At 57.3% G+C, this 50,214-nt stretch carries 46 protein-coding genes and 1 tRNA gene; 44 read left to right on the top strand and 3 right to left on the bottom strand.

Annotated features, from left to right (window positions below; genetic code table 11):
• Window positions 1–308: 308 nt before the first annotated feature.
• From ileS to HMPREF1628_RS07970, 11 genes are all read left to right on the top strand, one after another.
• Window positions 309–3,530: an isoleucine--tRNA ligase gene (ileS, locus tag HMPREF1628_RS08020; RefSeq protein WP_034510769.1), complete on the top strand. Its 3,222-nt coding sequence runs from the start codon at window positions 309–311 to the stop codon at window positions 3,528–3,530.
• On the top strand, window positions 3,527–5,086 hold the full coding sequence (locus HMPREF1628_RS08015) for a bifunctional folylpolyglutamate synthase/dihydrofolate synthase (protein WP_034510766.1): 1,560 nt from the start codon (window positions 3,527–3,529) through the stop codon (window positions 5,084–5,086). The genes ileS and HMPREF1628_RS08015 overlap by 4 nt, the downstream gene beginning before the upstream one ends.
• Window positions 5,087–5,189: 103 nt before the next feature.
• Window positions 5,190–6,191, top strand: coding sequence for a dihydroxyacetone kinase subunit DhaK (gene dhaK, locus HMPREF1628_RS08010; RefSeq protein WP_034510763.1), 1,002 nt, complete (start codon window positions 5,190–5,192; stop codon window positions 6,189–6,191).
• Between the two features lie 4 nt (window positions 6,192–6,195).
• Complete coding sequence (gene dhaL, locus HMPREF1628_RS08005) at window positions 6,196–6,828, top strand: dihydroxyacetone kinase subunit DhaL (protein WP_034510760.1); 633 nt, start codon at window positions 6,196–6,198, stop codon at window positions 6,826–6,828.
• Window positions 6,821–7,489 carry a dihydroxyacetone kinase phosphoryl donor subunit DhaM gene (gene dhaM, locus HMPREF1628_RS08000; RefSeq protein ID WP_034510756.1) on the top strand — a complete coding sequence of 223 codons (669 nt, stop codon included), beginning with the start codon at window positions 6,821–6,823 and terminating at the stop codon, window positions 7,487–7,489. Before dhaL ends, dhaM begins: the two co-directional genes overlap by 8 nt.
• A gap of 111 nt (window positions 7,490–7,600) precedes the next feature.
• Window positions 7,601–8,059 carry a nucleoside-diphosphate kinase gene (gene ndk, locus HMPREF1628_RS07995; protein WP_034500621.1) on the top strand — a complete coding sequence of 153 codons (459 nt, stop codon included), beginning with the start codon at window positions 7,601–7,603 and terminating at the stop codon, window positions 8,057–8,059.
• A gap of 34 nt (window positions 8,060–8,093) precedes the next feature.
• The gene (gene smc, locus HMPREF1628_RS07990) at window positions 8,094–11,582 is read left to right on the top strand and encodes a chromosome segregation protein SMC (protein WP_034510752.1); all 3,489 of its coding nucleotides are present in this window, start codon (window positions 8,094–8,096) and stop codon (window positions 11,580–11,582) included.
• A 96-nt stretch (window positions 11,583–11,678) separates the two neighbouring features.
• Window positions 11,679–11,978: a hypothetical protein gene (locus tag HMPREF1628_RS07985; RefSeq protein WP_034510748.1), complete on the top strand. Its 300-nt coding sequence runs from the start codon at window positions 11,679–11,681 to the stop codon at window positions 11,976–11,978.
• 79 nt (window positions 11,979–12,057) lie between these two features.
• Entirely contained in the window at window positions 12,058–13,302 is a 1,245-nt protein-coding gene (gene ftsY, locus HMPREF1628_RS07980) for a signal recognition particle-docking protein FtsY (RefSeq protein WP_034510746.1), read from the top strand.
• A 55-nt stretch (window positions 13,303–13,357) separates the two neighbouring features.
• Window positions 13,358–14,932 (top strand): signal recognition particle protein, encoded by a 1,575-nt coding sequence (gene ffh, locus HMPREF1628_RS07975; protein ID WP_034510742.1) that lies wholly within the window; start codon window positions 13,358–13,360, stop codon window positions 14,930–14,932.
• The gene (locus HMPREF1628_RS07970; protein WP_034510738.1) at window positions 14,932–16,116 is read left to right on the top strand and encodes an amidohydrolase family protein; all 1,185 of its coding nucleotides are present in this window, start codon (window positions 14,932–14,934) and stop codon (window positions 16,114–16,116) included. The genes ffh and HMPREF1628_RS07970 overlap by 1 nt, the downstream gene beginning before the upstream one ends.
• On the opposite strand, the gene HMPREF1628_RS07965 is transcribed toward HMPREF1628_RS07970, so the two are convergent.
• A complete protein-coding gene (locus HMPREF1628_RS07965) occupies window positions 16,113–17,114 on the bottom strand; it encodes an inositol monophosphatase family protein (protein ID WP_034510735.1) in 1,002 nt (333 codons plus the stop codon). The genes HMPREF1628_RS07970 and HMPREF1628_RS07965 overlap by 4 nt on opposite strands.
• A 294-nt stretch (window positions 17,115–17,408) precedes the next feature.
• Here HMPREF1628_RS07965 and rpsP point away from each other — a divergent pair, with 294 nt between their 5' ends.
• From rpsP to HMPREF1628_RS07900, 13 genes are all read left to right on the top strand, one after another.
• The gene (gene rpsP, locus HMPREF1628_RS07960; RefSeq protein WP_034510730.1) at window positions 17,409–17,915 is read left to right on the top strand and encodes a 30S ribosomal protein S16; all 507 of its coding nucleotides are present in this window, start codon (window positions 17,409–17,411) and stop codon (window positions 17,913–17,915) included.
• Window positions 17,915–18,154 carry an RNA-binding protein gene (locus HMPREF1628_RS07955; RefSeq protein ID WP_034510729.1) on the top strand — a complete coding sequence of 80 codons (240 nt, stop codon included), beginning with the start codon at window positions 17,915–17,917 and terminating at the stop codon, window positions 18,152–18,154. Before rpsP ends, HMPREF1628_RS07955 begins: the two co-directional genes overlap by 1 nt.
• A gap of 77 nt (window positions 18,155–18,231) precedes the next feature.
• Window positions 18,232–18,732, top strand: a complete 501-nt coding sequence (gene rimM / locus HMPREF1628_RS07950; protein WP_034510727.1) for a ribosome maturation factor RimM — start codon at window positions 18,232–18,234, stop codon at window positions 18,730–18,732.
• A 5-nt stretch (window positions 18,733–18,737) separates the two neighbouring features.
• Window positions 18,738–20,126 carry a tRNA (guanosine(37)-N1)-methyltransferase TrmD gene (gene trmD / locus HMPREF1628_RS07945; protein WP_034510789.1) on the top strand — a complete coding sequence of 463 codons (1,389 nt, stop codon included), beginning with the start codon at window positions 18,738–18,740 and terminating at the stop codon, window positions 20,124–20,126.
• 282 nt (window positions 20,127–20,408) lie between these two features.
• Complete coding sequence (rplS, locus tag HMPREF1628_RS07940; protein ID WP_034510726.1) at window positions 20,409–20,756, top strand: 50S ribosomal protein L19; 348 nt, start codon at window positions 20,409–20,411, stop codon at window positions 20,754–20,756.
• A gap of 141 nt (window positions 20,757–20,897) precedes the next feature.
• Window positions 20,898–21,668, top strand: a complete 771-nt coding sequence (gene lepB, locus HMPREF1628_RS07935) for a signal peptidase I (protein ID WP_034510724.1) — start codon at window positions 20,898–20,900, stop codon at window positions 21,666–21,668.
• 6 nt (window positions 21,669–21,674) lie between these two features.
• A complete protein-coding gene (locus tag HMPREF1628_RS07930; protein WP_034510722.1) occupies window positions 21,675–22,331 on the top strand; it encodes a ribonuclease HII in 657 nt (218 codons plus the stop codon).
• A 24-nt stretch (window positions 22,332–22,355) separates the two neighbouring features.
• Window positions 22,356–22,655 (top strand): DUF2469 domain-containing protein, encoded by a 300-nt coding sequence (locus tag HMPREF1628_RS07925; protein WP_034510720.1) that lies wholly within the window; start codon window positions 22,356–22,358, stop codon window positions 22,653–22,655.
• Between the two features lie 707 nt (window positions 22,656–23,362).
• Window positions 23,363–23,539: a hypothetical protein gene (locus HMPREF1628_RS09210; protein WP_232219422.1), complete on the top strand. Its 177-nt coding sequence runs from the start codon at window positions 23,363–23,365 to the stop codon at window positions 23,537–23,539.
• Between the two features lie 48 nt (window positions 23,540–23,587).
• On the top strand, window positions 23,588–23,941 hold the full coding sequence (locus HMPREF1628_RS07915) for a YraN family protein (protein ID WP_034510715.1): 354 nt from the start codon (window positions 23,588–23,590) through the stop codon (window positions 23,939–23,941).
• On the top strand, window positions 23,938–25,497 hold the full coding sequence (locus HMPREF1628_RS07910; protein ID WP_034510712.1) for a YifB family Mg chelatase-like AAA ATPase: 1,560 nt from the start codon (window positions 23,938–23,940) through the stop codon (window positions 25,495–25,497). Before HMPREF1628_RS07915 ends, HMPREF1628_RS07910 begins: the two co-directional genes overlap by 4 nt.
• Window positions 25,481–26,620 (top strand): DNA-processing protein DprA, encoded by a 1,140-nt coding sequence (gene dprA / locus HMPREF1628_RS07905; RefSeq protein ID WP_232219421.1) that lies wholly within the window; start codon window positions 25,481–25,483, stop codon window positions 26,618–26,620. The genes HMPREF1628_RS07910 and dprA overlap by 17 nt, the downstream gene beginning before the upstream one ends.
• A 78-nt stretch (window positions 26,621–26,698) precedes the next feature.
• Window positions 26,699–27,613: a tyrosine recombinase XerC gene (locus HMPREF1628_RS07900; protein ID WP_034510710.1), complete on the top strand. Its 915-nt coding sequence runs from the start codon at window positions 26,699–26,701 to the stop codon at window positions 27,611–27,613.
• Between the two features lie 35 nt (window positions 27,614–27,648).
• On the opposite strand, the gene HMPREF1628_RS08750 is transcribed toward HMPREF1628_RS07900, so the two are convergent.
• Window positions 27,649–28,296 carry a M23 family metallopeptidase gene (locus HMPREF1628_RS08750; protein WP_198030428.1) on the bottom strand — a complete coding sequence of 216 codons (648 nt, stop codon included), beginning with the start codon at window positions 28,294–28,296 and terminating at the stop codon, window positions 27,649–27,651.
• Window positions 28,297–28,649: 353 nt separating this feature from the next.
• Between HMPREF1628_RS08750 and rpsB the strand changes: the two genes are divergently transcribed.
• The 18 genes from rpsB (at window position 28,650) to aspA (ending at window position 46,546) form a co-directional block, all read left to right on the top strand.
• The gene (rpsB, locus tag HMPREF1628_RS07890; protein ID WP_034510703.1) at window positions 28,650–29,513 is read left to right on the top strand and encodes a 30S ribosomal protein S2; all 864 of its coding nucleotides are present in this window, start codon (window positions 28,650–28,652) and stop codon (window positions 29,511–29,513) included.
• A 50-nt stretch (window positions 29,514–29,563) separates the two neighbouring features.
• Entirely contained in the window at window positions 29,564–30,394 is an 831-nt protein-coding gene (gene tsf / locus HMPREF1628_RS07885; RefSeq protein ID WP_034510701.1) for a translation elongation factor Ts, read from the top strand.
• 119 nt (window positions 30,395–30,513) lie between these two features.
• The gene (gene pyrH, locus HMPREF1628_RS07880; protein ID WP_034510699.1) at window positions 30,514–31,257 is read left to right on the top strand and encodes a UMP kinase; all 744 of its coding nucleotides are present in this window, start codon (window positions 30,514–30,516) and stop codon (window positions 31,255–31,257) included.
• A 3-nt stretch (window positions 31,258–31,260) separates the two neighbouring features.
• Complete coding sequence (frr, locus tag HMPREF1628_RS07875) at window positions 31,261–31,818, top strand: ribosome recycling factor (RefSeq protein ID WP_034510696.1); 558 nt, start codon at window positions 31,261–31,263, stop codon at window positions 31,816–31,818.
• Window positions 31,819–31,837: 19 nt separating this feature from the next.
• The gene (locus tag HMPREF1628_RS07870; RefSeq protein ID WP_396334842.1) at window positions 31,838–32,707 is read left to right on the top strand and encodes a phosphatidate cytidylyltransferase; all 870 of its coding nucleotides are present in this window, start codon (window positions 31,838–31,840) and stop codon (window positions 32,705–32,707) included.
• Between the two features lie 29 nt (window positions 32,708–32,736).
• Window positions 32,737–33,903 carry a 23S rRNA (adenine(2503)-C(2))-methyltransferase RlmN gene (rlmN, locus tag HMPREF1628_RS07865; RefSeq protein WP_052039017.1) on the top strand — a complete coding sequence of 389 codons (1,167 nt, stop codon included), beginning with the start codon at window positions 32,737–32,739 and terminating at the stop codon, window positions 33,901–33,903.
• Window positions 33,903–34,457, top strand: a complete 555-nt coding sequence (locus HMPREF1628_RS07860) for a DivIVA domain-containing protein (RefSeq protein ID WP_034510687.1) — start codon at window positions 33,903–33,905, stop codon at window positions 34,455–34,457. The genes rlmN and HMPREF1628_RS07860 overlap by 1 nt, the downstream gene beginning before the upstream one ends.
• Window positions 34,458–34,459: 2 nt before the next feature.
• Window positions 34,460–35,662 carry a 1-deoxy-D-xylulose-5-phosphate reductoisomerase gene (dxr, locus tag HMPREF1628_RS07855; RefSeq protein WP_034510685.1) on the top strand — a complete coding sequence of 401 codons (1,203 nt, stop codon included), beginning with the start codon at window positions 34,460–34,462 and terminating at the stop codon, window positions 35,660–35,662.
• Window positions 35,659–36,894, top strand: a complete 1,236-nt coding sequence (locus HMPREF1628_RS07850) for a M50 family metallopeptidase (protein ID WP_034510682.1) — start codon at window positions 35,659–35,661, stop codon at window positions 36,892–36,894. The genes dxr and HMPREF1628_RS07850 overlap by 4 nt, the downstream gene beginning before the upstream one ends.
• 77 nt (window positions 36,895–36,971) lie before the next feature.
• Complete coding sequence (gene ispG / locus HMPREF1628_RS07845) at window positions 36,972–38,099, top strand: flavodoxin-dependent (E)-4-hydroxy-3-methylbut-2-enyl-diphosphate synthase (protein ID WP_052039015.1); 1,128 nt, start codon at window positions 36,972–36,974, stop codon at window positions 38,097–38,099.
• An 83-nt stretch (window positions 38,100–38,182) separates the two neighbouring features.
• Complete coding sequence (locus HMPREF1628_RS07840; RefSeq protein ID WP_034510678.1) at window positions 38,183–39,994, top strand: proline--tRNA ligase; 1,812 nt, start codon at window positions 38,183–38,185, stop codon at window positions 39,992–39,994.
• Window positions 39,991–40,479: a peptide deformylase gene (def, locus tag HMPREF1628_RS07835; RefSeq protein ID WP_034510676.1), complete on the top strand. Its 489-nt coding sequence runs from the start codon at window positions 39,991–39,993 to the stop codon at window positions 40,477–40,479. The genes HMPREF1628_RS07840 and def overlap by 4 nt, the downstream gene beginning before the upstream one ends.
• A 219-nt stretch (window positions 40,480–40,698) precedes the next feature.
• Window positions 40,699–41,196 (top strand): DUF3145 domain-containing protein, encoded by a 498-nt coding sequence (locus HMPREF1628_RS07830; RefSeq protein WP_034510671.1) that lies wholly within the window; start codon window positions 40,699–40,701, stop codon window positions 41,194–41,196.
• A gap of 12 nt (window positions 41,197–41,208) precedes the next feature.
• Entirely contained in the window at window positions 41,209–41,538 is a 330-nt protein-coding gene (locus tag HMPREF1628_RS07825; RefSeq protein WP_034510668.1) for a phosphopantetheine-binding protein, read from the top strand.
• A gap of 108 nt (window positions 41,539–41,646) precedes the next feature.
• Entirely contained in the window at window positions 41,647–42,354 is a 708-nt protein-coding gene (locus HMPREF1628_RS07820; RefSeq protein WP_034510665.1) for a succinate dehydrogenase cytochrome b subunit, read from the top strand.
• Window positions 42,354–44,294, top strand: coding sequence for a fumarate reductase/succinate dehydrogenase flavoprotein subunit (locus HMPREF1628_RS07815; RefSeq protein WP_034510661.1), 1,941 nt, complete (start codon window positions 42,354–42,356; stop codon window positions 44,292–44,294). Before HMPREF1628_RS07820 ends, HMPREF1628_RS07815 begins: the two co-directional genes overlap by 1 nt.
• Window positions 44,291–45,025, top strand: coding sequence for a succinate dehydrogenase/fumarate reductase iron-sulfur subunit (locus HMPREF1628_RS07810; protein ID WP_034510658.1), 735 nt, complete (start codon window positions 44,291–44,293; stop codon window positions 45,023–45,025). The genes HMPREF1628_RS07815 and HMPREF1628_RS07810 overlap by 4 nt, the downstream gene beginning before the upstream one ends.
• A gap of 72 nt (window positions 45,026–45,097) precedes the next feature.
• Window positions 45,098–46,546, top strand: coding sequence for an aspartate ammonia-lyase (gene aspA / locus HMPREF1628_RS07805; protein ID WP_034510655.1), 1,449 nt, complete (start codon window positions 45,098–45,100; stop codon window positions 46,544–46,546).
• A gap of 89 nt (window positions 46,547–46,635) precedes the next feature.
• Here aspA and aceE read toward each other — a convergent pair whose 3' ends face one another.
• On the bottom strand, window positions 46,636–49,341 hold the full coding sequence (aceE, locus tag HMPREF1628_RS07800) for a pyruvate dehydrogenase (acetyl-transferring), homodimeric type (protein ID WP_052039014.1): 2,706 nt from the start codon (window positions 49,339–49,341) through the stop codon (window positions 46,636–46,638).
• 261 nt (window positions 49,342–49,602) lie between these two features.
• Between aceE and HMPREF1628_RS07795 the strand changes: the two genes are divergently transcribed.
• Together HMPREF1628_RS07795 and HMPREF1628_RS07790 are read left to right on the top strand one after the other, a co-directional pair.
• The gene (locus HMPREF1628_RS07795; RefSeq protein ID WP_232219420.1) at window positions 49,603–50,037 is read left to right on the top strand and encodes a DUF3052 domain-containing protein; all 435 of its coding nucleotides are present in this window, start codon (window positions 49,603–49,605) and stop codon (window positions 50,035–50,037) included.
• Between the two features lie 98 nt (window positions 50,038–50,135).
• A tRNA-Val gene (locus HMPREF1628_RS07790) sits at window positions 50,136–50,209 on the top strand.
• The last annotated feature ends 5 nt before the right edge of the window (window positions 50,210–50,214 follow it).

The following is a 50,214-nucleotide window of genomic DNA, read 5'->3' as shown; positions in this document are numbered from 1 at the left end:
GTCAGCCACCCGGATAAAGATCCGACCAAACGGTCGGATCTTTTTTATTAGCTGTGTGGTGAATTACACCGGCTCGCTTTCTCATCGACGACGCGTGCGGGCTATACTTTCTGGCGAATGGCGATGAATCGGCCGGGCAACCGGGTATCACCGATGAGCCTCCGGAAGAACAGCGTAGCCTAGTAGACCCGGACGGGTAAGCCCGTGATAGCAGTTCGAGCGGCCAAAGCATTTGGCAAGCGAGGTGGTACCGCGCACCAACCCACCGGGTTGGAGACGTCCTCGAATGATGAACGAGGACGGAACAAATGAGCAACCACTACCCCCGCCATCGTGATGGCGACGTCGTAGCATCCCCTTCTTTCCCCAGCCTTGAAGAAGAGATTTTGGCTTACTGGAAAGAAAATGACACGTTCAAGAAGTCCATTGAGATCCGTCCTTCAGGTGAGGCCGGTTCTAACGAATTCGTATTTTATGACGGCCCGCCGTTTGCTAACGGTTTGCCGCACTACGGCCACCTTCTAACCGGTTACGTAAAGGACATCGTTGGTAGGTACCAGACGATGCAGGGCAAGCGTGTGGAGCGCCGCTTTGGTTGGGACACGCACGGTCTTCCGGCCGAGCTTGAAGCACAGCGCGTGCTCGGCATTGAGACGAAGGACGAGATCGAAGGTCCGAACGGCATTGGCATCAAGGAGTTCAACGACGCGTGCCGCACTTCCGTTTTGCGCTACACGAACGAGTGGGAAGAATACGTAACTCGTCAGGCTCGCTGGGTTGATTTTGAGAACGACTACAAGACTCTTGACATTGACTTCATGGAGTCTGTCATTTGGGCATTCAAGACCCTGTATGAGAAGGGCCTTGCGTACGAGGGGCACCGCGTCCTGCCGTACTGTTGGAACGATGAGACGCCGCTTTCAAACCACGAACTTTCGATGGATGACGACGTCTATCAGATGCGTCAAGACAACACTGTAACGGTTGGCCTGCGTCTAGAGACCGGTGAACTTGCACTTATCTGGACTACGACGCCGTGGACACTTCCGTCGAACCTCGCGGTGGCCGTTGGACCAGACGTTGACTACGTGACCGTGCAGCCCGAAGAAGGGCCGCTTGCCGGTGAACGCGTAATCCTCGCGAAAGATCTCGTTTCTTCCTACGAGCGCGAGCTGGGCGAAGAACCACCGGTTGTTGCCCAGCTGAAGGGCTCGGACCTCGTGGGCCGCGCGTACGCTCCGATCTTCGACTACTTCATCAACGATGAGGATATTCCTGGCCCCAAGGCGTTCCACATCATTGCCGCCGACTTTGTTACCACGAGCGACGGCACCGGCCTGGTGCACCTGGCGCCCGGCTTCGGTGAAGATGACGCAAACGTGTGTAAGGAAGTCGGCATCAAGACGGTTGTGCCGATTGACGACGGTGCGAAGTTTGTGGCCCCAGTTAAAGACTATGAGGGCATGCATATTTTCGATGCGAACCGCCCCATTATCCAGGATCTGAAGGACGGCAGTGGCCCATTAGCGCGCCGCCCTGAAGGTGAGCGTGCGGTGCTGGTTCGCCAACAGTCTTATGAGCACTCTTACCCGCATTGCTGGCGTTGCCGGCAGCCGCTGATCTACAAGGCCGTATCGTCTTGGTTCGTTGAAGTTACGAAGATCCGTGATCGCATGTTGGCCCGAAACGAGGAGATCAACTGGGTTCCAGAGCACGTCAAGGAAGGCCAGTTTGGTAAATGGCTTGAGGGCGCGCGCGACTGGTCGATTTCGCGTAACCGGTTCTGGGGTGCGCCGATTCCCGTGTGGAAGTCGGATAACCCCGAGTACCCGCGCGTGGATGTGTACGGTTCGCGCGCCGAGCTCGAGCGCGATTTTGGGGTGAAGGTCGATAACTTGCACCGCCCCTACATCGACGAGCTGGTGCGTCCTAATCCGGACGACCCAACAGGCAAGTCGATGATGCGCCGCATTTCCGACGTGTTTGACTGCTGGTTCGAGTCTGGTTCAATGTCATTTGCCCAGGTGCACTATCCGTTTGAGAACCAGGAATGGTTCGAAAATCACTACCCCGGCGATTTCATTGTTGAATACATCGGGCAAACGCGCGGCTGGTTCTACACTATGCACGTGATGGCAACCGCGTTGTTCGACAGGCAGTCATTCCAAAACGTTGTTGCCCATGGCATTGTGCTGGGCGATGACGGCCGCAAGATGTCGAAGTCGCTACGTAACTACCCGAACGTTAACCACGTGTTTGACACGTACGGATCGGACGCGATGCGGTGGTTCCTCATGTCATCTTCCGTGGTTCGCGGTGGCAACCTGATCGTTCGAGAGGAATCGATCCGCGACACGGTTCGCCAGATGATCCTGCCCCTGTGGAATACGTACTACTTCTTCGCTCTCTACACCGGTGCGGCAAACGGAGGAGAGGGATACTTCGCAAAGCCTATTCCGCTGGACTCGGCCGTCGTCGCTGATCTGCCGGTAATGGATCGCTACCTACTTGCACGTACGAGAGATCTCGTGCTCGCGGTAGAGGCAGCGCAGAATGCGTATGTTATCCCGGGTGCAACTGCCCATGTACGTGAGTATTTGGATCTGTTGTCAAACTGGTACGTCCGCACTTCTCGCCAGCGTTTTTGGGAGGAGGACGAGGCTGCATTTGACACGATGTACACCGCGCTTGAAGTTATGATGCGCGCAATCGCGCCGCTTTTGCCGCTAATCAGCGAGGAAATCTGGCGCGGCCTCACGGGTGGTGAGTCCGTGCACCTGGAGGATTATCCGAAGCTCGGCGACGCGTGGGCGAATGACGAGCTGGTTGCCACGATGGACGAGGTCCGTTCGGTTGTCTCAGCTGCACACAGCTTGCGTAAGGGCGAGAAGCTGCGCGTGCGTCAGCCGCTGCGTGACCTGACGGTCATCTCGGAGCGGGCGGCTGAGCTTTCGAGCTACGCGGACCTGATCGCGTCGGAGATCAACGTGAAGAACGTGACCTTGAAGACGCCATCTGAATCCGGGTTGCGCGTTGCGCAGGAGCTTAAGTTGAATCCGCGCGAGTTCTCGGCCGAGGTTCGTCGCCACACTTCGAAGCTTTTCGCCGCGCAAAAGCAGGGGCAGTGGCAGGTGGACGGCGACGAGGTTGTCTTCCCCGGAGTCGTAGTTGATGGCGAGCCGGTTCGTCTCGGTGGCGAAGCCGTGTCGGTAAGCACGAAGGTTGAGGCTGAAGAAGGCCAGGTCGCAACGGTTCTATCTTCAGGATCCTTCGTGGTTTTGGATACTCAGATCGACGATGAGCTTGAGGGCGAAGGCTTTGTCCGCGACCTCATCCGCCAGGTTCAGGATGAACGCAAGGCCGCGGGTCTGCACGTTGCAGATCGCATCAAGCTAACCCTGGCAGTGCCGGCTGAGCGCGTTAGCGTAGTGGAAAAGCACGCTGACATGTTGAAAGCTGAGACCTTGACACTGGACCTAACCGTTGAAGCCGGTGACGATATCGAGATTCACGTGGTGAAAATGCAGTGAAAGATTTCGACATCTTCCACGAGTTTGCTCACACCGAGGGCGGTGGCGAGCGCACTCCTGAACAGGTTGTACACGAGGTCATGAATCGCGATGTCTCCGCCTCCCTTAAGGAGGTCATGGAGGCTGCGCACATGGCCGCGCCTAACCTCGCTGAGAGTGGCGAGGATACAAGCGAGAGCGACCTAGATGAGGAAGCTACTCACCTGTACCCGACGGCTGATGAGACCGAGGCGGTTTACCACGCGATTGAACGCGAGATTCTCTCGCGCATGCCCGAGCACAAAGTTCAGCCAAGTATTGAACGCGTGCAGCTGGCGATGAATATCCTCGGCGATCCGCAAAATCTCTATCGAAGTGTGCACCTCACTGGCACAAATGGAAAGACGTCCACGGCGCGCATGATCAGTGCGTTGTTGCGAGCGTCGGGCCGAAAGGTGGGACGGTTCACGAGCCCTCACCTAACCACGATGCGGGAGCGGATCAGCGTGAATGACGAGCCGATTTCACAGGCTCAGTTTGTTGCGGCGTATGAGGACGTCGCTCCTTACCTCGCGATGGTTGATGAGCACTCGAAGCGTAGCGGTGGCCCCGCGATGTCGTTTTTTGAAGTGCTGACCGTCATGATGCTGGCCGCGTTTGCGGATGTGCCGGTTGATGCCGCAGTGGTTGAGGTTGGTATGGGGGGAAAATGGGATGCAACGAACGTGATCAACGCGGACGTTGCCGTAATTACGCCCATTGCCCATGACCACGAAAAGTGGCTCGGCTCTACGCTTGCTGAGATCGCAACCGAAAAGGCGGGCATCATCAAACCGGGTTCGTTCGTAATTTCGGCGAAGCAGGACCCTCAGGTCCTTGAGATTTTGCGCGATCGCGCGAACGAGGTTGGAGCGGTGCTACGCGTTGTAGGTGAGGATCTACATCTGGTTTCTTCCCAGCTCGGAGTGGGCGGGCAGGTGGTGTCCATCCAGACGCCAGCAGCTCTCTACAACGACATTTTCATCCCGCTTTTTGGCAAGCATCAGGGTGAGAATGCAGTGCTGGCTCTTGCGGCGTTCGAAGCATTCAACGGTGGCCGCGAAGTGGAGCCGGGCATCGTTGAAGAGGGGTTTAGGATGGCTACGTCCCCCGGGCGCCTCGAGGTTGTGCGATCTTCTCCCTCGATTGTGGTGGATGCGGCGCATAACCCACACGGCGCGCGTGCATTGGCGCAGGCCCTCACTGAGTCGTTTGACTACACGAACATTGCGGCGGTTTATTCCGCGATGGCGGATAAGAATGTCGAGGCCACCCTGGCTGAACTCGAGCCCGTGGTGGGGGATATTGTGATTACCTCGATGGACACGCCGCGCGCAATGAATACGGAAGAAATCGCGCAGATCGCGAGGGACGTGTTTGGCGAGGACCGCGTGTTTGTGGAGCCGTCGCTACTTGATGCGGTTGACCTTGCGGTGGAACGCGCTGAGTTGAATCCTGATCCGGCAGGTTCTAACGGTGTGGTTATTACGGGTTCTGTGGTGCTCGCAGGAGCAGCTCGAGATCTGATCAAGCACTAAACGTTAAACGAAGGCGACCTGCACTCCAATTCTGTGGTGCAGGTCGCTTTTTGTATGTAAGAATTGGAGAGACCTGAATCTAACCGACGTGCTTGGAGGAAGTATGAAAAAGCTTGTAAACGACGTGCATGAAGTGGTTCGCGAGTCTCTGGAAGGCTTCCAGCTGGCGCACTCCGATCTGGTTGATGTACACTTCGACCCAGACTATATTTTGCGTGCACAGCCAAAGGAAGAGGGCAAGGTCGCTCTCGTTTCTGGCGGAGGATCCGGACACGAGCCGTTGCACGGTGGTTTTGTTGGCCACGGAATGTTGGACGCAGCGGTGCCCGGCGCTGTGTTCACCTCGCCAACTCCAGACCCGATCGAGGCGGCTACTCGCGCGGTGGATCGCGGGGCAGGCGTGCTCTACATCGTGAAGAACTACACGGGCGACGTGTTGAATTTTGAAACCGCCGCTGAACTATGCGAAATGGACGATATTGAGGTTCGCACCGTGATTATCAACGACGACGTTGCGGTGGAAGACTCTTTGTACACGGCGGGTAGGCGCGGCGTGGCGGGCACCATGCTGGTTGAGAAGATCGCGGGAGCCGCGGCAGAACGCGGCGACAACCTGGACGAGGTAACGCGAATCGCCAACGAAGTGAATGACAACATGCGCTCTATGGGCCTGGCTCTTGGGCCCTGCACGGTTCCGCACGCGGGTAAGCCATCCTTTGACCTTGGCGATACCGAGGTGGAAATGGGGATCGGTATTCACGGCGAGCCCGGATACCGTCGTACCGAGATGAAGACCGCGGACGCGCTCACCGCAGAACTGTACGAGAAGGTACGTGCGGACCTGCCGTTTGCGCAAGGAGATCGCGTAATCGTCCTCGTAAATGGGATGGGCGCCACGCCACTGTCTGAGCTATACATCGTAAACCGGAAGGTCCACGAGCTTCTCAAGGCTGATGGCATTGTTGCTGAGCGTACGCTGGTTGGAGACTACGTGACCAGCCTGGACATGCCCGGCGCTTCACTTACGCTACTGCGCGTAAATGATGAAATGCTAGAGCTGTTTGACGCGCCCGCGCTAACAGCGGGATACCGAGAAGGGATGTAAGCAAGTGAGCTTAGATGTGAACTGGGCTTTGGCCTGGATCCAAAAGAGCGTCGAGGCGATTGCGGGGGCGCGTCTTGAACTGATTGACTTGGATCGCCAGATTGGCGACGGCGACCACGGTGAGAACATGGATCGAGGTTTCAGCGCGGTTGAAAAAGCGCTCGCCGCCACAGATACGGAAGACATTCAGTCGGTATTGAAACTAGTGGCCAAAACCTTGATGTGTACCGTTGGAGGCGCTGCCGGGCCCCTGTATGGAACCGCGTTCCTTCGTGCGGCCAAGGCGGCAACCGGCGAGCAGGATCTGGATGCGATTGCTGTTGCAAACCTCCTCGAGGCGGCTTTGCTGGGTGTTCAGACGCGAGGTAAGGCGCAAGAGGGCGAAAAGACCATGGTCGATGCCTGGGCGCCGGCGGCTAAGGCGGCGCGTGAAGTTGCTACCGCGGGCGGGGATGGCGTTGAAGCTCTCCGATCAGCCGCGTTAGCTGCGCGAGAAGGTGCTGAAGCTACGAAGCCATTGAAGGCAACGAAGGGGCGCGCCTCATACCTGGGGGAGCGCTCCATTGGGCACCTTGATCCAGGTGCGGTATCGTCCGCAATCATCATTGAACAAGCCGTGGCGGCGATCGATGTCTAAGGTCAGCCTTGTAATCGTTTCGCACTCGGACAAACTCGCGCAGGGCGTGGCCGAAGTCGCGGCACAGATGGCTCCTGACGTCGTGATCCGAGCGGCAGGAGGACTTCAAGATGGGAACATCGGCACCTCCTTCGACAAGGTAGATGCTGCGGTTCAAGAACTCGTAGCCGATGGTCCCGTAGTATTGCTAACCGACCTCGGCTCGGCAACGCTCACGGTTGAGTCGGTGCTCGACTTTCTTGATGACGAGCCGGCATATTTTGCCGACGGCCCACTGGTTGAAGGTGCGGTAGCGGGGGCGGTTGCAGCCCAGCAGGGCGCCGACGCCGAGGGGGTTGTTAAGGCTGTTCGTGACGCTGCTAAAACGTGGGGTGCTTTCACTGAGTCGGAGACAAAACCCTTGGGGGAGGACGTGTGTGAGGCCGAGGTTGCAATAGCAGACCCGGATGGACTGCATGCCCGCCCGGCTGCCCTCGTCGCACGTTTTGTTAGCGACTACGATGCGGAGGTCACCATCGATGGGGCAGACGCAGCTTCAGTCATGTCGCTCATGGCACTGGGCGTTAGACAGGGGCAGACCGTAACCGTGCGCGCTAGCGGCGCTGACGCCCAGAGGGCTGTAAGCGACCTCGTGCAAAAACTTGAGTCAATGCCGGAGTAAAACACCGACAAACAGGCCGAGGAACTGCGGTAACAACCCGGTTTTTCTTTACGTCAAGATAAATTGTCGTAGAATCGATTTTGACACGGAAGTCAATGGAAAGGAAGGCAAATGCCTAGTCCGGAACAGCTCGATGCAAATAAAGAGCACACCCTCGTCCTTGTGAAGCCGGATGGTTTCAGGCGCGGCCTCACCGGCGAGGTGATTCGCCGCATCGAAGCTAAGGGATACCAACTAAAGGGTTTGAAGATCAAGCACGCTTCCGAAGAGCTCTTGCAAGATCACTACTTCGAGCATAAGGAAAAGCACTTCTTCAAGGATCTACTGGAGTACATGCAGTCTGATCTCGTTGTTGCGATGGTCGTTGAAGGCGATCGCGTGATTGAAGGCATGCGTAACCTCATGGGTAACACCAACCCGACGCTCGCAGCGCCCGGCACCATCCGTGGTGATCTCGGTCGAGATTGGGGTACCGGTAACGTGGAGAACATTGTTCACGGCTCTGACTCGCCGGCATCCGCAGACCGTGAAATCGCACTGTGGTTCCCCGAACTTGTTTGGAAAGAATAACGTTTTCGCTCATTTTTCGCCTAAACTTTGAGGCGTGCATCTAAAAACACTTACCATTCGTGGATTCAAGTCGTTTGCCTCGACAACGACCATGAATCTTGAGCCCGGCATCACCTGTGTGGTCGGGCCTAACGGCTCTGGTAAGTCAAACGTTGTAGATGCCCTCGCCTGGGTTATGGGCGAGCAGGGAGCTAAAAACCTTCGCGGCGGTCAAATGGCAGATGTCATTTTCGCCGGAACTTCTGAGCGCGCCCCACTGGGGCGCGCTCAGGTGTCTCTAACTATTGACAACACCGATGGCGCCCTTCCGATCGACTACTCCGAAGTCACCATTTCGCGAACGCTGTTTAGAGGCGGTGGGTCCGAGTATTCGATCAACGGTACTCAAGTGCGTTTGCTAGACATTCAAGAGCTCCTGTCCGACACCGGCATGGGGCGGCAGATGCACGTGATTGTGGGTCAGGGCCAGCTGGATGCGATTTTAGGAGCCGGGCCCGAGGAACGGCGCGGGTTCATTGAAGAGGCTGCGGGCGTGCTCAAGCATCGCAAGCGCAAAGAGCGGGCGCTGCGCAAGCTGGAGTCGATGGAGGGCAATCTCGTTCGTGTACGTGATCTTACTAATGAGATTCACCGTCAGTTGCGTCCCCTAGCCAAACAGGCTGAAACTGCCCGTAAGGCCGGTGTGATCCAGGCCGAGGTGCGCGACGCGCAAGCCCGACTATTGGCCGATGACCTCGCGAGTTTGAAAGAACGGCTCGACGCGGGGCGAGTCAGCGAAGAGGCAACGAACGCCCGCAAGAAGGTGCTTAACGAGCAGTTGGATGCCGCTAAAGCACGTCTAAATGAGGCGGAGCAATTGGCTCGCCTCGGCACCCCTCGCACCCAGGAACTCACGCGGTTGTGGCAAGAGCTATCCACCACGCACGCCTCGCTAATGACACTGTCATCGGTCTCTAACGAACGCATGCGAGGCGTTGCGCAGCCGCTACCCGCACCAAACTTCGACCTCGTGGATCTTGATCAAAAATCAGCAAAGGCAAATGAAGAGGACGCGGACCTGCTCGAACAGGTGCAGGCGTCTGGACAGAAGCTTGCCGATGTAATCAAAGCCAGAGAAGAGGCCGAAGCCGCCGCGCGCACCGCGCTCGACGAGGTGCGTCATTTGGAAGCCGAGCAGTCGAACCGACGCGAGCATATTGCCAGGCTGATTGGTGACGTAAATGCGGCAAAACAGGCGCTGGCATCACGCGCTGCTGAAGCCACCCGGATGAAAAATGCGGTTGCGGAGGCCACGGAGCGAACGAAGCTCGCAAGCGCCGAAATGGAAGGCCTTGAAGAGGTTCAGGCTGACGATCAGATGGCGAACGCGCATGAGGACGCGGTGCGGGCCCGAGATGAGGCGCGCGACCTAGTTGATCGTTTGCTCACGCAGGAGCGAGAAGCCCAGTCTGAGCGCGCCACCTGGACGGCTCGGCGCGACACATTGGCACAGTCTCTGCAGCCGGCGGACGAGACCGCGGAGCTACTGGATGCTGAGCATCCTGAGGTCCTCGGGTCTTTGGCCAGTTTTATCTCTACCAGTGCGGGTTGGGAAAATGCGATTACCGCACTATTGGATCCATTTACCGATGCCGCGGTGATCACAGACCTGGGTCTTTCTCTACAGTTTGTGGACTCGGGCGGACGCCGCCGAATGGTCGCGGCTTTGGAACAGAGCGTGGAGCCGGTAGTTATCGAGGGCTGGACCAGGGCTGTTGACGTGGTTCAGGGCGAGCGCGTGCAAGGTCTCATTAACGCGCTGCTAGCCGGAGCGGTGGTGTGCGAGGACGACAGGGAGGCCATTCGCGCCCTTGAAAATCCGCTGGTGACAAAGGTTGCCACTCGAACGGGCAATGTTTTCACTCCGGTTTCGGTACTCACCTCGGGTTCTGACCACGCGTCGGTTTTGGCTCGCCACGCCGACTACGAGGATGCGAGCCGGCGCGCTGACGCCGCAAACGAGCAGGTGGAGGCTGTCTCGCAAAAACTGAAGGAGGCGCGCGAGCGTTACGACGCTTCGCTCAAGGTTGCAAACGAGCAGTTGCAGGCTCTGCGCAAGGCCGACTCAGAGCGGGCGAAGGCTATGGAGGTGCGGGCGCGTGCCAGTTCTCGTTTGCGGGCTGCGCAGGGGGAACAAGAACGCCTTGCCACCACTTTGAAAAAGATCGAAGAGGGCGTGGAACGCGCCCGTGAGCGCCTCGTTGAAGCCGAGGCTAAGCAGGCGGGGGCGCAGGCGCTCCCACAGGTTGCGGATCCCGCACAGGCTCGTGAAGAAGCAGAACAGCTAGAAGAAGCAGCGCGCGAAGCGCGTGCCAAAGAAACTGCGACCCGCCTCGACATTCGAACACTCGAAGAAACGGCGCGCCGAGTGCGTGACCGTGCTCGTTCTCTGCGTCAGCAAGTTGCGAAAGCCCGTTCTGACCTCACTGAATATGAACGACGCGAGGCTGCGCGCAAACGCGAATATAAGCGCCTGAATGGCATTTGTGAGCGGATCGCGGCTCCGATCCGCGTTGCCGAAGCCGCACTAGAAGAGGCCAGTCAGCAGCTTCGCGTAGCGGAGAGCGAACGCACCGAAGCATCCGAGGCGGCAGCAAGCGCTCGCCATGAGGTGGACGAGATTCGTGCCAGTCTGCTCGAAATCACGGACGCTGCGCACCGCGATGAGATCGCGCTACAGGAAGTTGCCTTGCGGTACGAGCACACGGTCACGCGAGCACGCGACGAGCTCGCGCTTGAGGCTGACCAACTCATCGACGAGTTCGGTCCGCACAACCTCGTGGTTGCAGAGGATCCCTACCCGTACGTGCGCGTCGAGCAAGAAAAACGCCTGCGTAGCGCTAAACGCGAATTGGACCGGCTGGGCAAAATCAATCCACTAGCTCTCGAAGAACACGAGGCTCTCTCTAAACGCCACCAGTTCCTGGTTGACCAGCTACGTGATCTTACGGAATCCAAGAACGACCTGCTGGGCATCGTTGACGAAGTGGACCAGCGAGTTGAGGAGGTATTCACCCAGGCTTTCCTCGACACCCAAGAGGCGTTTACGCACGTGTTCGCAACCCTCTTTCCCGGAGGGTCGGGCAAACTCGTCCTCACGGACCCACAGAACATGCTGGAGACAGGCGTTGAGATCGAAGCACGCCCCGCGGGAAAGAAAATTACGCGCCTATCCCTACTTTCTGGTGGAGAACGTTCGCTTGCCGCGCTCGCCCTCCTCGTCGCCATTTTCAAGGCGCGTCCGTCCCCGTTCTACGTGCTAGATGAGGTTGAGGCCGCCCTTGACGACGTTAATCTGTCGCGCCTGATCACGATCTTCAAGGAACTGCAGCAGGATTCGCAGCTGATTATCATCACGCACCAAAAGAGGACCATGAAGATCGCAGACGCTCTCTACGGTGTGACTATGCGTGCGGGTGTGACGCAAGTGGTTTCATCAAAACTGGCAGACACGAAGCAGGCACGAGCAGAGTCAAACGGGTGAGTGGTCGCTACCGACCGCCGGTAGTGTGTTGGTCACAACTGTGTAATAATTCGTGTTTTCTATTGCGTATCTGTTTGGATCTGGCACCCTAGAAGAGTGCTACAACCGGCCTTCTTCATTTTCGTCACGCTGACCGTTATCCTTGCGCTTGCGGTGGGCGTCCTTGTGGTACTTCTGGTTACTCGCAGATCTGTTTCAGACTGGCAGGTTCACCTCGAGAAGACAACGAGCGAGTGGAAACAGGCCGATAATGAAGGGCAAAAGCCAGATCCGGTGACGCCCCGTAAGTCCTCGCTTGAAGCTGTGATTAAGAAAGAGGGGCGCGAGGGGTCCGCGTATTTGCGGGCAGAGGAACTGCCAAGCCTTGAACAGCGGTCCACTCCCTCTGACGACTAGGTCACTTTTACGTAGCCACGACGGTATTTTGTGGCGCTTATTATTGGTGAACGGCACTCCGGTGCGTAATCATTAATGCATGGACGCATTTCTAGATTTTCTCGGATCCAACATGTATTTGGTGTGGATCCTCGTTGGACTCCTGGCTGTTGGTGGCGCAGTAGCGGTATCACGTGCGCGCAATAAAGAACTGCCACCAGCGCCACGCAAGCCGCAGATTGAGGCAAAGCCCGAAGCCGAAACTGACCGGGTAGAGACGGAACAACTTGAAAGTGAGGTCCCCGCAGGCCCACAAACCCAGGGCGAGCCGGAGACTGTTGAGAGCGAACCAACGGATGCTGCCTCCACATTGGAACAGGAGCCTGCTCCAGCAGGCGAACTCGATCAACCTGAGTCGGCCCCCAGCCGCATGCATCGCCTGCGCTCACGTCTTGCCGGTTCGGGACGCATCGGTTCTGCCCTCCTCGGTATTCTTTCGCGCGGTGATCTGTCCGAGGAAGACTGGGAGGAACTTGAAGACACGCTCCTCATGGCTGATCTTGGCCTCGACACTACGGATCAGATCATGCAGGGCCTGCGCCAAAAGGTGAAGGTTGAGGACACGTCCGATCCGGAGCGTGTGCGCACGCTACTGCGCGAGGAGCTTCTTGCCGCCGTGGATCCGAGCAAGGACCGCTCTTTGAATCTTGTGCCCGTTCAGACCGAGACGGATACACACCCTGCCGTGGTTCTCGTGGTTGGTGTTAATGGCACGGGAAAAACCACAACCGTGGGTAAGTTGGCCCGTCTTCTCGTTGCAGAGGATAAGTCCGTACTCCTCGGTGCAGCTGATACCTTCCGTGCAGCGGCAGCCGAACAGCTCACCACTTGGGGCGAGCGCGTGGGCGTGAGGACTGTTCGCTCTGAACTTGAGGGGGCAGATCCCTCCTCGGTCGCATTTGATGCCATAAAGACCGGACGTGAGGACGCGGTGGACGTGGTTTTGGTGGACACCGCGGGGCGTTTGCAAAATAAGTCCACGTTGATGGACGAGCTCGGCAAGGTGAGGCGCGTCATGGAAAAACAGGGGCCAATCGCTGAAACGCTACTGGTTCTAGACGCCACCACTGGGCAGAACGGTTTGCGCCAGGCGGAGATTTTCGCCCAAGTTGTTGACGTGAGCGGTGTGGTTCTTACCAAGCTGGACGGATCAGCTAAGGGCGGCATTGTCGTTTCGGTGCAGAAGGCGCTTGGAGTGCCGGTGAAGCTTGTGGGCTTGGGCGAAGGTGCGGACGACCTGGCCCCATTCAGCTCCGAAGACTTCGTGGATGCAATCGTTGGCTAAGCTCCTCATCGGTTAAGGTAGGATGCAGTAACTTTTCGAAAACAGGATCAATAACGTGTTTCAAAACCTCTCTGATCGTCTAACAGATTCTTTCCGTAAACTTCGCGGCAAAGGCGTGATCACCGATGCGGATATTGATGCAACCGCGTCAGAGATTCGCCGCGCCCTTCTTGACGCGGACGTCGCACTGCCCGTAGTTCGCGAGTTCACTAAGAAGGTTCGTGAGGAAGCTCGCGGCATCACCGTGACGAAGGGACTGAATCCGGGCCAGCAGGTTGTGCGCGTTGTTCACGACCAGCTTGTGGAGGTCTTGGGTGGTGAAACGCGTGAGCTTCACTTTGCTCAGCGCGGCCCCACGGTGTTCATGCTCGCTGGTTTGCAGGGTGCTGGTAAAACCACGCTGGCTGGCAAGCTAGGCCACTGGATGAAGGAGGAGGGCAAGCGCGTCCTCCTCGTGGCCTCGGACTTACAGCGTCCAAATGCTGTCACCCAACTTGAAGTTATTGGTAAGCGTGCCGGTGTTGAAGTGTGGGCCCCGGAGCCGGGTAATGGAGTGGGCAACCCTGTGCAGGTTGCTCGTTCGGGCCTCAACCATGCGATTGAGAATGGATTCGACCTCGTAATCGTCGATACGGCGGGCCGCCTGGGCGTTGACGAAGAGATGATGCAGCAGGCGCGCGATATTCGTAACGCCGTGAATCCGCACGAGATCCTGTTCGTTCTAGATGCCATGGTCGGTCAGGATGCGGTACAAACTTCGGTTGCGTTCCGCGACGGTGTTGGATTTACGGGTGTTGTCCTGTCCAAGCTTGATGGCGATGCGCGCGGTGGTGCGGCGCTGTCGGTGCGTGGCGTTACCGGTCAGCCGATCCTATTCGCATCCACTGGCGAAGGGTTGGAGGACTTCGAGCGTTTCCACCCGGACCGCATGGCTGGGCGAATCCTCGATATGGGTGACATTCTCACCCTTATCGAACAGGCTGAGAAGAAGATCGACCAGCGTGAGGCCGAGGATGTTGCTGCCAAGGCAATGTCGGGTGAGCTGACGCTGGATGACTTCCTGAACCAGTTACAGCAGGTGCGCAAACTCGGTTCGATGAAGAAGCTCCTTGGAATGATGCCGGGAGCGGGGCAGATGCGTGAGCAGCTGGAGAACTTTGACGAGCGGGAAGTGTCACGCATCGAAGCGATCGTGAGGTCGATGACGCCTGCTGAGCGTAACAACGTCAAGGTGCTCGATGGTTCTCGCAGGCGTCGCATCGCGGCTGGTTCGGGCACCACAGTTGCGGAAGTCAATTCGTTGGTTAAGCGCTTTGAGGCCGCTCGCGAAATGATGAAGCGCATGGGGGCCGGCGGTGGAATGCCCGGTATGGGTGGCTTCCCAGGTATGGGGAACCTGCCGGGTGCGGGCAAGCGGGCCGGCGCTCGTCAGCCAAAGAAGTCTAAGAAGCGCTCGAAGTCCGGAGTATCGGGCAATCCGGCGAAGCGTCGCCAGCAGGAACTGAAGGCGATGCTTCCAAAGGAACAGCGTCAGGGGTCCGCGTTTGGCGTGCAGCAGGGAGCACCTCGTCCCACAATGGATGATCTGCCGGATGACGTTAAGCGCATGCTGGGCGGATTTGGCGGCTAATGAGGTTTTCTGGCCACGTACTTTGGCAAAACTCCCCGAAGGTCGGGGAGTTTTCCCTTACGCCCGGCGATGTGGCATGTTGCGAGCGCGAGGTGAGTTCAACCGCTGGCCCTCACGAGTGGGTTAGCGGCACGTTTGAGGTGCGAGACGGGAAGATTCGCCACCTCGGTAGTGAGTTCAGCCGGGCGGGCGTGGCTAATGATTTTGATGACGTATGGGTAACTCCCGGCCTGGTGGATGTTCACTGTCATATTGGGATAGGCCCGCAGGGGCAGACCGCGGGCGAGCAGATGCTTGCTCAGGCTCACGCCAACCGCGATGCGGGCGTGCTCCTGGTGCGCGATTGCGGCGTGATTGGTGACAACTCGTGGATCAATGGGCGGGTTGATGCTCTCACCATCTTGCGGGCGGGCAGGCATATCGCTAAGTACAAGCGTTACATTCGCGGGTATGCGATCGAGACCTCGGATGCGCAGTTACCCTCCGTGATGGAGGCCCAGGCGCGGGCGGGTACTGGCTGGGTGAAGGTAGTCGCCGACTGGATCGACCGATCAAACGGGGCGGATTCGGACCTGGATCCGTTGTGGGATACGCAGGCGCTAAAGGAAGGCGTGTTAGCCGCACATGAGGTAGGGGCGCGGGTAACGGTCCACTCGTTTGGTGAAAAGGCGATTGATGGCCTTCTCGAAGCCGGAGTGGACTGTATTGAACATGGCACTGGAATGAGGCCCGAACATGTGCAGGAGGCCTCCCGAATGGGAATCGCGGTTACGCCCACGCTGATGCAGGTGGCGTTGTTCCCGCAGTTCGCGCGAGCAGGGAGCAAGAAATACCCGGTGTACGCGCAAACTATGACGGATTTGTGGGAGCGCCATGAGGCTACTCTGGGGAGTTTTATCGATGCTGGAGTGCAGTTGCTTCCCGGCACGGATGCGGGTGGGTATCAGGCGCACGGCCAGGTAGCAAAAGAGGTTGCGATGTGGCGCACGATGGGCCTTGCCCCGTCACAAATTGTCGATTTAGTAACGTGGAAGGCCCGCGAGTACCTTGGCGCGGCTGGCCTGCATGAGGGCGCCGACGCTGACCTCGTAATGTTTGGTGCTGACCCGTGTCAAAACGTTGAGGTCTTGCAACGACCAACACATGTGTTTTATCGAGGCGTAGAGCGCGTCGAGAGCCTCTAATACTGGGATTGCACTTGATCCAGTAGGTTCGCAAGCATCTCAGATTTGAGACCCGCGGACGTAGCGGCAATGGCCGGTTGCGTGCCCGTTGCTTCGTTTCCGAGGTCACGTTGGTCCACGTGTCCGCCACTTACTCGCACCAGATGGACGCCCGCTGCAATGTCCCACAGTTTGATTCGCGTGGCGAAGACGGCTCCTGCGCGACCAGCGGCAACTTGGGCGAGGTCAAGGGCGCACGCTCCCGGGCGGCGCATGGCGCGGAAGGTGGATAGCAGATCAGTTAGTCCCTGCGCTGCTAGGTTCGGGAACTGTTTCACCTCAGATACGGTGGGGAAGTAGGTGAGGAGCAGTGCCTCGCTCTCAGCTGTAATAGTCTTGCTGCCTTGAATGTTGCCGGACTTTAGCGCGTAGAAGTCATCTCCGCGTTCAATCCATCCCTCGGTCTCGTTGGCCCAGAACACTTCATTGTTGTAGGGAACGGTAATGGCTCCGGCTACGATTTCGCCGTCGAGGGAGGCTGCGACGGATGTGCCAAAGTAGGGGAATCCAGCGGCGAAGTTCGCGGTGCCATCAATGGGATCAATTATCCATTTCACGCGCGAGGCCAGTGACCGGGCGTCCACGTGAAAATTGGGCTCTACGATGGGGATCTCATCGGGGAAGTCGGTAGGGGTACCGCCGGGGAGAATTTCTTCACCGTGCTCTTCACCAAGCTTTAGTGAGCCGGGGATGAAGCTACCCAGGAGGGCGCTGATCGCGGTCTCGGCAGCTTTGTCGTAGGGCGTGACTGGATCGTGAAAGTTCGCTTTGGTTTCGGTGGTTGCAGCGTCAAGTTTCACCCTTGAGGCCAGCAGGTATGGTTCCACTGCGGTTGCTGCAGCTCGGCACATGAGTGCAAGTTCGTGGGTTAGATCGCCCCGCTGCAGGCTTCGCGTGGTTTCAGGGTCGAGGCCGACGATTCTTGGCGGATTGTCCAACCGGTATTGTTCAGTGCTCATGATGTCCTTTCGCTCATACCCATGCTCTCACTATTATGGGAAGAGTTCCCTGCGCTACGCATTACGACGTAGCTTGCGAGGGAGTGCCGTGACCAATCGCACGATAAATCCTGCCTACTTAGGTCAAATACACTTCCCTTTTTGGCTCGTTTTCTGGCACAATGGAGCGTTGTACTCGAAGTCTGCGGACCCCTCTCTACCGTAGTTCTTCGCGTCCAGGATTCTAACCACTGTTTGTGTAACCCCCGATAGCGGTTTGGGTCCACCCTAATAAATCAAGGAGTGACCACTAAAGTGGCAGTTCGTATTCGACTAAAGCGCATGGGCAAGGTCCACGCACCGTTCTACCGTGTAGTTGTCGTTGATCAGCGCAAGAAGCGCGATGGTCGCGTGATTGAAGAGATCGGTACCTACGATCCGACGCGTACGCCGTCGCACATTTCGATTAAGGGCGAGCGTGCTCAGTACTGGCTCGGTGTCGGTGCTCAGCCGTCCAACCAGGTTCGCAACCTGCTCCGTTTGACCGGTGACCTCGCTGCGCACAAGGGTGTTAAGAACCCGGTTTCGCGCGTGAAGTACGCTTCTGCGGATGAAGAGGCCGCCGCGAAGGCTATTAAGGCTGCGGAGGAAGAAGCGATCAAGCGTAAGGCAGCTATTGCTGAAGCCAAGCAGAAGGCAGAGGCCGAGGCCGCTGCTGCTAAGAAGGCTGAGGAAGAAGCGGCCGCTGAGGCAGCTGCAGCGGAAGCTGCGGAAGAGGCTCCGGCAGAAGCTGAAGCCGCTGCTGAGGCAGAGGAAGCCTAATGCTAGCTGATGCCCTAGAACATCTTGTCAGTGGGATTGTTGATAATCCTGATGATGTCGAGGTGAGCTCGAGGTCTATGCGACGCGGACAGCTTCTGGAGGTTCGCGTTAATCCGGATGATCTGGGTCGCGTCATTGGTAGAAATGGGCGGACGGCTCGCGCACTTCGTGCGGTCATGTCGGCTCTGTCTACTAAGGGCCCGGTCCGGGTTGATGTCATAGATACTGATCGGGATTAGTTATTTCGATTTTGGGGCGGTGTGGCGCTTGTCCACACCGCCCCAAGTCATATTTTGAGCTGAAGCGGTGGGTTTTCATGGAACTTTTGGTTGCGGTTGTAGGGCCGGCGCATGCTCTTAAGGGAGAAGTTGCGCTGGATTTGCGTACGGATTCTCCGCAGGAGCGCTTTTTTGAAGGCGCACAGTTTGACACGGCCTCGCACGGGGTTCTAACGGTGGAGTCGATTCGCGTTCACAAGGGCCGTATGCTGGTCAAGTTTGAAGAGGTGCAGGACAGAACGGGCGCGGAAGCGCTTCGTGGCGCTCGATTATTGATTGACGCTGATGATGTGCTAGACGAGGATGATGCGTGGTATCCCCACGAGCTGACGGGTTTGAAGGTGCGCACGGTTGGGGGAGAGCCTCGCGGTGTTGTCTCTCGATTTGTGCCCGGAGCCGCGCAGGACCTGCTGGTGGTGGATTACGGTGGCCGCGAGGTTTTGGTGCCATTTGTGAGGCAGATTGTGCCCGATGTGCTACTCGAGGAGGGCGTGATCGTGGTTGATCCGCCGGGCGGCCTCTTTGATGATGAGGAGTGAGCACCGTGCGGTTTGATTTGGTTTCTATTTTCCCGCAGTTCTTTGATGTGCTCGATCTGTCGCTGATGGGCAAAGCGAAGGATTCGGGTGCGGTACAGATTGTTGCTCACGATTTGCGAGATTGGACACAGGATCGCCATCGCACGGTTGATGATTCGCCGTATGGTGGCGGTGCGGGCATGGTGATGCGCGCCGATATTTGGGGGAGGGCGCTGGATGAAATCCTCCAGATCCGCGAAGAAAATGCCGCTGGTGATTCGTCTTTAGATAGTTCTGCCGGCGTAAGTGGCAGTGAGGATAATCCGCGCGCAGCTCGCCGAGTTTTGGCAGTTCCGACCCCCTCGGGAAAACCTTTGACACAGCGAGATGTGGAGAGTCTATGCGCCGCAGATCAGATTGCGGTTGCCTGTGGTCGTTATGAGGGTATTGATCAGCGCGTCGTCGATTATTACGCGGGCACGCCAGGCGTGGAGGTGTTTGAGTACTCCATTGGCGATTACGTGTTGAATGGTGGCGAGGTGGCCGCGATCGTGCTCGTGGAGGCGGTAGCGCGCCTACTCGATGGGTTCATGAGTAATCCGAAATCTTTGGACGAAGAGTCGTTCGAAGGCAACGTCCTCGAATATCCCTCCTATACCAGGCCGCTAGAGTGGCGCGGACTCGAAGTGCCGGACGTGCTGATGGGCGGCAACCATGCACAGATCGAGTCGTGGAGGAGGGGCAAATCCCTCGCTAAGACAGCGAGGGTGCGGCCCGATCTAATCGATCAAACGAATCCGCAAACTCTTTCGTTGGAGGACCGGGAGGTTTTGGCGAGGTCGGGGTGGATTGCGCCGCTTGACGGTGCAGCTTGGCAGAGGGTGACGATTCGCCCCGCCATAGCTACGGAGGCTTATGAGATCGCGCAGGTTGCGGCCGCCACGTTCCCGGATGCGTGTCCGGCATACGTAACTGAGCAGGCTCAGGCTGAACACATCGCTAATAACTTATCGAGTGAGGTCGTTGCCTCGTGGCTGGAGGACCCAAATTTTCGTGTTTTAGTGGCTGTAATAGACGGGCGGATAGAAGCGTACACCCTGGTCATCATGTACGAGGATGGCGACTATCCAAGCGATATTCCGCCCGACCAGATAGAGCCTGCACCCACCTACATTTCGAAGCTTTACGTGACGAAGAAGTGGCGAGGCTCGGGGCTTGCAGGCGGAATTTTTGAGGCCGCGATTGAGGATGCGAAGCCGCTTGTAAAGGGCACTGAGTTCGTGCTGGGCACGGCCAAGGAAAACAAACGGGCGCGGAGGTTTTACCGCAGGCACGGATTCGTTACTTCGGGTAAGCGCGTGTTCATGGTCGGTGATATTCGTAACGTTGACGTGGTGATGACCCGAGCTGTGTAGAGCGTTGCGCTAGCTTTAGTAGCCTTAGTACGAGGAGATGGCTTGCCTGCACGGTTGCTCCTCTGCACCTTTATCTGGGGCCGTGAGGTTGGTAACTACCGGCGGCATCGAGAGGATACAGTGTCGACTGCGTCCTCGTTATATGGCACAATGGAGCGGTTGGAAAATGGCGGTGAAACCTGCCGCAGGGGGACACCGAGGCCAGATTCCACAAATGTAGTCGGCGGCTAAGCCGCTAAATGATCAGGTCTGACCTGCGGCAGTTTTGATCGGGAGATTAACATGCAGAAGCTAGATTTCGTTGACGAGCCTTCGCTACGTAGCGATATTCCGGAATTCAAGGCCGGCGACACCGTCAAGGTGAACGTAAAGGTTACGGAGGGTAACCGTACTCGTATCCAGGTTTTCCAGGGTATCGTCATTGCCCGTCAGGGCGAGGGCATTCGTGAGACGTTTACCGTTCGTAAGATTTCGTTCGGTGTTGGCGTTGAGCGTACGTTCCCGTTGCACGCTCCAACCATTGAGTCCATTGAGGTGGTGACTGTTGGTCGCGTTCGTCGCGCTAAGCTGTACTACCTGCGTGACCGTCATGGCAAGGCCGCTAAGGTCCGTGAGAAGCGCGCTAACTAATTTTAGTGCTTGCGCATGCCCCGGCATTTGCCGGGGCATGACTTTTATAGGGCCTACTCTTGCGTAAGCGTTTGGTGTACGCACATTGGGCCGGATGTTTTAAGCTAATGCATTGGGAATGGTCTGAGATTTAGGAGAGTTATGCAGGACTTTGATGCGATCGTCCGGCGCGAGGAGCGCTCTTCTGAATCGGAGGCTACATATCAGCCTCGTCATGTGCATCCGGATTCAGAGAATCAGGGTAAGTCTGCCAAGAAGACTACTGTGCGGGGACGTGTGGGCGAGGTATTGTTAATCCTTGTTCTTGCGGTGATCTTGTCCTCGTTATTGCGAGTTTTTTTGGTCCAGGCTTTTTGGATCCCGTCCAGTTCAATGGAGGATACGTTACAGATTGGCGATAACGTCCTCGTGTCTAGACTTACGCCGGGTGTGTTCGAGCTTGAACGTGGTGACGTGGTGGTTTTCCGAGATGCCAATGAATGGCTGCCGCCCGTTGCAGAGCCAGGTGGGGTATCCGGGGCGATTGAGAAAGCGCTGGTATATACGGGTTTGCGGCCGGCCTCGGGCGATCAGCATCTGGTGAAGCGTGTGATCGGTATGGACGGAGACACGGTTGAGTGCTGTGATGATGGCGGCCGTCTGCTGGTAAATGGTCAGGCGATTTCGGAACCGTATTTGAAGTCGGGTTCGGATAATTCTGTCCAGCCATTTAGCGTGACGGTTCCGCAGGGACACCTTTGGGTGATGGGGGATAATCGCAATAATTCTGCGGATTCGCGCGCACACATGACAATTCCAGACCTTGCTTTTGTTGACGTAAATGACGTGGTGGGCAAGGTGTTTTGGGTTAGTTGGCCTTTGGGGCATTGGTCGAATCCCACGGATAATTCACCTTTTGAGAACGTGCGGTGAGCAGACTTGAAGCTTGCAAGCACACGTGTTGAGCGTGATCTGTCCAGGTTTGGCACTGTTGTTGGCATGGACGAGGTTGGGCGCGGCGCTCTAGCTGGTCCGGTTGCGGTGGGAGTTGCGGTTTCGCCTGGAGTTGAACCAGAAACTGCTTTGGCAGATTCGAAGTTTTTGTCACCGGCCGCTCGGGAGCGCCTGGTTTTGGAGGCGGCAAGGTGGGCGTGGCCCACGGCTGTGGGGATGGCGTCGGCTGCTGAGGTTGATGAGTTGGGCATTACCGCGGCGTTGAGGAGGGCCGGGCTTCGCGCTCTTGGAACGTTGATATCTGCCGGGGTGCGGCCGGGCGTGGTGCTACTGGATGGGTCACATGATTGGCTGACTCCAACGGAGGATTTGTTTGGTGCCTGTGAGGGCCGGGACGCGTTTGTTGCTGTTGGTGAGCCTAGGGTGCAGACCTTGGTAAAGGCCGATGCGTCGTGTTCGGTGGTGGCGGCGGCCTCGATTGTGGCGAAGGTTGTGCGCGACCATTTGATGGTGTCTTTGCCGGATCCTGGGTATGGTTGGTCGGCGAATAAGGGTTATGCGTCGGCGGCGCATCGGGAGGCATTGGCTAAGATTGGCGTGAGCGCTTATCACCGGCAGTCGTGGCGGCTTTTGAAGGATTAGTTCGGGCAGGAAGGGGCTTTGGGGATGAATCCGGAGATTGAGAATTACGAGAACAATTTGGAGCTGGATCTGTTCCGCGAGTATCGCGATGTGATCAGCTTGTTTAAGTATGTGGTTGAGTCGGAGCGCCGTTTTTACTTGTGTAACCAGGTGGATTTGCAGGTGCATCCGGTGGGCAATGACGTGTTTTTTGAGTTGCGGCTTGAGGACGCGTGGGTTTGGGATATTTACCGTTCGTCGCGGTTTGTGAAGTCTGTGCGTGTGCTGACATTTAAGGATGTGAATATCGAGGAGCTCTCCAAGTCAGAGCTAGAGCTCCCATAGCTTGCGAGGGCGGTGTGAATTCCTTAGGGCGGCGTGCTTTCCCCCTTTCTGGGCACGCCGTTTTGCGCTCTCTTTGGGCGCAACCTTTTGGCTTAACTAGATGAGGAGCTTTGGTCTGACTGCGTGTAGCGCTTTGGTCTGCCTAGGTGAGGCACTTTGGTCTGACTGCGTGTAGCGCTGCGTCCGGCCCTTGAATGTGCCCGCCCCAAGTTGCCCTCCCTGCATTCCCGCCCCAAACTGCCATACCCACTTTTCCGACCCAAACTCCCATATCCGTATTCCCGACCTAAACAGCCGTATCCGCATTTCAGACCTAAAGGGTCGAATCAGGCAGCTCTTTCGGGTAGTTCCCCTCATGGTGGTGTTCTGGCCTGGTGATGAAACAGCGATTCAGACCCAAAGTGCCGAATTAGCAGGCCGTTTTGGTTATTTCCCCTCACGGTTGCGACAGCTGCGGGCTTGTAGTTATCGATTCCGACCTGAAGTGCCCGAATTAGGGGTGTTTTGTGCCGTTTTAGGTCTCATTCGTGTTCGAGGCATGATGCGCGCTCGGTTTTGTGAGGGGAAGTGTCGGTTTGAGTAGCTGTTTTTGTCGGTTTCCCTCACTGTTGTGTTCTGGCCTGGTGATGAAACAGCGATTCAGACCCAAAGTGCCCATTTAGGCAGCAGTTATAGTCAGTTCCCCTCACAGTCGTGGTGTTTGCGTTGTGCCGCTTCGGTATTCCGACGGGAAATGGCAAAAAGAGGCCCGGATTTTGTCACTTTCCCTCACGGTCATGGTTTACGCCTGCCCATCGTCCCTTCAGTGGGAGCGTCCCGCGCCCCGCACCGGCTTGTCCCCAGCCCTACTGTTCCCGGGCCCGTCCACACCCGCACCCGGTTAGTGGCGAGCTTATTTACGCGAGGCAGCAGGATGATGCACGGGAGGTGTTATGGCTAGGACACATAGGTTGGGCCAGGTTGGTGAGGATTTGGTGGCGGAGTACCTCACCGGCTTGGGCTGGCAGATTTTGGACAGGAATTACAGGAGGCGGGGAGTTGAGCTGGACATCGTGGCGCGGGATCCGAAGCGGGGAATCGTGTTTGTGGAGGTGAAGACTCGTTCGGCTCGAGGGGCGGCAACTGCGTGGGAGTCGATTACGGAACAGAAGATGCGGTTTTTGCGCCGCGGGGCAGCTGTTTGGTTGTCGGAACATGAGCGGAGCGGCTCCGTGTGCATGGATGCGGTGGTCGTGAAGGTGAGGGGAAGTTTGGCTGATATTGAGCAACGGAAAGGAGTGTTATGAGGCCTATTTTGGTGCGCACGCACGCGGTTGCGTGGTCAGGTATTACGGCGCACATTATTGCGGTTGAGACGCACGTGGGTTCGGGTCTGGTGTCGTTCAACTTGGTAGGTATGCCGGATGCGTCGGTGCGGGAGTCGCGCGATCGTGTGCGGGCGGCCCTCCAGTCGTGCGGTGTTGATTGGTTCGAGCATCGGGTAACGGTAAATCTGTCGCCGGCAGGGATTCCGAAGGCTGGATCCGCGTTTGATTTGGCGATAGCGGTGGGCCTGTTGGCTGCGCGGGGAGTGGTTTCACCCAAGGCCGTTGATGGAGCGGTGTTTATGGCGGAGCTTGGTTTGGATGGGTCGCTGCGACCGATCCGAGGAGTGTTACCGGCGGTGGTTGGGGCGCGCCGTGAGGGGATGGCGCAGGTTGTGGTGGCGGAGGATTCGCTCGCGGAGGCGCGGCTGCTACCCGGAGTGGAGGTTCTTGGTTTCGCTCATTTGCGTGATCTTGTTGCTCATTTCGGAGGCCGTTTGCCCGAGGGATTGCCAACTCTTTCCTCGCGCGAAGCCCCAACTGTACAGTCGGACGTTTCGCATGCGCATGATGAGGTTGATTTAGCTGATGTGCGGGGCCAGGCGTTCGCGGCGGAAGGGTTGGTTTTGGCAGCGGCGGGTGGTCACCACTTGCTGTTGGTTGGAGAGCCGGGCGCGGGCAAGACGATGCTTGCTAAGCGTTTACCCACTATTTTGCCGCCCCTTGATGATGAGGATGCGATTGAGGTGACTGCAATCCATTCGATTTGTGGCACGTTCGATCCGTCGTGTGGGTTGATGAGGACTCCGCCAATCGAAACTCCGCATCATAGTGCGACGATGGCAGCGATTATTGGTGGCGGAACTGGGATTCCGCGGCCAGGAGCGATTTCGCGGGCGCACGCGGGTGTTTTGGTGCTGGATGAGGCAGCGGAGTTTTCGCCCCAGGTGTTGGACGCGATGCGCCAGCCCTTGGAATCGGGTGTTGTGAATTTGCATAGGGCACGCCATCACGTGGAGTATCCCGCCCGTTTCCAGTTGGTTTTGGCTTCTAATCCGTGTCCTTGTGGACATGCGATTAGCCGGCGTAAGTCGTGTATGTGTTCGTCGTTGCAGCGTCGCCGCTACATGAGCCGGTTGTCGGGTCCGTTGTTGGATCGGATGGATATTCAGATCCCGATGATGACGCCGTCGCCAGCTGAGTTGTCGGATCCACCGGCGTATACGTCTGCGGATGCGCGCAAGCTCGTTGCACAAGCACGTGAACGGGCACGCGAGCGGTGGCGTGGCACGCCTTGGACTATGAATGCGCATGTCCCGTCGCGGCTACTTCATGACCCGCAGTCTGGGATCGAACCGGCGGTGTATCGAGGTGTGGAGCGTGCGATTGAGGACGGCACTTTGAGTTTGCGCGGTGCAGATCGAGTGTTGCGCCTGGCTCTAACGATTGCGGATGTGCGCGGCGCGCGCCGGGTGGGACTTTCGGAGCTCGTTAGCTCGTTGAAGTTTAGAAATGGAGTTGATGATGCGAATTCCTGATTTGACTAGCGAAAAAGAGGTTGCGTGCGCGTGGAGCGCCATCGTGGAACCGGGCGACGTGGCCGCGGGGGTGTTGCGCGAGCAAATGGGTAGCGCGGACGCGCTCGAGTGGCTGCTAACCCAACCGGACGTAGAGAAGCTCTCGCCGCAGATTTTGTTTGACGAGGAGGGGCGTGAGCGCCCGTGGGTGAAGGCGCTGAAGAGGTGGTTGCCTCGCGTGGAGGATTTGGACGTGCAGCGCGATTTGGATGCGTTGGCTCGGGTGGAGGGGACGGTGCTCTGGCCGGAGCATCCTGCTTGGCCCGAGGGGCTTAATGATCTGGGGTTGGAGGCTCCGGCTGCGCTTTGGGTGCGTGGGGAGCTGAAGGCGATGCCGCGGGTGGCGATTGTGGGGGCGCGGGCGTCGAGTTCGCACGGTAACTCGGTTGCGCGTGATGTCGCGTTTGAGCTTGCTCGCAAGGGTGTGTGCGTGGTGTCGGGTGGAGCGTTCGGTATTGATGCGGCTGCTCACGTGGGTGCGTTGAAGGTGGGGCAGACGGTGGCGGTGATGGCCGGAGGAGTGTCGTACCTTTACCCGGCTTCTCACGCGGGTCTGTTTGAGCAGATCGAGCTGTCGGGTGCGATTGTGGCTGAATGCCCGCCGGATTGGCGGCCAGCGCGGTGGCGTTTTTTGAGTCGGAACCGACTGATCGCGGCGTTATCGCAGGCGAGTGTGGTGGTGGAAGCGTCGGCGAGGTCAGGGGCTTTGGTAACTATTCGGCGTGCGCGAGAGATGGGTAGGCCGGTGGGGGCTTTCCCCGGTTCGGTGTCGTCGCAGATGTCGGCGGGTTGCAATGAGGCGATCCGTGAGGGCGTGACTTTGGTGACTGGGGTTGAGGACATATTGGAGTTGATGTCAGGCATAGGCGATTTCTTGTTTGATATGCCCGAGGGGAAGAAGCCGCGCCTAGATGCTGATGTGCAGCGTGTTTTCGATGCGCTTCCAGCGAAGGGATCTGCAACGGTTCGTTGGGTAGCTCGAGCTGCTGGTTTGGGCGTGGATGAGGTGGAGCAGGGGATGACTACACTACTGTTGAAGAAGTTGGTTACGTGCGAGGGCGATGCTTTCGCGCGTTGCAGGTAGCGCACATACGAGGCGCGCCAGGCAGGACTGAAGTTGCGTTGTCCGTAGACGTAGCAGATGCATAGATTTGGGAGGAACATGGAGTTGCACGAGTCAACGCTCGATGTTCTGGCCAGATTTGAGCGCTATATGGCGCATAGTCGAGGCATGGCAGACCTTTCGGTGCACGCGTACATGAGCGATGTGTCCTCTGCTCTTGATTTTTGCCTGGGTGCGAGGCCATTTGATTCGGCTGAACTGACGCCGCGGGCGTTTCGTGCATGGGTTGCAACCAAGGTCCGCGAGGGGGGTTCGAGGGCATCTGTAGCGCGGTACGTGGCAAGTGTTCGCTTGTTTGGGCGATGGATGAAGCGTGAGGGAATCGCTCAGGTTGATCCAACTTTGAAGTTGAGGGCTGCGCGAGTGGATGAAACGCTCCCGCAGACGCTAACGGTCGATCAGGCCCGGTCTTTGTTTAACTATTTGCGCCGGCAAACAGAAGGTGGTGATCCGTGCGCTATTCGCGACTGGGCAATGGTTGAGGTCATGTATTCGTGCGGTATTCGTGTTGCGGAGCTGACCGGCTTAAACCTGTCGCATTTGAACGCTGCCGAACGCACTTTGCGAGTTCTGGGCAAGGGCGACAAGGAGCGTGTGGTGCCGTACGGCAAGCCAGCTCATGATGCGCTGCGCGTTTGGATTGAGACGGGCCGCCCTGTCCTCGTTACTGATAGTGGCGAGCAGGCGTTGTTCTTAGGCGCTCGCGGTGGGCGCATTAGTCAACGCATTGTCCGAGGACGTCTGGAGTCCGCGTGTGCCAGGGCCGGTGTCCCGGTGATTTCCCCGCATGGTTTACGCCATAGCGCGGCAACTCACATGTTGGAAGGTGGTGCTGATTTGCGTGCGGTGCAGGATTTGCTGGGGCACTCGTCGCTACAAACTACGCAGCGATACACGCATGTGGATGCGCGCCGTTTGAGCGCGATTATGAACCAGGCTCATCCTCGGGCGTGAGTGGGGGCATGATCGATCGCCAACGGTCCCAGTAGTTATTCGTCCAGGGGCTTGAGTATGGGCTCTCCCAAGATGAGGGCGAGGGGATTTAAGTACAGGTATTTGTTAACTTTGGCTCCCCAGTGCAGGCAATCCGAATCGTGACCGGATTCAAGGTGACCAACCACGTCGCCGGCTTGTACAAACGAGTTTTTCGCGACTGCGGGAGAGACCGGCTCAAACGTGGAGCGTACGCCGTTGGCATGTCTAATAGAAACTAAGTTCCGGTTGAAGAATTCTCCGGCGTAAACCACTGTGCCGTCGGCAGGAGCGTGAATTGCGGCTCCCACACCAGGGCAGATGTCCACCCCGCGATGTCCTGACGCCCAGGGACTATTCGGCGGGTCGAATAGGCGTCCAACAAGTATGGGAGGTGCTACCGGCATTTGCCAGGAGATCACCACGGAGGGGTCGTAGCCACTAGGCGCTGGGGAAAAATCGGGGCTATGCGAGGCTTCGGACAAGCCATTAGTCCGAGAATCCGCGCCACCCACGGTCTGAGACTGCGTGCCGCCCACCCGAACAGAGGAACTAACATCCTCAACGAACACATCACCCCGGGCAGGTGCGCCAACCATGCTGAGTAACGCACTGCCCGCCCCAAGGGCGGCCAGCAGAGCCATGAATCGATGCGCTAACTCCATGCAGGGTAGGCTACGAGCAACGGTTAGCGGCAGCGATTTCGAAGCAAAAAGATTGTGGATATGCCGGGTTTGTGCTCCCTGTGGAAACACGTATGGGGGCGCGTTGTGTGAGCCGTGAAACATGTGGGCGTAAAAGGAGCCTTCGAAGTTCCTAAACGCCTAGATTTTAGCTAGAATCGACGCGGCACCTGCTTGCAGGTGACTATCGCGCGTCCAAATCCGCGTAAGCGGCGTGGCCAGCTTCGGTCCCTTCGGGGTGTTGGCTCGTGGGCGCTAGGGCCTTAGGGCAATAACTGTAATTTTGAGTGGCTAACGCTGCTCGTGAATGGTGCTTTGCACCGAAAGGAAGAGACATGGCTGTTGTAACCATGCGTCAGCTTCTGGAAAGTGGTGTCCACTTTGGTCACCAGACCCGTCGCTGGAATCCGAAGATGAAGCGCTTCATCCTGACTGAGCGTAACGGCATCTACATCATTGACTTGCAGAAGACCGTCGAGGATATTGACAAGGCTTACGAGTTCGTGAAGGAAATGGTTGCTCACGGTGGCAACATCCTGTTTGTTGGCACGAAGAAGCAGGCTCAGGAAGCTATTGAAGAGCAGGCTGAGCGCGTTGGTATGCCTTACGTGAACCACCGCTGGTTGGGCGGTATGCTGACGAACTTCTCCACGGTTTCGAAGCGTCTTCAGCGCATGAAGGAGCTTGAGGAGATCGATTTCGCGGATGTTGCCGGTTCGGGCCACACCAAGAAGGAACTTCTCATGATGGAGCGTGAGAAGAATAAGTTGCAGCGTTCGCTGGGCGGTATTCGCGACATGGCTAAGCTGCCTTCGGCTATTTGGGTTGTTGACACCAACAAGGAGCACCTTGCGATTGCTGAGGCCCGCAAGCTGAACATCCCGGTTGTGGCTGTGCTTGATACCAACTGTGATCCGGATGAGGTCGATTACGGCATCCCGGGTAACGATGATGCTATTCGCGCTGTTGCGCTTTTGACCCGCGTTGTCGCTGACGCATGTGCAGCGGGCCTGATGGCTCGATCGGAGCGTCGCCAGAAGTCGGGCGCTGAGGATGCCAGTGCAGAGCCGATGGCTGAGTGGGAGCGTGAGCTTCTGGAGAGCGCCGAAGGCGAGCAGAAGGCTGAAGAGGCCGATAAGGCTGAAGAGGCCGGCAAGGCTGAGGTGGCTGCTGAAGAGCAGGCGCCGGAGGCTGAGTAATCTAAGGCTGAGCAAGCCTTTCCACTAATACTTGAAGAGGAAAGATTTTCATGGCGAACTACACTGCTGCCGATGTGAAGGCTCTGCGCGAGCAGACCGGCGCGGGCATGATGGATGTTAAGAAGGCGCTTGACGAGGCCAACGGCGACAAGGAAAAGGCGATGGAGATCATTCGTCTTGCTGGTCTAAAGTCGCTGTCTAAGCGTGAAGATCGTACGGCCGCCGCCGGCCTTATTGCTGGCGAGGTTGTTGATGGCAAGGTCGGCGTTATGGTTGAGGCGAATGCGGAGACCGACTTCGTGGTGAAGAATGAGAAGTTCATTGACTTCGCTTCGAAGGTTTTGGCCGCGGCTGTTAAGAGCGGCGCTACGTCCACGCAGGATCTGCTTGAGCAGCCTGCTGAGGATGGCACGGTTAAGGACCTGGTTGACGGTCTTGGTGCTGTTATTGGCGAGAAGATTGAGGTTGGCAAGGTTGCGCACATGGAGGGCGAGAACGTTGAGCTCTACCTCCACCACTCGTCGGCTGACCTGCCGGCGCAGGTTGGCGTGCTGGTAGCAACCGATGCGGCTGGTGCTGAGGTTGCTCGCGACATCGCGATGCATATTGCTGCGTTCTCCCCGCTCTACCTGGATCGCACGACGGTTCCGGCTGATGTTCTGGAGAAGGAGAAGGAAACCCTTACGAAGCTGACGCTTCAGGAGGGTAAGCCCGAGCACATCGTTCCGAAGATCGTCGAGGGCCGTCTGAATGCGTTCTACGCGGAGAACTGCCTTGTTGATCAGGATTACGCTCGCGATCCTTCGAAGAAGGTTGGCAACGTTCTAAAGGAGCACGGCGCTAAGGTTACGGATTTCGTTCGTTTCCACGTGGGTGCCTAGTAAGTTCCCGATTGTAGCCCCGACCCTTGCTTGCAAGGGCGGGGCTACGGTCATATATCCGTTAAACTATGTGTTGAGTTAGTGCACCGCGATTTGTATTTGTGGAGGGGTTGCAGCTGATGGTTGAGCAGTCTGGCGCCGGGCGGCGCGTTCTTTTGAAGTTGTCTGGCGAGGTTTTCGGCGGCGGAGAGATTGGCCTTGACCCGTCGGTGGTGAACATGATTGCAGCACAGATTGCGCAGGCGATTCGCGAAGGCGTCCAGGTTGCTGTGGTTGTGGGTGGCGGCAATTTCTTCCGCGGTGCGGAGCTGTCTCGGCATGGTCTGGATAGGGCACGGGCTGACTACATGGGCATGCTCGGCACGGTGATGAACGCGCTTGCGCTTCAGGATTTCTTGGAGCAGCAGGGCGTATCTACACGCGTGCAGTCCGCGATTTCGATGAGGCAGGTTGCTGAGCCTTACATTCCGCTCCGCGCGATCCGTCATTTGGAAAAGGGGCGTGTCGTGGTGTTTGGTGCGGGCGCGGGGTTGCCGTATTTCTCAACGGACACGGTGTCGGCGCAGAGGGCGCTGGAGACGCGCTGTTCGGAGCTGTTAGTGGCAAAGAACGGTGTGGATGGAATTTATACTGCTGATCCTCGAGTGGAACCTGATGCGCAGCGTCTCGATTATGTGACGTATTCGGAGGCACTCGCGCGTGGGTTGAAGGTAGTTGATGCGGCGGCGTTCTCACTGTGTCAGGAAAACAGTCTTAACATGCGCGTGTTTGGCATGAATGAGCCGGGCAATGTTACCGACGCGCTGCTTGGGAAGAAGATCGGTACGTTGGTAACTAATGAAGATTGTGAGAAGGAGAACTAAGAAATGATCGAAGATGCTCTACTTGAGGCCGAAGATGGCATGGAGCGTGCTGTCTCAGCTACAAAGAAGGATTTCGGAAATATTCGTACGGGCCGCGCTAATCCGGAGATGTTTAACTCCATTCTCGTGGAGTACTACGGTGCGATGACGCCGTTGCAACAGCTTGCTTCGGTGCAGATTCCGGAGGCTCGTATGGTGCTGGTAAGCCCGTATGACCGCGGTTCGGTGCAGGCCATTATTCAGGCGATTCGTGATGCGGATTTGGGTATCAATCCAACGGACGATGGCAATCTGATTCGTTGCACGTTGCCGGCGCTCACTGAGGAACGTCGTCGCGATTACGTGAAGCAGGCTCGTACCCGTGCGGAGGAGGGACGCATTTCGATCCGTAATGAGCGTCGCCGCGCGAAGGAAGAGCTTGAGCGGATTAAGAAGGACGGCGAAGCCGGCGAGGACGAAGTTGAGCGCGGCGAGAAGCAGCTTGAGGATCTGACGAAGAAGTTCGTGGCCCTTGTTGATAGTGAGCTGGAGGCCAAGGAAAAGGATCTGATGACCGTTTAATACGGTAAGTAGGATGTCTGTGGATTTACGACGTATTACCCATCCGGGGCCAACTGAAAACCATAAGCCGTTACCATCGTCGGGGCGGGCAGGGCGTAACCTTCCCGCCGCGATTGGTGTGGGGGTTGGTTTAGCGGCGCTGTTCCTCGCAGTCTTGTTTATTTCGAACGAGGCGTTTGTGGTGCTGGTGTCAGCTGCTGTGGTGCTGGCCCTGTGGGAGCTCGCAGGAGCTTTTGCACGGAAGAATCGTGAGATCGTGCTACCGCTAGCCTGGGTTGGTGGCGTTGGCATGGTTGTGTGCGCCCATTTTTTGGGCTTGGAGGCCGTGCTGGGCGCGCTGACGGTAACGGTGTTTGCCGTGGCGGTGTGGAAGCTGTTGGATGGGCGTAGTCCGCAGGCGGTGCTAGACATCATGGTGACGACGTTCGCGCTGATTTACGTGGCGTTGTTGGCGTCGTTTGTGGTGTTGATTTTGGATTCTCCGGGTGCACAGGCCGGTGTGATTACTTGGGTTTTGTTGTGTGTCGCTAACGATACGGGCGGTTGGGCGTTTGGAATCATGTGGGGTAAACACCCTATGGCTCCGAAGATCTCGCCGAAAAAGTCTTGGGAGGGCTTCGCCGGTTCGCTTGTGTTCTCAATTGCTGCTGGTATTGGTGGAATGGTTTGGCTCGGCGGGGCCTGGTGGCTCGGTATCCCGCTGGCGTTACTAACTACGGTTGCAGGAACGTTTGGTGATTTGATCGAGTCGCTGATCAAGCGTGATGTTGGCTTGAAAGACATGTCTAACATGCTGCCGGGTCACGGTGGTTTGATGGATCGGCTCGATTCACTGTTGATGACGGCCCCAGTGGTCTATTTCTTCTTGAAGGTGGCTTTGCAGTGGTAGAAGCAAGCAAGCGCTCGGGCCGCCAGGTGATGCCGACGGATCAGGCTCCGGAGGGTGCGAAAACTCCCGATGCGAAGCCGGTCTTGTCGTTTGCTCCGCGCAGGCGTGGAAAGCCGCCCGCACATTTGGCAGATTTGGATTTCGAGGAGCGCGGCCACGTACTCGTGGAGCTGGGATTACCTAAGTTCCGGGCGGATCAGTTGTCGCGCCACTACTTCCAGCGCCACATAGCGGATCCTGCGTTAATGAGTGACCTGCCAAAGAACATGGCGGAGCAGGTTGAGAAGTCGCTCATGCCGAGGTTGATCAAGAAGGTTCACACTCTTGCAACGGATGACGGGATGACGCTGAAGCATCTGTGGGAGCTTTACGATGGGGCGCGGGTAGAGTCGGTGCTCATGCGCTATCCGGGCCGCACAACGCTGTGTATTTCGAGCCAGGCTGGTTGCGGTATGGCGTGCCCATTTTGCGCAACCGGTCAGATGGGGCTGACACGTAACCTTTCCACCGCGGAGATCATTGAGCAGGTGCGCATGGCGCATGTGGCGTGTGAGAGTGGAGAACTTGAGGGCGGTCCAACCCACCTGTCGAACGTGGTGTTTATGGGGATGGGAGAGCCGCTCGCGAACTACCGTTCCATTGTGGAGGCACTGAGGCGGATGACTGATGAACCGCCGCGCGGGTTTGGTATGTCGGCACGAGGAATAACGGTGTCCACGGTTGGCTTGGTGCCCGGAATCGATAGGCTTGCACAGCTGGGGCTTCCCGTAACGCTCGCAGTTTCGTTGCACGCGCCTGATGACGAGCTGCGCGATGAGCTGATTCCGATTAACTCGCGTTGGAAGGTTGGCGAGTTGCTGGATGCGGCGCGACGTTATTTCGGGAAGACGGGAAGGCGCGTGTCGATCGAGTACGCGTTAATTAAAGACATGAATGATCACGCGTGGCGTGCGAAGCTCCTGGCCGACGAGTTGAATAGGCGCGGACACGGCTGGGCGCATGTGAATCCGATCCCGCTAAATCCAACGCCGGGTTCGATTTGGACTGCCTCCACCCCGCGCGTGATGAAGGAATTCGTTGAAACACTGCGTGATAACGGGATCGCAACTACCATTCGTGATACACGTGGATCAGATATTGACGGGGCTTGTGGCCAGTTGGCTACCTCGGTGAAGAATAAAGAGGGGCGTCAGTAATGAGTAACTTTTTCCCAACAGTTGGATTTTTCCGCAAGGGTTATAACAAGGACGAGGTAGATGCGTTCTTCAAGCAGGCACGCGCGGTTTATGAGGGGGATCGTGCAAGTTTGGGAATAACGTCCGAACAGGTCCGCCGTACGGTGTTCGCTTTTAAGAGGCGCGGTTACGATCCGGCCGTGGTTGATGCGGCGCTGGATCGTTTGGAGTCGGCTTTTATCTCTAGCGAGCGCGCGAATCACGTGGCGGTTAATGGCGAGGACGTCTGGTTGGATCACGTGGCCGACCGTGCAACGACGCTGTACCCGCGTTTGGTTCGCCCTCTGGGTAGCCGTTTTGCGCATCCGGAGGCAAAGGAGCGCGGATACCGGGTTGAAGAGGTGGACGCGTTCCTGGACCGAATTGCTCGTTTCTTTGATGATGAAGAAAAGCTCACCGCTGATGAGATCCGCCAGCTAACGTTTCCGAGTGCGAAGGGCGGCGACGCTTACCTCGAGGGGCCTGTGGACGCGTACCTGTCACGCGCAATCGACATTCTCTTGTCGATCGAGTAGTCATGTCTCGTCCACTTTCACTTCTTGGTTCTACCGGTTCTATCGGAACGCAGGCACTTGATGTTGTGCGCGCTAACCCTTCGATTGTCCAGGTCGTGGCTCTGGCTGCGGGCGGGTCTAATATTGACCTGTTGCTCAAGCAGGCGCAGGAGTTTCAGCCTCGGGTAGTCGCGGTGGCTTCAGGGGATGAGCCCGCTATTGCTAACGCGATGAGGCAGCGAGGCATTGAGGCGGAGCTGTGGGTTGGCGCGGATGCGATAGTGAGCGCTGCGGGCATGCTGGATGAGGACGGCATCGTACTGAACGGCGTGACTGGTGGAGTAGGGTTGCAGCCTACCCTTGCAGCGCTTGGCTCGGGTGCCCGTTTGGCGCTTGCAAACAAAGAGTCGCTGGTGGTGGGCGCAGCCCTGGTGCGGGCAGCTATGCAAAGGCCTGGTCAGATCCTCCCGGTCGATTCGGAGCACTCTGCGATTTTCCAGTGTTTGGTTCCGGGCCGCCACGAAAAGGGGCTGACGTCTGAGGTTGTCACGGGTAGGTCGGAGGTAGATCAACTGGTGCTCACGGCGTCGGGAGGTCCGTTCCGCGGTAAGAAGCGCGCCGATTTGCAAAATGTTAGCCCGGCCCAGGCTCTTAATCACCCAACTTGGGATATGGGCCCGGTGGTGACCATAAATTCGTCCACGCTGATGAATAAGGGCCTGGAACTGATTGAAGCGCATGTCTTGTTTGATATAGATCCGGGCGACATTGAGGCCGTGGTTCACCCGCAGTCAATTGTGCATTCGATGGTGACGTTTAAGGATGGAGCTACGATTGCGCAGGCTTCGCCTCCCGATATGCGTTTGCCGATTGCCCTGTCCCTCTCGTGGCCGCAGCGTTTGGATCATGTGCAGCAGCCGGTGAGGTGGAATGAGAGCGCAAGCTGGACGTTCGAACCCGTGGATAACGATACTTTCCCAGCGCTCAACTTGGCTCGGGCTGCAGTTCGCGCCTCGCCGACTCATCCGAGCGTCATGAACGCTTCCAACGAGGTGTGTGTGGACGCTTTCATTCACGGTAATCTGCCCTATCTGGACATCGTGGACACGGTTGCGAAGGTAACCGAGGCGCACGAGGGCATTGCCGAGCCCGATCTTGACGATATTTTGAACGCTGAGGCGTGGGCGCGCGAAAAAACGAAGGAACTTATTGGAGGCCGCGTTTGAGTTACGCGATCGGCATTTTGCTCGCGATTGTGGCGCTGATGATCTCGGTTGCCCTGCACGAGCTTGGCCACATGATTCCGGCTAAAAAATTCGGTGTCTACGTGCCGCAGTACATGGTGGGATTTGGTCCAACTTTGTATTCGAAGCAGGTCGGGGACACCGAATATGGCGTGAAAGCGATTCTGCTTGGCGGCTACGTGCGTTTGGCGGGAATGTATGCTCCGCCGCGTGAGGGAGTGAAGCTGACCAACCGCAAGGGGCAGATGACTCTTGCGCAGGAGGCTCGGTTGTCCTCGGCAGAGGAGCTGCCTGAGGGACGCGAATCTGACGCGTTCTACAACCTGTCGGTGCCAAAGAAGCTCATAGTAATGCTGGGTGGGCCGGTAACCAACCTGTTACTCGCAGTGGTTCTTTTTGCGGTAATCGTGCTTGGCTTTGGTTTTAATGTGGCCACAACTACGCTGGACCAGGTTCCCCAGTGTATTGGCACTACTTCACAAACTTGCACTGAGGAGAATCCGAAGTCTCCGGCGTATGAGGCAGGTTTGCGAGCCGGCGATAAGATCGTATCTTGGGGGCCGGTGCAGGCAAGTGCGTGGGCTGACGTTGTGAGTGCTATTGAGCATCAGGACGGCGCGGCAAAGGTAGTTGTGGAACGCGATGGTGCGTTGCAAGAGTTTGATGTGACACCGGTTCAGGTGGGTGAGCGCAAGGTTGCTGGCATCATTTCCAAGGTGGAACGTGAGCGCGGCACCGCCCGCGACGTCGGTGATATTACGTGGCAGACCTTCAAAGGAACGGCCTCTATCGTGGCTGTTTTGCCCCGCGCCGTGTGGGACGTTGGAGTGCAGCTGTTTACGGATGCTCCTCGAGATCCGAATTCTGTGCTGTCAGTGGTGGGCGTTGGCCGGATTGCAGGTGAGGTTTCTGCAGAGCAGGGCGTGGGGATCGCAGACCGGGCAATGCTTTTGCTGAGCCTGTGGGCGTCCTTGAACATGGCGCTGTTCGTGTTTAACTTGATCCCGCTACCGCCGCTTGATGGGGGACACGTGGCAGGCGCTCTCTGGGAGGGCCTGCGCCGGACTTTCAACCGCCTCATGGGAAGACCGGATCCCGGGCCCGCGGATACGGCCCGCATGGTGCCAGTGTCTTATGTGATTTTTGTTTTGCTGATGGCCATGACGGTGCTACTCGTTGTAGCCGATATTATTAAGCCGATTAGCCTAGTCTAGGAACTGTTAATAGTTTGCCAGGAATCACCTGGCGCTGATTTTTGGGAGATGTCATCGTGACCGAGATTGCCCTGGGAATGCCAAAGGTGAACGGAGCCCCGTTCCCGCGTAAGAAGACGCGTCTGATACACGTGGGGGATGTTCCAGTGGGCGGTGGTTCACCGATTTCGGTGCAGTCGATGACCACTACGAAGACCACTGATATTGGTGCAACTTTGCAGCAGATTGCAGAGCTTACCGCCGCCGGTTGTGACATCGTGCGCGTCGCGGTGCCATCGGCTGATGATGCGGAGGCGTTGCCCATTATCGCAAAGCAGTCCACTATCCCCGTTATCGCAGATATCCACTTCCAGCCGCGTTACGTTTTCAAAGCGATTGAGGCGGGCTGTGCGGCGGTACGCGTAAATCCGGGCAACATCCGTAAGTTTGATGACCAGGTTAAAGACATCACGAAGGCCGCGGCGGACGCGGGCGTGTCTTTGCGCATTGGCGTAAATGCTGGATCGCTCGATCCACGCTTGTTGAAGAAATATGGAAAAGCAACGCCGGAGGCCCTAGCGGAGTCGGCGATGTGGGAGGCGTCTTTGTTTGAGGAGCACGACTTCCATGACTTCAAGATTTCAGTTAAGCACCACGATCCGGTGACGATGATCAGGGCTTACGAGATCCTGTCTGAAAGTGGTGACTGGCCGCTACACCTTGGTGTGACAGAGGCGGGTCCCGAGTTCCAGGGAACGATCAAGTCCGCAACGGCGTTCGGCGCGCTCTTGCGCCAGGGGATTGGCGACACGATTCGCGTTTCGCTGTCCGCTCCTCCGGTTGAGGAGGTCAAGGTGGGTATCGAAATTCTGCAGTCGCTTGGCCTGCGCGAACGTACCCTCGAAATCGTTTCTTGTCCGTCTTGTGGTCGCGCGCAGGTGGACGTTTACACGCTCGCAAATGAAGTTAACGAGGGGTTGAAGGACCTCACGGTTCCTTTGCGCGTGGCGGTAATGGGCTGTGTTGTGAACGGTCCCGGTGAGGCCCGCGAAGCTGATCTTGGCGTGGCGTCTGGCAACGGCAAGGGCCAGATTTTCATCAAGGGTCAGGTGGTTGACACCGTTCCTGAGGCCGAGATTGTGCCTGCCCTTTTGAAGTATGCGAATGAGATTGCGCAAACGATGGGCTTTGAAGAGGGTTCCGGTAGCGTTGACGTGATCAGCTGATTTTAAGGCTTCTAATATCTTGTTAATTCGATGAGAGATGGCATCGTTTCCTCTCATCATGCTTTGCAGTTAGGCTGGTAATCGTGCTTACTAACATGTCTGAATTTTTTCTGCGGACGCTTCGTGAAGATCCCGCAGATGCGGAAGTTGCAAGCCACAAGCTGATGGTGCGCGCCGGCTACATTCGTCGTGTGGCTCCGGGCATCTACACGTGGTTGCCTCTTGGTTTGAAGGTTTTGCGTAACATCGAGCAGGTTGTGCGTGAAGAGATGGCTGCAATTGGGGCCCAGGAAGTCCACTTCCCGGCGCTACTGCCGCGCGAGCCGTATGAGAAAACCAACCGGTGGGAAGAATACGGACCAAACCTCTTCCGGTTGAAGGACCGCAAGGATGGGGATTACCTGCTTGCGCCAACGCATGAAGAGATGTTTACGCTTGCGGTTAAGGACATGTACTCCTCGTATAAGGATCTGCCGCTTTCGCTGTATCAGATTCAAACGAAGTATCGCGATGAGGCGCGTCCACGTGCGGGCGTGATTCGCGGCCGCGAGTTCGTGATGAAGGACTCTTACAGCTTCGATATTGATGATGAGGGGCTCGCTAAGTCTTATGAGTTGCACCGGAAGGCGTATCAGCGTGTATTTGAGCGCCTCGGTTTGCCGTTTGTGATTGTGGCCGCGCAGTCGGGTGCCATGGGCGGTTCGCGTTCAGAGGAGTTCCTCTATCCGAATCCTATGGGTGAGGACACGTTTGTGCGTTCTCCTGGCGGTTACGCAGCGAATGCGGAGGCGGTTGTAACCCCGGTTCCAGATCCCGTGGATTACTCGAATACGCCGGCTAAGGAATTGCGTCATACGCCGGACGCGAAGACCATATCCGCACTTGTCGATCTTTCAAATGAGCTTTACCCGCGTGAGGATCGCCCGTGGGAAGCGGGGGACATGCTGAAGTCGTATGTCGTGACGCTGACGCATCCCGATGGCACGCGCGAGGTTGTAAACATTGGTATCCCGGGTGACCGGGAGGTGGATGAGAAGCGTCTTGAGGCTGCTTTTGCGCCCGCCGAGGTAGAACAGGCAACGCCCGAGGATCTTGCGAAACATCCGGAGTTGGTTGCCGGTTATTTGGGACCCGAGGTAGTGGGGCCAAACTCGCCGAACCGAACGACTGACGAGGACGGCAACCCGACGGGCTCGGTGCGCTTCTTCGTTGACCCGCGGGTTGTGGAGGGCACGGCTTGGATCGCTGGTGGTAATAAGCCTGATTACCACGTGTACAACCTGGTGATGGGCCGCGACTTCACGGCCGATGGCACGGTTGAGGTTGCTGAGGTGAAGGAGGGGGATCCGGCCCCGGATGGTTCGGGTCCTCTTGAGCTTGCACGCGGTATCGAGGTAGCGCACATCTTCCAGCTCGGTCGCAAGTACGCAAAGGCGTTGGACCTTTCGGTGCTGGACCAAAATGGCAAGTCGCAGGTGGTTACCATGGGCTCGTACGGCCTGGGTATCTCCCGCGTGGTTGCAGCCATGGCGGAGAGCCACCACGATGATCTTGGCTTGTCTTGGCCAATGGTTGTGGCGCCGTTCCACCTGCAGGTTCTTGCGGCGGGTAAGGGCGAACAGATTGCTGAGACTGCTGCCGATATCTCGACTGCGGTATCGGATGCTGGTTTCGACGTGCTTTACGATGATCGTCCGAAGGTATCGGCGGGCGTGAAGTTTGCTGATGCTGAACTGCTGGGCATGCCGTATGTCCTTGTTGTCGGGCGCGGCCTGAAGAACGGTGTGGTTGAGTTCCGCGACCGTCGCGGCGGTGTCTCAAAGGAGATTCCGGTTGAAGAAGCAAAGCAGATTATTATTGCCGAGCTTGATGCGAATAGGGGGTCAGCCAAGTGACATACCGTGAGATTAGGGTTATTGGCGACCCGGTTTTGCGCACGCCATGTGAGTGGATCACTGACATTGACGATTCGGTGAAGAGCCTCGTTGAGGACTTGCTAGAGAACGTCGATGAGGAGGGTCGCGCAGGTCTTGCTGCCCCTCAAATCGGTGTTGGGTTGCGGGCCTTTTCTTGGAATATCGATGGTGAAATCGGTTACGTGCTCAATCCGAAACTGGTTGAGGTTTCAAAGGACGAGTATCAGGACGGCGATGAGGGGTGCCTCTCGGTTCCCGGCTTGTGGTTCCCAACAAAACGCGCGTGGTATGCCCGTGTTGAGGGGATTGACCTCGATGGTAAGAAGATTACGGTCGAGGGTGAAGAACTAATGGGGCGTTGCCTGCAACACGAAACGGACCACCTGGAGGGAATGCTGTACCTAGATCGCTTGGATCGTGCAACGCGCAAGAAGGCATTGCGCAAGGTTCGTGAAATCATGTAATGATGCGCTAGTTGGTAGAAAGCCCCGTTTTGGCGGGGCTTTCGCCATTATTTGGCGAAGTTTTATGCTTTTTGGCGTGCTGACGTTGTGCCGCCTGGGACCGGCAGACTAGCGTGAGAGAGATTTTTAGGACACAATGGGGAAAGCACCGCTGGATCGGTTAGCCTTTGACGCTTGAGGACGTAGGGGAAGACGAACCTCAAGGAAAAGGGAGGCATCATGTCCGGAAGTTACACCCGCGGTGTTCTTTTCGTACACTCATGTCCGCCAGCACTGTGCCCACACGTTGAGTGGAACGTTGCGTCGGTGCTGGATCAGGACGTGCGTTTGGAATGGACCCAGCAGGGCGCTGTGCCCGGCCTTATGCGCGCCGAGTTTTCTTGGGTTGGACCCGTGGGAACGGGTGCGCAGTTAGCTTCTGCACTTAGAGGTTGGGACGATCTGCGCTACGAGATCACTGAGGAAGCCGTGCGGGGTTCGGACGGTGCAAGGTGGTGTCACACGCCTGATCTTGGTATTTTCCATGCTCCAATGGATGCTTCGGGGAACATGATGATCCCTGAGGATCGTATTCGCTCGGCGATGGAGGCAACGGATCCAGCAGAGTTGCGCGAGCGCCTTAATCTTGCACTGGGCGCGGCGTGGGATGAGGAGTTGGAGCCGTTTAGATACGCGGGCGATGGCGTGTCCGTGCGCTGGCTTCACCGAGTTGGTTAGTGAGGATTATCCGTGGGAATCTCGATTGCCGAAATGCTCGGCTATGACCTGTCGGATGAGCAACCCGAAGAATCAAGTAGCGAGTCTGTAAGTGAGAACTCAGACGCGGATGAGGTCGAGGCGGCAGTGGTTTCCGCCCTCCTTGATGAATCGATGGTTGAGGCGCAGGATTTTCGCTCCGATATGAGCCTTGTTGATGATTTTGATCTTGATGAGATCGGCCTTTACGCGGTGATTGCGGCTGTAGAGCAAGACCTCAAGATCAGCTTGAAAGACGGCGACGTGGCGCAGTTGCAGACGCTAGAAGATCTCGTTGCCCTCGCCCGTGAAACCAGGAGTTGAATCGCCGAAGAAGCTTTGTGCTCTATGTCAAGCGCACCCCTCGATCCACTAAAAACGTGAACTAAGTTACATAGACTGGACTGTAAGTTCAACCGTTAGGGGTGAGCAATGACGGTCCACGGAAGGGTTTGGCAGCCGCGCGAGAAGGCGCAAGTTTTCCCCACTTGGGCGGCGAAGCTTGCGATGTCGATTACCGGGCTTGTGATGCTCGCGTTTGTATTCGTACACATGCTCGGCAATTTGAAAATTTTTGCATCGCACGAAGACTACAACGCATATTCGAAGTGGCTACGCGAGGCGTTTACTCCGCTCTTGCCATACGAGGGATTGCTGTGGATTGCTCGCATTGTGCTCGGCGCCTGCCTGCTCATCCACGTGTTATGTGCGGTGCTTGTGTGGAAGAGGTCCAGGGCAAACACTGCGAGCGCGCGGCCCAAGGGTTTGAGCGGCTATTTCGCCAAGATGATGCTCCCTACGGGGATCGTGCTCCTGGCTTTCGTGTTTGTGCACATTTTGGATCTGACTGTGGGCGCGCTGGTGCAGCCGGCTTCATTCCAGCACCCAGACGAGCAGTTTTATGCGGCAACCAACATGATCGCCTCGTTGGATCGGCCGGTTATGACCGTCTTTTACCTGATCGTGCTGCTTGCTCTTGCCGTTCATTTGGCGCACGGTTTTGAGCTTGCGATTAATGACCTCGGCGTAACTTCGAGTTCTTGGCGCAAGTGGATGCGGCTATTGGGGATTTTGCTTGCCATATTGATTTTGGTGGGAGACGCGGCCGTGGTTTTGAGTGCGAATCTAGGAGCGGTGTGATGACTATTTTGAAAGGAAACGTTCTGGACGGGAACGTTCCACAGGCAGATGAGCCGGCGTCGCGCTGGGATGAACACAAACAGCGCATGCGCCTGGTTTCCCCATCAAATCGGCGAAAGTTTCGCGTGCTCGTGGTTGGAACCGGGCTTGCAGGGGCGGGAGCGGCGTCTACACTCGCGGAGCTTGGATACAACGTTACGGCAGTTACCTATCACGATTCGCCAAGGAGGGCGCACTCGGTTGCCGCTCAAGGTGGAATCAATGCGGCGCGGGGTAAGCGCGTGGATGGTGAAGGCTTGCTCCGGTTCGTGACGGACACGATAAAAGGCGGTGACTTTCGAGCACGCGAGGCCGAGGCCTGGAGGCTTGCGCAGGAGTCCAACCGGGTGATCGATCACCTCTCTGCACACGGGGTGCCGTTTGCGCGAGAGTACGACGGGGCGTTGTCGAACCGCTCATTCGGCGGCGTGCAGGTGTCGCGCACGTTTTATTCGCGGGGGCAGACGGGACAGCAGTTGCAGATCGCGGCTCACCAGTCGTTATTGCGGCAGGTGGCGGCTGGGCGCGTCGAGCTTTGGATTCGTCATGAGATGTTGGATTTGATTGTCGAGGATGGCCGGGCAGTGGGCGCGGTGGTGCGCAATCTCATTACCGGTGAACTCACCTGCCTGATGGCTGATGCGGTTGTGCTTGCTACAGGTGGCTACGGCAACGTGTACAAGTATTCGACGCTGGCTAAGAACTCAAATGCGACTGCCGCGTGGAGGGCACACCGGCGTGGCGCTGCGATAGCAAATACGTCTTTTATTCAGTTTCACCCAACTGCGTTGCCAGTGGAGAATGAGTGGCAGTCAAAAACCACCCTAATGAGTGAGTCTTTGCGTAACGACGGCCGTATTTGGGTGCCGAGCCGGGCTGGTGATGATCGGCCTGCTAATGAGATTCCCCCGGCCGAGCGCGATTATTACTTGGAGCGGAAGTATCCGGCTTTCGGTAATCTCACTCCGCGTGACGTGGCGTCGCGGGCGGCGCGTGAGCAGATTATTTCTGGTCACGGGGTAGGCCCGAAGAAGAACGCGGTCAACCTGGACTTTTCCGACGCGATCGCGCGGCTGGGCAAAGGCGTGTTGAACGAGCGTTACGGCAACCTGTTCGACATGTACTTTGATGTGACGGGGGAGGACCCGCGGGAAACTCCGATGCGTATCGCTCCGGGCGCGCACTTCACCATGGGTGGGCTGTGGGTGGACTACAACCTGATGTCTACGATTCCGGGCCTGTTCGTTGCCGGTGAGGCCTCTTATGCCTACCACGGGGCAAACCGGCTGGGCGCAAACTCGTTGCTCTCAGCGTGCGTGGATGGCTTCTTCGTTATTCCAAACGTGGTGCCCAACTACTTGGCTACGCTACTTGGCACGAAGCGTCCAGATGCTGGCAGTGCGGCCGCCCTCTTTACACTTTCAGAGGTGAAGAGTCGAATACTAAAGTTGAGGGCCGCAACGGGAACCACCCCTGCAATAGATATCCACGCGGAGCTGGGCAACATCATGTACGAGCACTGCGGGGTTTCGCGCACAAAGGAGGGGCTCGAGAAGGGCATAGAGAAGGTAGATTACCTGCGGCGAAACTACTTGAACAACCTTCGGGTTACTGGCTCACAACTCAAACTGAATCAGGATCTAGAACAGGCTCTGCGCGTGCAAGACTACCTGGAGCTTGCCCAAACCATGTGCGTTGACGCTTGGCATCGTGAGGAATCATGCGGCGCGCATTTCCGCGAAGAATACAGTTTCGAGGGCGAGGCCGTCAGAAATGACGAGCAGTGGATGCACACCACGGCTTGGAGGACGAAAGATTGGGATGCAGATCCGGTATTCATTGAAGACCGCGAGCCCCTGCATTTTGAAGCGGTTCAGCCGACAACGAGGAGCTACAAATGATTAAGCTAAAAGTTTGGCGCCAAGACCGTCCGGGCACTCGCGGCCAGTTTAAAACGTACGAGGTCGAAGCTGACCCCAACATGTCATGGTTGGAGCTACTTGATCACTTGAATGCTCAACGTCTGCGCGAGGGCAAAGACCCGATCGCGTTTAACTCTGATTGTCGCGAAGGCATTTGCGGCTCTTGCGGGTTACTAGTAAATGGGCGCCCGCACGGAGACGCAAAGAATTTGCCCGCATGCCACCAGCGGGTAGGCGAGCGAAAGGAGGGTGAGGTTGTCACTCTCGAACCACTGCGCGCCAAGCAGTTCCCGGTGATCAAAGACCTAGTGGTGGATCGCTCGGCTTTGGATGAAATTTTGATGGCTGGAGCGTACTCGCATACGGATGCGGGGACGGCTCCCGATGCGGACGAGGCATTTAACACGCACGAGGTTGCCGAACAGGCGTTGGATATGGCTGCTTGCATCGGGTGTGGGGCGTGCGTTGTAGCGTGCCCAAACGGGGCGGCAAACTTGTTTACCGGGGCGAAACTTGCGCATCTGGCTGCACTGGAAGTGCCGGGGCGAGCCAGGCGAAAGCGTGCCAAAAATATGACGACGGTTATGGAGGCAAACTTCGGCCCCTGCTCTCTGTATGGCGAATGTGAGGCCGTGTGCCCCGCAGGGATACCGTTACGCGCTGTGGCTGCCGTGATGCGTGAGCGTGCCTTTGCGCCAGCTCCGAAATAGGCAGTCACAAAGCGCGGCCTCGAATATGAATCATATATATGCTTGTGGTGGTCGAAGTGAAAGGGGCCTTGGATGCAAACGCGCACAGAAGTGGATCTGCTTGGTGAACGGGAAGTTCCAGCCGAAGTGTACTGGGGTATCCACACCCTTCGCGCCATAGAGAACTTTCAGATTTCGGGTACGCGCCTAGAAAGCTATCCGCATTTCATTATCGCGATGGTGCAGGTGAAGAAGGCGGTGGCCCGGGCGAATAGGCGTCTTAAGGTGCTTCCGGAGGACAAGGCGCGCGCGATTGAGGCGGCTTGCGACAAAATCTTGGGAAGTGAAGATTTTTACGATCAGTGGCCGCTCGACCTGTTCCAAGGCGGCGCGGGTACGTCAGTAAACATGAATACCAATGAGGTGATCGCTAACGTAGCCCTCGAGATGCTGGGCTTCGAAAAGGGGCGTTACGACATTATTCACCCCAATGACGATGTGAATAAGTCGCAGTCCACCAATGACTCGTACCCAACGGGCTTCCACCTGGCGGTGTACCGCGAGCTCGTAGACTTGCGTCTGTCGGCCTCGCGCCTCATGGATGCGCTGGATGAGAAGGCCCACGAGTTTGCTGACGTGCTGAAGATGGGGCGTACCCAGCTTCAAGATGCTGTGCCGATGACTCTCGGACAGGAGTTTGAGGCGTTCACCGTCTCGCTACGTGAAGAGTTGCGTGTGATTGATCAGGCGGCAGACCTACTGCTGTCAATCAATCTTGGCGCCACTGCGATTGGCACGGGGCTGAACACGCCGGAGGGATACCCGCAGGTAGCGGTAGAAGAACTGTCCAAGGTGACGGGGCTACCTTTCCGCAGGGCCGCAAACCTGATCGATGCAACATCCGATACGGGCGCTTTCGTGTCGGTGCACGGGGCGCTGAAGCGGTTTGCTGTGAAGCTTTCGAAGATTTGTAACGATCTGAGGCTTTTGTCATCTGGGCCTACGGCGGGTTTGCAGGAGATTAACCTGCCGCCCATGCAGGCTGGATCGTCGATCATGCCCGCCAAGGTGAACCCGGTGATTCCAGAGGTTGTGAACCAGGTTTGTTTCAAAGTGGTGGGCAACGATATGACCGTCACGATGGCCGCCGAGGCTGCGCAGTTGCAGCTCAATGTGATGGAGCCGGTTATCGCTCAGGTGCTGTTTGAGTCAATGCGTTTGCTGGAGAACGCTACGGTGACCCTCGCTGAGCGTTGCATAACGGGCATCACGGCAAACCGGGAGCATTTGCACGAACAGGTGATGGGCTCAATCGGCATTGTTACTTACTTCAATGAGCTGATTGGACACCAAAACGGCGACATGATCGGTAAGGAAGCTGCGCGCACGGGTCGGCGGGTTTCCGACCTAATAGTTGAGCGGGGTTTGTTGCCGCGCGAGGAGGTTGAGGCAATCTTGACTGCGCAAAACCTCGTGTCGCCCGAGTATGAAGGAAAGATTTGGGAGGCCGGCGAGCGCGGTCTGCCTAATGGGGCGCCCTAAACTAGATGTAGTTAAATGATCGCTGAGAATACAAAATAGTGTCCCGGCGGCTAGGCCGTCGGGACACTATTTTGGGAATCTCAACCGGGTTAGGCGTCGCCGCCCTCACCGCCGGAGTGGCCCGCATTCGGGTTGAACAGGTCGTACTTGTCAATCGCCTGCTGCAGTACGGAGCGGTCCATCTTACCTTCCTCAACAAGGCCCTGGAGGGCGCGGATCACAACCGACTCAGCGTCGATCTTCAGGTAGCGACGTGCCGCTGCGCGAGTGTCGGAGAATCCGAAACCGTCCGCGCCAAGCGGGTAGTACTTGCCGGGCACCCAGCGAGCGATCTGGTCATGCACCAGGTGCTCGAAGTCAGAGGTCGCAACGGTTGGGCCTTCAGCCTGCTCCAAAACGGAGGTGACGTAAGGCTTGCGAGCCTCCTCGTTCGGATGTTCGAAGTTGTACTTGTCTACCGCAATCGCTTCGCGGCGCAGCTCGGTCCAAGAGGTTACCGAGTAGACAGTCGCGTCAACGCCCCAGTCTTCGCGCAAAATCTTTCGCGCCTCGCGAACCCACGGCAGGCCCACGCCAGAGGCCAGCAGCTTAACCTTCGGGCCGTTGCCCTCGAAGTCGTCAAGCATGTACATGCCCTTGATCAGGCCGTCGACATCAAGGTTTTCCGGCTCTGCGGGCTGGTGGATCGGCTCGTTGTATACCGTGAGGTAGTACATGACATCGCGGTCACGGCCAGACTCGTTCGGGCCGTACATGCGCTCGATTCCGTCCCTCACGATGTGGCGAATCTCGTAAGCGTAGCCCGGATCGTAGGTGACCACAGCGGGGTTCGTGGAGGCAATGACTGGCGAGTGGCCGTCCATGTGCTGCAAGCCTTCACCGGCAAGCGTGGTCTTACCCGCGGTAGCACCAATGATGAATCCGCGTGACAGCTGGTCTCCCGCAGCCCAGAACTGGTCTGCCGTCCGTTGGAAACCGAACATCGAGTAGAAGATGTAAACGGGAACCATCGGGAAGTTGTGGGTGGCGTAAGAGGTACCCACAACCTGTAGCGCGGCCGCAGAACCGGCCTCGTTAATCCCCGTGTGAAGAACCTGGCCTTCCTTTGCTTCCTTGTAGGAGAGCATCATCGAGGCATCTACGGCCGTGTAGTTCTGCCCGTGCGTGTTGAAGATCTTTGCGGACGGGAAGATCGCGTCCAGGCCGAAGGTACGGGCCTCGTCGGGAATGATCGGCACAATGTACTTGCCGAACTCCTTGTCCCTAATCAGGTCTTTCAAAAGACGCACGAACGCCATGGTGGTGGCAACCTGTTGGGCGCCCGATCCCTTGGCAAGGGCGTTGAAAGGCTTGTCTGCCGGCATTGGCAGGGCCTTGTCATCCCGGTGGCGTGAGGGGAGGTAACCACCAAGCTTAGCGCGACGCTCAAGCATGTACTGCAATGCCGGATCGTCATCGGCCGGCTTGTAGTACGGAGGCAGGTACGGGTTCTTCTCGAGCTCCTCATCCGAAATTGGAATACGTAGGAGGTCGCGAAGGCCCTTGAGATCATCAACCGTGAGCTTCTTCATCTGGTGGGTTGCGTTGCGGCCAGCGAAGTGCGGGCCAAGAGCATATCCCTTAATGGTGTGCGCCAGGATGACGGTGGGCTGGCCGGTGTGCTCAACTGCCGCCTTGTATGCGGCGTACACCTTGCGGTAGTCGTGGCCGCCGCGGCGCAGATCCCAGATCTCGTCGTCGGTCCAGTCCTTAACCATTTCCTTGGTGCGCGGGTCGCGGCCAAAGAAGTGCTCGCGCACGTACGCGCCGTCGTTTGCCTTGAACGTCTGGTAGTCGCCGTCAAGGGTTTCGTTCATGATGTTTACGAGGGCGTGGTCCTGGTCGGCTTCTAGCAGACGGTCCCAGCCTCGTCCCCACACAACCTTGATTACATTCCAGCCGGCGCCGCGGAAGAACGATTCGAGTTCCTGAATGATCTTGCCGTTACCGCGGACTGGGCCGTCGAGGCGCTGCAGGTTGCAGTTAATAACGAACGTGAGGTTGTCCAGGCCCTGCTGCGCTGCAAGCTGAAGCATGCCGCGTGACTCGGGCTCGTCCATCTCACCGTCACCAAGGAACGCCCACGTGTGCTGCTGCGAAGTGTCTTTGAGGCCGCGCAGTTCTAGGTACTTGTCAAACCAAGCCTGGTAGATCGCCTCGGCGGGGCCAAGACCCATGGACACCGTGGGGTATTCCCAGAAGTCTGGTAGCTGACGCGGGTGCGGGTAGGAGGGGATGCCGTGCTCGGTGGAGACCTGCTGGCGGAATCCGTCCATCTGCTCTTCGGTGAGCCGGCCTTCGAGGAAGGCGCGCGCATAAACGCCGGGGGAGGAGTGTCCTTGGAAGAACACGTGGTCACCGCCGCCTGGGTGATTCTTCCCGCGGAAGAAGTGGTTGAAGCCCACCTCGTACAGGGTCGCTACCGACGCGTAAGAAGAGAGGTGTCCGCCAACGCCAACGCCGGGCCTCTGGGCGCGCATGACCTGAACGGCAGCGTTCCAGCGCATCCAGCGGCGGTACTGACGCTCGGTCGCCTCATCGCCGGGGAAGTATGGTTCTTGATCAACGGGAATGGTGTTGATGTAGGGAGTGGTGAGTTCTAGAGGAATCTGAACGTCTTTGCGACGAGCTTCTGCAAGCATGTGAAGCAGGATGTAGCGGGTGCGTGGCCCGCCTTTTGCTTCATAGAGGCTTCTTAGAGATTCCAGCCATTCCTCGGTTTCGTGCGGATCATTGTCCGGCACTTGACTCAGCATGCCATTGACTACTGGGCGGTGATCTGCTTCAGCCACGAATCCTCTTTCTCTCGAAACGTATCCACTAGTGGATCGTATAGTTTTCTTTGGTTCTAATCATCCCCGGTTTTGGTAGTTTTTGCACTTGGTACCGGCTTGATTTTTGTCCACGTGTGCCTGAAAACACAGGAAGTGTAAAACAGGATGAGGACGTGGAGCCTGCTTGGCTCATATGTGGACTATTTGGCGCGCGCGTGCGTGAAACTTAGGTAGACTGAGCGCGTGATATCAAAATCTGATTCCCGAAAGGTGGATCCGACGGCTCTTTCGAGTCTCGGTTATAAAAGCGGCCAGATTGTTCAAGAGTTTTATTGGGACGAAGATACCGATGATTCTTTGCGCGCCGCAGTTGAAGATGCAACGGGCAACGAGCTCGTAGACGTTGATTATTCAGACGTTGTAGATGGCGTGATTGTTTGGTGGCGTCTGGAGGACTCGGAGGAGGACGACCTGGCAGATGTCCTGCTGGACGCCTCGGCAAACATGGACAATGGTGGGGTTGTCTGGGTGCTTACTCCAAAGTCGGGTACGCCAAATCATGTTCCGCCCGAGGTAGTGGCCGACGCTGCACAGGTTGCGGGCATGAGCGCCACGTCCGCGGCCATGGTCTGTGAGGACTGGTCGGGAATGCGTTTAATCGCTCAGGCTCGCCAGTAGACTGAGACTATTGCCACTGTTTTATGAAATAGTGTTTGTAAGATGAAATTTGCTCCCGGAGTTGGATATGATCTTTGACGTTCCACTCCGTTGGAGTTGGGCCTATAGCTCAGTTGGCTAGAGCGCCACGTTTACACCGTGGATGTCGGGGGTTCGAGTCCCTCTGGGCCCACAAAT

The organism is Actinomyces sp. S4-C9, assembly GCF_000758775.1.
GTDB lineage: Bacteria > Actinomycetota > Actinomycetes > Actinomycetales > Actinomycetaceae > Gleimia > Gleimia europaea.
The sequence above is the reverse complement of the archived record's forward strand: the minus strand, read 5'-3'. Positions and strand labels throughout refer to the sequence as shown.

Bases quoted from the DNA above. Each gene is read 5' to 3' on its own strand.
- frr (WP_034510696.1), top strand. From the start codon at position 31,261: ATGATCGAAGATGCTCTACTTGAGGCCGAAGATGGCATGGAGCGTGCT.
- rlmN (WP_052039017.1), top strand. From the start codon at position 32,737: ATGCCGACGGATCAGGCTCCGGAGGGTGCGAAAACTCCCGATGCGAAG.
- rplS (WP_034510726.1), top strand. From the start codon at position 20,409: ATGCAGAAGCTAGATTTCGTTGACGAGCCTTCGCTACGTAGCGATATT.
- dhaM (WP_034510756.1), top strand. From the start codon at position 6,821: ATGTCTAAGGTCAGCCTTGTAATCGTTTCGCACTCGGACAAACTCGCG.
- HMPREF1628_RS07970 (WP_034510738.1), top strand. From the start codon at position 14,932: ATGAGGTTTTCTGGCCACGTACTTTGGCAAAACTCCCCGAAGGTCGGG.
- HMPREF1628_RS07965 (WP_034510735.1), bottom strand. From the start codon at position 17,114: ATGAGCACTGAACAATACCGGTTGGACAATCCGCCAAGAATCGTCGGC.
- ftsY (WP_034510746.1), top strand. From the start codon at position 12,058: ATGGACGCATTTCTAGATTTTCTCGGATCCAACATGTATTTGGTGTGG.
- HMPREF1628_RS07900 (WP_034510710.1), top strand. From the start codon at position 26,699: ATGGAGTTGCACGAGTCAACGCTCGATGTTCTGGCCAGATTTGAGCGC.
- HMPREF1628_RS07860 (WP_034510687.1), top strand. From the start codon at position 33,903: ATGAGTAACTTTTTCCCAACAGTTGGATTTTTCCGCAAGGGTTATAAC.
- ispG (WP_052039015.1), top strand. From the start codon at position 36,972: ATGCCAAAGGTGAACGGAGCCCCGTTCCCGCGTAAGAAGACGCGTCTG.
- ndk (WP_034500621.1), top strand. From the start codon at position 7,601: ATGCCTAGTCCGGAACAGCTCGATGCAAATAAAGAGCACACCCTCGTC.
- HMPREF1628_RS08750 (WP_198030428.1), bottom strand. From the start codon at position 28,296: ATGGAGTTAGCGCATCGATTCATGGCTCTGCTGGCCGCCCTTGGGGCG.
- HMPREF1628_RS07820 (WP_034510665.1), top strand. From the start codon at position 41,647: ATGACGGTCCACGGAAGGGTTTGGCAGCCGCGCGAGAAGGCGCAAGTT.
- aceE (WP_052039014.1), bottom strand. From the start codon at position 49,341: ATGCTGAGTCAAGTGCCGGACAATGATCCGCACGAAACCGAGGAATGG.
- lepB (WP_034510724.1), top strand. From the start codon at position 20,898: ATGCAGGACTTTGATGCGATCGTCCGGCGCGAGGAGCGCTCTTCTGAA.
- dhaK (WP_034510763.1), top strand. From the start codon at position 5,190: ATGAAAAAGCTTGTAAACGACGTGCATGAAGTGGTTCGCGAGTCTCTG.
- HMPREF1628_RS07830 (WP_034510671.1), top strand. From the start codon at position 40,699: ATGTCCGGAAGTTACACCCGCGGTGTTCTTTTCGTACACTCATGTCCG.
- aspA (WP_034510655.1), top strand. From the start codon at position 45,098: ATGCAAACGCGCACAGAAGTGGATCTGCTTGGTGAACGGGAAGTTCCA.
- HMPREF1628_RS07915 (WP_034510715.1), top strand. From the start codon at position 23,588: ATGGCTAGGACACATAGGTTGGGCCAGGTTGGTGAGGATTTGGTGGCG.
- HMPREF1628_RS07955 (WP_034510729.1), top strand. From the start codon at position 17,915: ATGCTAGCTGATGCCCTAGAACATCTTGTCAGTGGGATTGTTGATAAT.
- HMPREF1628_RS07815 (WP_034510661.1), top strand. From the start codon at position 42,354: ATGACTATTTTGAAAGGAAACGTTCTGGACGGGAACGTTCCACAGGCA.
- ileS (WP_034510769.1), top strand. From the start codon at position 309: ATGAGCAACCACTACCCCCGCCATCGTGATGGCGACGTCGTAGCATCC.
- dprA (WP_232219421.1), top strand. From the start codon at position 25,481: ATGATGCGAATTCCTGATTTGACTAGCGAAAAAGAGGTTGCGTGCGCG.
- rimM (WP_034510727.1), top strand. From the start codon at position 18,232: ATGGAACTTTTGGTTGCGGTTGTAGGGCCGGCGCATGCTCTTAAGGGA.
- pyrH (WP_034510699.1), top strand. From the start codon at position 30,514: ATGGTTGAGCAGTCTGGCGCCGGGCGGCGCGTTCTTTTGAAGTTGTCT.
- HMPREF1628_RS07925 (WP_034510720.1), top strand. From the start codon at position 22,356: ATGAATCCGGAGATTGAGAATTACGAGAACAATTTGGAGCTGGATCTG.
- HMPREF1628_RS07810 (WP_034510658.1), top strand. From the start codon at position 44,291: ATGATTAAGCTAAAAGTTTGGCGCCAAGACCGTCCGGGCACTCGCGGC.
- dxr (WP_034510685.1), top strand. From the start codon at position 34,460: ATGTCTCGTCCACTTTCACTTCTTGGTTCTACCGGTTCTATCGGAACG.
- rpsB (WP_034510703.1), top strand. From the start codon at position 28,650: ATGGCTGTTGTAACCATGCGTCAGCTTCTGGAAAGTGGTGTCCACTTT.
- tsf (WP_034510701.1), top strand. From the start codon at position 29,564: ATGGCGAACTACACTGCTGCCGATGTGAAGGCTCTGCGCGAGCAGACC.
- HMPREF1628_RS07910 (WP_034510712.1), top strand. From the start codon at position 23,938: ATGAGGCCTATTTTGGTGCGCACGCACGCGGTTGCGTGGTCAGGTATT.